Below are 57,671 nucleotides of genomic sequence, written 5' to 3'. Positions count from 1 at the left end.
GGATGATCGGTCCACAAGCCGGGTCTAAACCACGCCAAGTCTATTTAAAATCGAAAAAAGTCGATAATTGATCGCACTTTTTGCTCGTCTGATCTAGACGAGCTTTTTTAGTGGAAATAAAATTTATTTTTTTAAAGGAAAACCTTGTGATTGAAACTTGTCAATACGGGGCTTTTACCTTATCATAGTTAGAGAGTATATAAACTATTTGACCAAACAACTAGAAATATATCAGTAACATATCGAAGGGGGAACTGTTAGTGCAAAAAGAAATCAATGCGGGGGTCATGTTGAATGTGATCCCTACACAACAGTTCAAGACAACACGAGTCGTGATCTCATTTTTAAAAGAGTTGACAGATCGCAAAGAACTCGTTATGCGAACGCTATTAGCTAATATTTTAGAAACGAGTAGTCAAGCTTATCCGACGCAAAAAGCGGTTGCCTTAGAGCTTTCCAAGATGTATGGAGCAAGTTTTGGTACAACAGTCAGTCGTCGTGGGCAAGTACATATTCTAAATTTTGTTTTGAATTGTGTAAATGATAACTATCTTTTGCATCCCGAAGATTTGTTAGACCAAGTTTTCTCATTTTTAAAAGAATTGATCTTTGCACCATTAGCTAATGATGGGGCCTTTGATGAAACGACTTTTGAACGGCAAAAGCTTAATTTGACCGCTTATATCGAAGCAGTCAAAGATAATAAGCAGTCCTATGCGGCGTTAGAATTGCAAAAGATCTATTTTGAGGATACGATCCAACAAGCCGCTAACTACGGCACAGTGGAGGATCTAGCTCCAGTTACGGCAGCTGAACTCTATGCTTATTATTTGGAAATGCTTCAAAATGATCAGATCCAGATCTTTGTGTCAGGAGATGTCGCGGAAGCCGAAGTTGAGGCTAAGGCGCTCACCTTACCTTTTGGCAAAAGAATGACTGCGCTCGGCAAGCTTGGTTATCAACAGCCAGCACGAGCTGAAGTAGTTGAAGTGGTCGAAAAGCAGACTTTAAATCAAAGTAAGCTAGACTTAGCTTATCGCTTGCCGACCGCTTATCGCACGGACAAACACTATGCTGCGGTAGTTTTCAATGCTTTGTTGGGGGGCTCACCACAGTCTAAATTATTTGCTAATGTACGAGAAAAGGAAAGTCTGGCTTACTATGCAAGTAGTAATTTTGATCCTTTCCGGCAATTGCTCTTGATCCAAACAGGGATCAAGACAAGTGACAAGGAAAAAGCCTACAGCTTGATCAAACAACAAGTTGCTGACTTAGCTGCAGGTAAATTCAGTGAAGCTGAATTAGAAAATATCAAACTAAATTTGATCAACGGTTATGAGAGCCGTTTGGATAATCAAATGACGGCGATCACACGTAGTCAGTTAGATATCTTGAGCCAAGTGCCAGAAACACCAGCGACCTGGATCGAAAAGATCAACCGAGTTTCGGCTCAAGATGTGGTAGAGGTGGCTGATTTAGCTGAGCTTCAAGCCGTATTTTTCTTAGATGGGGGGCATATTTAGTGGAGATCAATAGTTATCCGCAATTTGGCGAGACGCTTTATACTGCTACTTTGGATAATGGGCTGAAAGTCAATTTCTTGCCTCGAGCAGATTTTCATAAGACTTATGGGATCTTGACGACTGACTATGGCTCAGTTGATAACGAATTTGTTCCTTTGGGTGAGACTGAAGTTCGCCGTTTTCCTGACGGGATCGCCCACTTTTTGGAACATAAATTATTCGAAAAAGAAGATCACGATGCCTTTGAACTATTTGGTAGATATGGGGCTGATGCCAATGCCTTTACCAGTTTTACGCGTACGAGTTATCTGTTTCAAACGACACACAATGTTGCTAAGTGTGTGACGACGTTATTGGATTTCGTGCAAGCGCCATATTTTTCGGAAAAAACAGTTGAAAAAGAAAAGGGGATCATTGGTCAAGAGATCAAAATGTATGATGATGACTCCAATTGGCGTTTGTATTTTGGGATCATCGAAAACCTTTATCCTAAAAATTCATTAAGTGTCGATATCGCTGGGACAGTTGATTCGATCAATAAGATCACTGCCCAAGATCTTTATGATTGTTACAAGACTTTTTATCAGCCAAGTAACATGGATCTCTTCTTAGTCGGAAATTTTGAAGTTGAAGCGATGCTCGAGTTGATCAAAGAAAATCAAGCAGCCAAGGAATTTCCAAGTGCTGAGCCGATCAAGCGTGCCGAAGAATTTTTTGATCACGAGGGTAAGGATATCATCCCTTATCGCATGACTGAATTGGAGATCCAGCGCCCTAAAACGATCATTGGGATCAAGGGATTAGATCAAGTCCCAGCTGGTCGGGCAGGCTTGCGGTATAAGCTAGCAGTCGAATTATTATTGTATTTACTTTACAGCGAAACTTCAGATAAATACTTAGAACTTTATGATGCAGGTGTCTTGGATGATAGTTTTGGTTATGATTTTTCTTTAGAACGTGGTTTTCATTTTGCTACGATCTCAGGTGATACCAATAAACCGCAAGAACTATCCAATGCTGTGATCGATATCGCTGAGCACGCGTTAGGGTTTTTAGAAGATAAAGGATCTGCTTTCGAGTTAGCCAAACGTGAGCTGATCGGACGAAACCTCCAAGCAATGAATTCATTAGAGAGTATCGCTAATCGTTATGAAGCTGATCTATTTGAAAGTGCGACCTTATTTGATGTTGGAGCGCTTTTAGAACAATTGACTTTAGATGATATCAGAGCTGTTGCCAAACAGTTCTTACGTTCAGAGGCGATCAGTGTTTACCAAATTCTCCCGAAAGAAGATGAAGATCAATGAAATGGGCTTTGCTCTGTGGAGCCTCAGGTGATCTAGGTCACCAAATAGCCAAAGACTTAGCTGCTGATGGCTGGTCGTTATATTTACATTACTATCACAATCAAACGCGTGTGGATGATCTAGTAATAGAACTAGCGAAGAATTATCCCAAGCAAGATTTTTTAGCACTCCAAGCTGATCTTACAGCGCCAGACACGATGCCCCAAGTAGCTTCCCAGATCTTTGGTAGCCTAGATGCATTGATCTTTGCGCAAGGAACGACTGAATATGGTCTATTTAGTCAACAAGAACCGCAAGCTTTTGATCAAATTCTAGCGATGCAATTGCAGAGCCCGTTGCGTTTGATCGCGTCGCTCGAAGCTAAATTAGCTCGCAGTCAAGCGGCACGGATCGTGTTTATCGGTTCGGTCTATGGTGGAGCTGGTAGTGCTTTAGAGGTCGGTTATAGTACGGTAAAAGGGGCGCAAAGTGCTTTTTGCAAAGCTTATAGTAAGGAAGTCGCCTCTTTGGGGATCACAGTCAATACGATCGCACCTGGAGCGATAGATACGCAGATGAATCAGATGTTTTCTGGTAGTGAACGGCAAGCAGTCGAAGAAGAGATCCCAAGTGGTCGCTTTGCTCAGCCAAGTGAGATAAGTTATTTCGTAAAAATGTTGTTAGCCCCTAAAGCTAGTTATTTAACGGGTCAGACACTTTATGTGACCGGTGGTTGGCTCGTGTAGACGATAGAATCTAAAAAAGAGACGGAGAAATTAGATAAAATGACAGATATTGGAACAATTTTAAAAGAAGCACGTAAAGAAAAAGGTTTGACACTAGATGACTTGCAACAAACGACCAAGATCCAAAAACGTTATTTGATCGCGATCGAAGACGGTGATTTTGCGGCATTACCAGGTAAATTTTATGTGCGAGCTTTTATCAAGCAATATGCCGAAACTGTGGGGATCGATCCAGAAGAGTTGCTAGTCAAGCTAGATGAAAATAACGCACCAAAGCCAAAAGAAGAAACAGAAGCAACGACACGCACCGAAGCCGTCAAGCGCGAAGAAGAAGAAAAAACTATGTCACCGATCCTGGCAGGTTTGATCCGTTATTTACCAACGATCATCATCGTAGTCATCGTAGTTGCGATCTTAGGGACGATCTACATCTTTGCTTGGGGGGATCGTGACCGTAATAGCAGTACCCAAATCGCGGATAACAGCCAAAGCGTCTCAGTTTCTTCCGAAAGTTCTGCTAAGAGCAGTAGTTCAAAGGAAAAATCTTCAAGTAGTGAAAGTAGTAGCACATCTAAAAAAGAAAGCTCAAGTACAAAAGCTAAGAAAGAATCTAAAAAGGCAATTAAGCAAAAGATCACTAACACTTCAGCTGCGGGTTCAGCTTTCGTATATGATCTAGAAAATGCGCCAGCTACAAATAAGATCGAAATGTCAGTTTCTGATGGCGCAACAGCTTGGAATGCTGTTTCAGCTAATGGAGTTCAAGTATGGCAAGGAACGCTTAGTGCTGATAATGCTACACAAACAATTAAGATCCCTGAAAATACAACAACGATCACGTTGAATTTAGGAAACTCAAAGGCAACCTCGATCAAGATCAACGGTAAGAAATTTGATTTCTTGAAAGAAAACGAGACATTGACTGTACGTACGATCACATTGAACGTCGCACAAACAACGGCACAATAAAAGTAGTATGGCAGAAAAAGGCGGATGCCAAAGCATAAGTAAATCTAAGAAAGGAAACTGTGCGCTTTTCAAAGTATGAAACTTTTCCGCCAACACAGTAGAAAATTATGAATTTACCTAATAAATTGACAGTTTTACGGATCATTTTGATCCCGATCTTCATGTTAGTTCTGCTATTGCCACTTGATTGGGGCGAGGTGGTCTTAGCTGGGACTGTTATCCCGACCACACAATTGCTCGGAGCGCTGATCTTTGCCGTCGCTTCGATCACGGATTTTGCGGATGGTCAGATCGCACGTAAGCAAAAATTAGTTACCAACTTTGGCAAATTTGCTGATCCTTTAGCCGATAAGATGTTAGTAATGACCGCATTTATCATCTTGGTGCAGATGGGAAAAGTCCCAGCATGGGTGGCTGCGATCATTGTTTGCCGTGAATTGGCCGTAACTGGTTTGCGCTTGATCATCGTTGAAAATGATGGTAAAGTCATGGCGGCTGAACTCCCAGGTAAGATCAAAACGATGACACAAATGTTTGCGATCTTGTTCTTGTATTTGAATAATGTTTTCTTTATCAATGCAAATATCATGATCGGCGAGATCTTATTGTATATCTGCTTATTCTTTACAGTATATTCAGGGTTGGATTATTTTTGGAAAAGTAGAAGTATTTTTGCCGATTCTTTTAACGATTAAAAATGATAGACTACTTCAGTTGTGAAGTAGTCTATTTATTTGCATAGAAATCTAAGTGATTTGCGTATCTTTAAAGTGAGGTTAAAATATATCAAACATTAGTTCGCAAAATGCTTGCTTTTTTTGAAAAAAATAAGTATGATATATGGTACAGAGTAATTGAACGTAGATTAGGAAACGTTCTTTGTGAGTAGATGACAAAGAGGAGGAGTAAATTTGGCTGACGAAAGACAAGTTGCTTTAGACAAAGCGCTCAAGAAGATCGAAAAAGATTTCGGTAAAGGTGCCATCATGAAGATGGGTGAAAAGGCTGATACCCAGATCTCAACTGTTCCAAGTGGTTCATTGGCCCTTGATGAAGCTTTGGGAGTAGGTGGTTTCCCACGGGGACGTATCGTAGAGATCTATGGCCCTGAAAGTTCTGGTAAGACAACAGTTGCCTTGCAAGCTGTGGCTGAAGTTCAAAAACAAGGCGGCCTAGCTGCCTATATCGATGCGGAAAATGCGCTTGATCCTGCTTATGCGACAGCTTTGGGCGTTAACATCGATGACTTGTTACTCTCCCAACCTGGTACTGGTGAAGAAGGGCTACAGATCGCAGATGCTTTGGTCTCTTCTGGGGCGGTAGATATCGTGGTCATTGACTCCGTAGCAGCTTTAGTTCCTAAGGCTGAGATCGAAGGTGAGATGGGTGATTCACACGTTGGGTTACAAGCACGTTTGATGTCTCAAGCTTTACGTAAACTTTCAGGTACGATCAACAAGACTAAGACGATCGCTTTGTTTATCAACCAGATCCGTGAAAAAGTCGGAGTGATGTTTGGTAATCCAGAAACGACCCCTGGTGGACGTGCGCTTAAGTTTTATTCGACGATCCGTTTGGAAGTTCGGCGTGCTGAACAGATCAAAGATGGTTCAGATGTTTTAGGTAACCGGACACGGATCAAAGTTGTGAAAAACAAGGTCGCACCACCATTTAGAACGGCAGAAGTCGATATCATGTATGGTGAAGGGATCTCGAAGATGGGTGAATTGATCGACTTAGCAGTTGAAAAAGATATCATCGAAAAGAGCGGGTCATGGTTCTCTTATGGTGGTAGCCATATCGGTCAAGGCCGTGAAAAGACAAAGGCTTACTTGAGTGAACATCCAGAAGTGGCCGACGAGATCACCCAAAAGGTTCGTGATACGCCAACGCTCACACAAAAAGAGAAGAAAGCACTCGAAAAAGAACAAAAAGCTAAGGAAAAAGAAGCGGCTAAAGTTGATAAAAAAGCAACTAACAAGCCGGTCAGTTTGGACTTAGGTAAAGACGACAAATAAACTTTAAAGAGTAGCCGTTTGCTAAGGCTACTCTTTTTTTGCGACACTTTTTAGATAAAAGGTCAAACAGACTGATAATGATTGACATTTACCAACATTAAACATTAAAATATTATTGTGTGTAAATTAGACCTAAGCCGTCGATTTACCACGATAAAATAGATCGCGGAGGTGCAAACTTGAACTATACTGTTATTAGTGCCATCCTCGCAATCGCTGTTTTGACTTTAGTGCTAGGTTTTGCTTTAGGAATCTTTTATCGAAAGCGTAGTTATGAACAATCGCTAGATGCCGCAACTCAAACGGCCAAAGGTATTATTGCTAGTGCCAAAAAAGAGGCTTTACTGGAAGCAAAAGATGAAAGTCATCGCTACCGTAAAGAAGTCGAAGGCGAATTGAAAGAGAGACGCTTTGAAGTTCAGAAACAAGAAAATCGTTTGTTGAAAAGAGAGGAGAACCTTGATCGCAAGGATTCGGTCTTAGACAAACGCGAACAAGCACTCACACAAAAAGAAGATCAGTTGAGTGCTGAGCAACAAAGATTAGATGCAAAGAGCAAAGAAGTCGCTTCGCTTGAACAAAAACAAAAAGATAAGCTGGAAGAAATCGCCGCTTTGACAAAAGACCAAGCTAAGGAGCTTATTCTTAAAGAGACGCGTAACAGTTTGAATTATGAATTAGCTGTGATGATCAAGGAAAGTGAAGCTCAAGCTCAAGCTACAGCTGATAAAAAGGCTAAGAGTTTGATCGCACAGGCTATCCAACGTAGCGCAGCTGATATGGTCTCCGAAACCACCGTCTCAGTCGTTAACTTACCAAATGATGAGATGAAAGGCCGCATCATCGGGCGTGAAGGGCGGAATATTCGCACACTTGAAACTTTGACAGGGATCGATCTGATCATTGATGATACGCCTGAAGCTGTCGTTTTGAGTGGTTTTGATCCGGTAAGACGCGAGATCGCCAAAATGGCCTTAGAGAAATTGATCCAAGATGGTCGGATCCATCCGGCACGCATCGAGGAAATGGTCGAAAAGGCCACTAAGGAAATGGATAGCCGGATCCGCCAGACTGGTGAAGAAGCTATCTTTGATCTTGGGATCCATTCAATGCACCCAGATTTGATCAAGACGGTCGGACGATTGAATTATCGGACAAGTTATGGTCAAAACGTATTGGATCATTCGATCGAAGTTGCTAAGATCACAGGGGTCCTTGCGGCTGAGTTAGGTGAAGACGTTACAATAGCGAAACGCGCAGGTTTACTACACGATATCGGAAAGGCAGTCGATCATGAAGTTGACGGCTCGCACGTTGAGATCGGGGTAGAATTGGCGAAGAAATATAAAGAAAACGATGTTGTTGTCAATACGATCGCATCCCACCACGGTGATGTAGCACCGAAATCAACGATCGCAGTTTTAGTTGCGGCAGCCGATGCTGTTTCAGCCGCACGTCCAGGTGCTCGAAGTGAATCGTTAGAAAACTACATTCACCGTCTTGAAAAATTGGAGAATATCTCTAATGAATTTGAAGGTGTGAAGAAGAGCTATGCGATCCAAGCCGGGCGTGAAGTTCGGATCATCGTTAAACCAAATGAGGTCAACGACCTTGAGGCAACTGTTTTAGCACGTGATATTCGAAATAAGATCGAAGAAGAACTTGAATATCCAGGGCATATCAAAGTTACCGTTATTCGTGAAACACGGGCGGTCGAATATGCTAAGTAATGGTTTTAGCAATTGTATCAAAAAAGCTGTAGTCCGATCAGGGCTACAGCTTTTTTATTAGGCATGACGTGCTTGTTTTAATTTCTCAGCTTGTTTAGCACTTAAGTTGCCTAGAGTGACTAAACGGTCTTCGATCAAGTCTAAAACGTAATTACGATCCGCCTGATTTTCGACAAAATCGTATTTATCACCATCGATGATCAATAGTTGAGAGAGTTCGTAATTTTTTTCAAAATCATCGTAATAGCGTAAGAGACGTTGGTAGTATTCGATCAATGAAGGATCAGTTGAGATCTGTTCATATTTACGCCCGCGCTTTTGGATCCGCTTGATCATCGTATCATAGGAAACTTTGATCAAGACCATCAGATCGGTATCGTTAGCGGGAGTAGCAGCCTTGAGTTCGGTCAACATATGTCCCAAAAGTTCTTGATAGGTCGCATATTCGATCTGAGTGGCATTTCCCATATTGGTATTCATCTTCATGAACATCGCATCTTCGTAGATCGAGCGATCGAGAATATTGTTTGGTTGCTGCATCGCTTGCTTCATCATCATAAAACGACGATTTAAAAAGAAAGTTTGTAAGAGATAGGCATAAGGATTAGTAGCATCCTTATCGCCAGCTTGACGCTTTTTGGCTGCTATCTCGTTGCCTTTGTAAAATAATGGTAAGACAGGGTTATCTTCAACGGGTTCAAAGAATGGCTCTGAGCCTAATTCTTGAGCCAAGATCTGTGTTAGGCTTGATTTACCTGATCCGATTATCCCAGCTAGTGTGATCATAGAAAGTTCATCCTCTCGGTTAATGTACTTAACTATCTTACATTTTTAACGCTTGTTTTTCAATTGAAATTGGCGGGGATCCCCCTACCTTTAGACTGGGGTGGTTGACATGGTGGATTACTTGACTAATTGTTACGAGAGGCATATATTTCTCTATGTAAAATTTTTTATGGGCAGACTGTAGGTAAGATGATAGCCTGCCAGAAAGGCTTGTGAGACAATGAAAAAACAAAAAAGACAGCTATTTTTAGGGCCTTTGATCACACTGGGGATCGTCTATGGTGATATAGGGACCTCGCCTTTGTATGTGATGAAAGCTTTATTAGCGGATTTAGGAAGTCCCAAATACCTGACCCGTGAATACCTTATTGGCTGTCTCTCGTTAGTTTTTTGGACATTGATGCTGATGACGACGATCAAATATGTTTTGATCGCATTGAAAGCAGATAACCACGGTGAAGGGGGGATCTTTGCCCTCTATGCTTTGGTACGCCATCAAAAAAAGTGGCTGATCGTTCCCGCATTGATCGGTGGGGCAGCTTTGTTGGCTGATGGGACCCTGACCCCAGCAGTGACTGTTACCAGTGCGATCGAAGGGTTGAAGGGAGTTGCATTTGGTAAAAATGTTCCGATCGCATCGCAAAATAGTGTGATCATCGTAACGTTTGTGATCTTATTAGTGTTATTTTTGATCCAGCGATTTGGGACGAGTTTGATCGGTAAAGGTTTTGGCCCGGTGATGTTTATCTGGTTTAGCTTTTTAGCGATCGTTGGTCTCATCAATTTAGCTAGCGATCCGGGGATGTTAGCTGCCTTGTCACCACATTATGGGTTAAAATTACTGTTTTCACCCGAAAATAAAGTTGGGATCTTTATTTTGGGGAGCGTATTTTTGGCAACGACTGGGGCTGAGGCGCTGTATTCAGATATGGGCCATGTTGGAAAACGCAACATCTATTTAACTTGGCCCTTTGTCTGCACGGCACTTGTATTGAATTATTTTGGCCAAGGAGCATATTTGAGTACACATCTAGCTCAGATAAAAGCTCAAACTAACTTTGAAAATCCATTCTATGCTGTTTTGGGTCCAGATTGGTATTTGTTTGGTGTAGTTTTGGCAACGTTAGCGGCTATTATCGCGTCCCAAGCTTTGATCACGGGGTCATTTACCTTGGTCCAAGAAGCGGTTGGGTTAAAACTTTTACCCCGGATGAAAGTTGAGTATCCAAGTCTTTCCCGCGGGCAGATTTATATTTCTGCAGTCAATTGGTTATTGTGCTTGACTACGACGATCGTGTTATTTTACTTTAAGACTTCTGAGCATATGGAAGCAGCTTACGGTCTAGCAATCACCTTGACGATGCTGATGACCACATTATTATTATTTGAGTATCTGCGATTTAAAGAAAAACCGCTAAGTGCTGTTTTGGTCTTAAGTTGTTTTAGTGTGATCGAATTGATATTTTTAGCTGCTAGCTTGAGTAAATTCATGCATGGTGGTTATGTGACGGTCTTTATCACCTTATTGATCTTAGGCTTGATGTTTGTTTGGTTCTTTGGAAATCGGCTACGTGAGCGTTATGCAGATCGCTCCGAGATGATCAATTTAAAGGATTATAAGTCAATGTTACAAGCACTAGCCAAAGATGAAAGTGAACCACTTTTTACAGATAACTTGATCGTTTTAGCTAAAGTAAAACGCGATCTTAGTGTCAAACGTGAATTGCTGTATTCGATCTTAGATAAAAAGCCTAAGCGCGCTAAAGTCTACTGGTTCGTGACGGTCAATACGACCGATGAACCATACACTAACTACTATACAGTTGATATGCTTGGCACGCGTAATATCGTCAATTTACAGTTATATTTAGGCTACAAGATGAATCCAAGCGTCAACTTATATCTCTATCAGATAGTTTCTGATCTGATGCAAAAAGATGTCATCGATGAACAGCCGCAAAAGTATACAACAGCTCCTGGTCGGATCGTGGGTAACTTTTCTGTTTTAGCGATCCAAGAAGTTTTATCGCCAGATACTCGGATCCCGGCTTGGATGCGTTTGTTGATCTCGGCCCGGATCTTTATCCAAAATCACAGTACGACACCAGTTCAGTGGTTTGGCCTTGAAACTAGTGAAGTCCACCTAGAAAAGGTCCCGCTTTTCTTGAAGAAACGTTCGGTACCTGTGATCGAGCAACGGGTCATCTTAAATCCTAAGGACATCAAACGCAGTACTTGCGAATAGTTGATCGCACCCAGTTATTGGGTGCTTTTTCGTGTTTTCCTTAAAATTAAATGTGTTTGTGTGTTTTTTTATAGATTATACGGATAAAATTATTATATTTAGAAAAATAGTTCGATTTTTATTTTGACAATTATAGGTCACTTTGTTATGCTTAAAGCAACTTGAGGGCTGATCAAGATCTTGATAGCCGCTGGGAATAGTGTGGTAGCGGTGGGACCCCCAAGCTTTTGAACAGAGCTTGTTTGAAAATAACCAGGAAAGGATATGCTATATCACTTTCGGTCGTATTTTATGCGATCCCACATAGATATGGCGGGCACTTAGATTGAGTAATCGAATTAGTATTGTGATGGGCAGCTATTCTGATTGGGAGACCATGAAAAATACAGCTGCTGTTTTAGATGAATTTGGTGTAAAATATGATAAGGCTGTGATCTCAGCTCATCGGATGCCCGAAGAAATGATGACATTTGCTAAAGACGCTGTAGATAATGGAGTCGAAGTGATCATTGCGGGTGCTGGTGGTGCGGCTCATCTACCTGGGATGGTCGCTGCTAATACTGTTTTGCCAGTTATTGGTGTTCCCGTCCAATCGCGGGCATTAAATGGCCTAGATTCATTGTTATCGATCGTTCAGATGCCAGCGGGGGTTCCAGTCGCAACTACTGCGATCGGTGTGGCAGGCGCTAAAAATGCCGCTCTATTGGCGTTGCAGATCCTGGGTGTTACCGATAAGACGATCCAAAAAGACCTACTTGCTTATCGCCAGGAAATGCATGATAAAGCTGTAGAAAGCGGTGATCTTCTTGGCTGATGCAGTGCAACTCAAACAAGGACAGACGATCGGGATCATCGGTGGTGGACAATTGGGGCAAATGCTAGTTTTATCGGCTAAAGCGATGGGGCTAAAGACGATCATTTTAGATCCTGATGCCACTTGTCCAGCTGGACAGGCAGCTGATGCACAGATCGTGGCGCCATATGACGATTTTTCGGCTTTAGAAGAACTAGCCAAGCGAGCTGATGTCTTGACTTATGAGTTTGAAAATGTCGATCTAGCAGCTTTAGAACATTTAACAGATGCTAAATTATTGCCTCAAGGGACAAAACTACTACGGATAACTAAGAATCGCTTAGCTGAAAAGACTTTTTTGCATGAGCACGGCTTAAAGACCGCTCCATTTAGAGCAGTCAAGACAAAGACAGAGCTTGAACAAGCAGTAGCTCAGTTAGGTTTGCCAAGTATTTTAAAGACTTGTGAAGGGGGCTATGACGGTAAAGCCCAGTTTACACTCAAAGAAAAGGCTGATCTTGACGCTGCCAGTGAATTACTCGCGCAAGGAACATGTATCTTAGAAGGATTTGTGAACTTTTCTTTGGAGTGCTCTGTTATGGTCGCGCGAAATGCTAAGGGTGAAGTGACAGTCTTTCCGGTCAGTGAAAACATCCATCGTAACCATATCTTGCATGAAAGTATCGTACCGGCTCGGATCACACCAAAGGAACAGCAAAAAGCGCAAGCCATCGCAATAAAGATCGCCCAAAGTTTGAATTTACGCGGGATCTTGGGGGTTGAACTTTTTGTAGAGCCGGACGGTGAGATCTACGTCAATGAGCTAGCACCCCGCCCGCATAATTCAGGACATTATTCGATCGAAGCCTGCAACTTCTCGCAATTTGATGTACATAATCGGGCGGTCATGAATTGGCCAATGCCGAAGATCGAATTGTTGAAACCAGCTATTATGGTCAATATTTTAGGGCAACATAAGGCTTTAAGTGAAGACTTGATCGCCCAAAAGCCACAATGGCATTTCCATGACTATGGGAAAAAAGATGTTAGAGTCGATCGTAAGATGGGGCATATTACGATCTTGACTGACGATCTAGAACAGACTTTAGCTGAGATCAAAGCAACTCAAGTTTGGGATTAAAACAATTAAAGGAGAATCATTAATGATTTCACGTTATACACGGCCTGAAATGGCTGCAATTTGGACAGATGAGAAAAAATTTGAATGTTGGTTAGCAGTTGAATTGGCAGCTGATGAAGCCTGGGCTAAATTAGGCCATATTCCAGCTGAAGATGTCGAAAAATTAAAGCAAAATGCTAAATTTGACGTTGACCGCATTCAAGAGATCGAAGCGGTGACTCACCATGATGTGATCGCATTTACACGTAATGTCTCTGAATCATTGGGTGAAGAAAAAAAATGGGTCCACTATGGCTTGACCAGCACAGACGTGGTCGATACAGCTTATGGCTATCAATTAAAACAAGCTAACGATATCATCCGAAAAGATCTCGAAGACTTTACGCAGATCGTAGCTGATAAAGCACGGGAACATAAAAATACCGTGATGATGGGTCGGACTCACGGTGTTCATGCTGAACCAACAACATTTGGTGTGAAATTAGCTCGTTGGTATTCAGAAATGAAGCGCAATATCGAACGTTTTGATCGTGCAGCTAAGGGTGTCGAAGCCGGCAAGATCAGTGGTGCGGTCGGGACATATGCTAATATCGATCCTTTTGTTGAAGAATATGTCTGCGAAAAATTAGGGATCCGTGCCCAAGAAGTGTCGAGCCAAGTCTTACCACGTGATCTGCATGCTGATTACATGGCTTCCTTAGCTTTGATCGCTACAAGTTTGGAAGAATTTGCAACTGAGATCCGTGGATTACAAAAATCAGAGACGCGTGAAGTCGAAGAATACTTTGCTAAGGGGCAAAAGGGTTCATCTGCAATGCCACACAAGCGTAACCCGATCGGCTCAGAAAATATTTGTGGTTTAGCTCGTGTTTGCCGTGGTCATATGGTCACAGCTTATGAAAATGTTGCTTTGTGGCATGAACGTGATATCTCGCACTCTTCTGCCGAACGTATCATCTTACCAGATACAACGATCTTGATCGATTACATGTTGAATCGCTTTGGTCGGATCGTGAAGAACTTGACTGTTTTCCCAGAAAACATGAAGCGCAATATGGATAAGACATTTGGCTTGATCTACAGTGGTCGGGTCTTGTTAAAGTTGATTGATACTGGGATGAGTCGTGAAGAAGCTTATGACCTTGTGCAACCATATACAGCTAAAGCTTGGGATGAACAAACACAGTTCCGTCCATTGCTTGAAAGTGATGCAACGATCATGAGCCGCTTATCTAAAGAAGATCTTGATGATGCATTCGATTATCACTGGCACTTGAAACATATTGATGATATTTTTAAACGTGTTGGTTTAGAATAGTGTCTATAATATAAATTTAATATTTAAAAAGCCTTGATCGGTGGAGTTGGTTCCATGTGATCGAGGCTTTTTTATGCTTTTATAAAAAAATCATAATATATTTTGATAAAAGTTATGAAGTTTATGAAAAAATTAAGGAGTAAATATATTGATAACGGTTTCTTTATTAGATGCGATAAGGATGAAAATAATATATATAATCTTAGGTATATTATTTGATATTGTTATGTAGTTTATGGTGTTTGTAGAGGTTGGGAGGATTGATACAAAAATTGATTTTAAGCTATATGTATAACTTTGGGTTAGTTTTTGGTAAGGAAAGGAGATGAAGAGGATGAAAACTAAATTGGTGAGAAATGTATGCGCTTTACTTTTGATCATTTGCCTACTTTTACCATTACTTGGTCAAAGTGTACAGGCTTATGGAGATAATATTAAACCAGTGTACACTACTGACGATACAGGAACTTATCCAACAGATTCTTGGAAACCAACAGGTCAAGAAAATGTCATCAACCATCAAGGTGGGACCGTCAGTGGTTGTGACAATAATACGAATTGGAGTGGTGATCCAAGTGATACCACTAATTCATACCTTAAACACGGCAATGTGGATGATCCGGATTTTATGATTCGAAAATTCGCACGTGAGACTGCTACTCCAGGTACTTTTGATGTATTTTTGAATGTTCGCGGTAATTCGGTCCGCCAAGAAAAAACGGTTGATGTAGTTTTCGTGGTTGATACCTCGGGTAGTATGGGGGATAGTGAGCGGTTAGACAATGTTAAGGCTGGGATCAATGATTTTATCGATAATGTTGAAAAGGCGAAACTAGGCGATAATATCCGTGCAGGGCTAGTGAGCTATGACGATACGGCTATTGTACAGGAAAATTTAGATACAGTTTCTAACAATGGGACGAGTCTAAAGAGCACAGTTAAAGCTTTGGAAGCTGGAGGTGGGACCTTTATACAAGACGGATTGTATAAAGCCAAGGATATATTTAGTGGGAGTAAAAGTGATGAAAAGATGATCATTTTGCTAACTGATGGTGCCCCCACATATTCTTACCATGTAGAAAGTGCAATAAGTGAAGGTGGAGAAGTTTATGGAGAAACTTTCGACTACGAGAAATCGGAAGGCATTGGTAGCAGTGAGAATTTTCCATCATCTTTCTTCTGGGATATGACGTATACAGTTGATGGTTTTAAAATAGATAGTACTTGGCCAGCTACATTAGGTGAGGCAAGAAATATAAAAAATAGTACTGATATTGTTATTAATGTCTTGGGTATAAGTATTGCTGATAAATATAGCGCTAAAATGGAACTGCTGGCTAATAAAGGTCATTATTCGCGACAATCATCATCGAAGGGTATCAAAGAGTATTTAGAGAGTCAAGCTGACAATGTTATCAGTAGTTTTGATACCATTAAAAATGGTAGTATAGTGATCCCATTAGGGGAACAATACGAATTTGCTAGTGAACAAGTTGGTATTACTTCTGTAGGGGAAAATGAACTTTCTCGGCTAGAAGCACCTTGGGCAAAAGAATATGAAGATCATATTGATATTGGCAAGATCAATCTTGGTAAGGGAGATGAAGTTCAGTTTCACTACCAAGTTCGCTTAAAGACGGGGACGGCTGATTTTGTGCCAAATAAGTGGTATCCGATGAGTGGAGAAACGGTGTTGACAGCTGATGAGATCCCAGGCGCAAAATTTGGGATCCCATCTGGAAAAGCTTCGGGAACGACGATCGATATCACTAAAGAGTGGAAGACTTTTAGTCAAACAGAATTGCCAGAAAACATCGGTTTCAAAGTCATTCGTAAAGTTGCTGGAGACGATGAGTGGCAAACAGCTGGTGGTGTATTGACTGCCGGTGACAAGTGGCAAAAGACTTTTGATAAATTGACATTAGCTGACGGTCAAGAAGTAGCCTTAGCTAAATATAATAAGCTTGGGGTTGACTACAACTATCAAGTCAGCGAAGAAACTGCCGTAGAGGGCTTTAACACGAAGATCGAACATCTTGGTGAAAATAAATGGCGCATCATCAATACTGAGTTAGGTCTACAGGTCGAAAAACGTGCTAGTCCAAGTGATGCTAAGTTAGATGGCGCCGAGTTCAAGTTAGTCAAATACAGTGACGAATTTGTAACTGAAGATCCAAGTTTCAACGAGAAACTAGTTGCTAATAGCAAGGATATCATGAGTGGCCTTAAAAATGGGCACTACGCTTTGATCGAGACCAAAGCGCCAACTGGGTATCAAGCCGAGCCAAATGCGCTCAAGTTCAGCATCAAAAATGGAAAATTCTTCGATGAAGCAAATAACGAGATCACTGCAACCAATTTGGAAGCGGGGCAAGATGGTTTTTATTTGAATTTTTCAAATGATAGCGCTTATATCTTGACAGGTGTTAAATATAATATACTTAAACCATTTACGTTGAATTTGACCAAAACAGATACTAAGGGCAAACAGCTCTCTGGGGCTGAATTTGAGTTAGTGAATGCTAAGGGTGAACAGATCAAATTCGAATACGCTAATGACGCTAAAACTAAGCTCAAGTTCAGTGGTTTAACTCCAGGCGAGTACACGTTGACAGAGACAAAAGCTCCAGTAGATCACAAACTTTTGACTGCACCACTTAAATTCACCATCACAGAAGCTGGCAAAGTCGAGTTTGAGAACGAGCCTAAAGATGTCAAAGTCGAATTAACTACAGGTGATGATCAAAATACACTTGATTTTAGGGTCGAAAATACACCACTGAAAACGGGGAGCGTAAGCGTTGCAAAATATACTACGAATGGTCAGCCTCTAGCCGATGCTAAATTCAAGTTGATCCGTTACACCGATGCGTGGCAGACCCAAGATGGATCTTTTGAAAAGACGATCACTGCTGATAGCGAAAATGTTTTAGATGATCTTAAATCCGGGCATTATGGGCTCCAAGAGATCAGCGCTCCAGCCGGGTATCAGCTCGATGAGAGTGTGGTCAAATTCAAATGGGAAGACGAAAAGTGGTTCGATGAAAATGGAAAAGAGATCACAGCCGCTAAGACTGAAAAGTTAGATCAACTTTATCTAGATCAGACTAATGCTGAAAAATTGATCATTTCCCGGGCGAACCGCTTAAAAGATACTGATCTGACCATCAAAAAAGTTAATGCCTTGACCCAAAAGACATTGGCCGGGGCTGAATTTGAATTAACGGATGAAACAGGTCAACGTTATGATATCACTACAACTGAGGATGGAATCTTTACAGTAACTAACTTACGTCCAGGTGCATATGTCTTAAAAGAAGTCAAAGCGCCTGCTGGTTATGTGAAATTAAGTGATGAGATCGAATTTACGATCACTGAAGATGGTGAGTTGAACGGTAAAGGTAATTTAAAACTGACTACGACGGGGCATAACTTGATCGAGTTAAAAGTCAATAACTTCCCAGCTGGGATCTTACCAGAAACAGGTGGACCAGGTCTTTGGCTCTATGTACTCATTGGATCGGTCTTGGCCGGATCTGCTTTTGTCGCTAGACGCTTTATCATCAAGAAGCGGGGGGTGTAGGTCATGAAAAAAGTATTCAAATCGATACTCTTATTGATCGCACTTTGTCTGCCGCTTTTGGGACAAAGAGTCAGCGCTGATGTAACAGAAGAACCCTTACAAGTTGTAGTTCAGCATCAGTTTGAAAATCCTGATGGCAGTGAGCTAGTTTACGGAGCAGATATCGCTTTATCGCTCTATGATATCTCTAAGCAATATCAAGCGCAAGAAACGCCAGCTGATGCGCAGAAATTCATCGAAAGTTTCTCTCAGTTGTCAGCACAACAGTTAAGGCAGTATTTGGCAGATAACAAGATCAAAAAAGTCGAAACTGTGACGACCGATGTTATGGGAAAAGCTCATTTTAAAGTAGCAGGCAATGATAATGCGTATTTGATCGTGCAAGATCAGGCAATCAAGGGCCAAACGATCTTACCGCTAGCATTTTCGTTACCGCTACAAAATGAAGATGGAACACCTAAAAATACGGTGGAGCTTTACACCAAGCCGGTCAAATTGACGAGTTGTGCGTATTTTTATAAATACGGTGTCAATGGCGACAAGCAGATAGCATTAGCGGATGCGCAATTTGTCTTAGGGCAAGAAGTTGCCGGTGAAAAGCAATATCTTGCAATAGATGAAACAAGTTTTGTAGCTAGTGATGATCCGGCTAATGATACCCGGGTCAAGAAGTTTACTTCCGATGAACAAGGTCTGGTCTTGCACGATTCTGAATTAGCACCGGGACAATACTTCTTTAGTAAAGTCAAAGCACCAAATGGCTACAGCATTTCTGAAGCGGCTAAACGGATCGCAGTGACTGTTGCTGATGACATGCAGATCACAGTGGCGGGCGTTCAATTAGTTGAATTGGTAGCTGGGATGGTCCCAAGTAGTTTTACGACCGCACCTAAGATCTTAAACTATGCCATTTCAGAAGATAAGCCAAATCAAACACCGACCGTACCGACTGATAATGGAAATAACGATAACACTTCCTTTGATAACAGTGGGCCAAAAGGGTCAAGTGTTGGTGGAATGTTAGCCCAATTGGGTGAGAAGAAAGGCCTGGTCTCTTTGATCGGGATCTTACTGGTAAGTTTTGCAGTTGTTGAATTCATACGTCAAAGAAAAAAAAGAGGTGGGAAAAATGAAAAATAAACTTAAAGCGCTCTTTATGAGTTTGTTGTTAGTTGCTTCGGTTTTGATCCTAAGTTTGGCTAGTGCAAAGACAGTCAATGCGGATGAAAATATTCCAGAAAATGTCAATATCACAGTACACAAACGCGTCTTTAAGGATGGTAATTTGCCAGGAGATAAGCCAAATACTGGTGATCTGATGCCAGACTTTGGTGGGGAAGCCTTACCTAATGTTGGATTTACAGTCTATGATATTACAGAAGAGTATATCAAAAAACTAGCTGAAACAAAGGATGCTCAAACGGCTACAGATGCGATGGTCAATAAGTATACTGATGCTAAGCCAGCTACTGTAGCGGCTGAACAAAAATTGACCGATAAAAATGGGGATGTGACTTTTGAAGGTCTAGCTACTAAAGTTGATGACAAATTCAAGACATATATTGTTTTAGAAACTAAATCACCAAGTGCGATCACGACTAAATCTGCTCCGATGGTCTTAACAATGCCAATGTATGCGTACGATGATAAAGGTGAAGTGACCAGCAAGGTCTTAGAAAATATCCATGTCTATCCAAAGAACGCGGAAAATGAGGATAGTTATGAAGGTAAGCTCACTAAAGAATTGTTAGATGACACAGTTCACCACCACACTAATGCATGGGGCGTAAATGCGATCGATGATATGATCTTATCTCCGCGTGTTGGTCGTTTGCTTCAATACAAGGTAACTTACAATGTGCCTGCGACAACGATCTTTGATGCTGACAATGGTTTGACGATCGTCGATGATCCGGGTATTGGTATCGTGTTACCAGAAAAAGTTGCTAAAGACGCCAATGGTAAAGCAGTCGATACGATCGTTGATTCCTTGAACTCAAACGCTCAAGTTGCTAACGTGGTAGCGACCTACAATGGTAAAACAGTCGATGCTGAAGTCAAACATCATGAAGATAAACAACAAGGTGGGAACTCCTATTTTGAAATGAAGATCACGGGTGAACAAAATGCTGATCTAGCTGGGGAAACATTAGAGATCACTTACTATGCTTATTTAGCTAAGACAGAAGCTTCAATGGATGATCCGGTAGATAACAAGGTCACAGTTACAGCCGATACAACTAAAGATGATCAGACTTCAACTGAAGGTGAAACGACACGTGTGACAACACCATTTGCTTTGCGTGCTGCTATAGTCCTTGAAAAAACAGCTGAAAAGCCATTAGCTGTAGGTGGTTACAACTTCCAAAAGATCGATGCTCAATCAGGTAAAGCTTTAGTAGGTGCAAAATTTGTAGTCTTTGATACAGAAACTGATAATCCAAAGCAATCTGGTTATGTGAAATTCAACAAGAGTGCTAATGGTCGAAATGACCTCAAATGGGTGAAAGATAGCAGTGATGCGACCGTTTATACTTCTGATAAAAATGGTAGGATCAAATTGGACTATCTACCATATGGTGATTATAAATTAGTCGAGATCGAAGCGCCAACAGGCTATGCTAAGGGTGAAGCGCTAGACTTTAAGGTTGCTAAGGATACGTATCAAAAGACCGAAAATGCACCAATTGAAGTTAAAAATGCTAAGAAAGGTCTGTTACCTTCAACTGGTGGTTACGGGATCTATATCTTCTTAGTGATCGGTCTTGCTTTAATGGGCGGTGCTTATGTTTGGTTCCGTCGTGTTAGAAAAAATGACAATGTCTAAGTCAAATTAGACTAAAAAGAGGCGGGGAAACTTGACCTCTTTTTTATTACACTTCAGAAAGGATGAGCTATGAAAAAAACAAAGCAAAAAGGTGTTTGGCTCCAAGTTGGTTTGATCATAGTTTTTATCATTGGCGTCATTATCGCGCTCTACCCCTTTTACGTCGGGGCTTTGAATAATTTTATCGATCGTTATCGGGTGGGGCAGATCGCCCGTGAAAATACGCAGCAGAATGCTACACGTTTGGCCAAGTTAGAGGCTAAGAATAAACAAGCAACTGAAAAGGCAAAAAACGATCCCTTTAAAAATACTTCGAATAAGACAAAGGTCGATCTAAAGAAACATTTGATCGGTAAGGTGATCATCCCTAAGATCGCGGTCGATATTCCGCTGTTTGATACGACAAATAGTCAAACGATCCAGTATGGAGCTGCCGTTTTAGATGGGACCGCTTATCCAGTCGGTGGAAAAGGGACACACAGTGTAGTATCCAGCCACCGTGGTCTACCTGAGCGAAAATTATTTACTGATCTCAACAAATTAAAAAAAGGTGATATCTTTATTTTTGAAGTCTACAATAAAAAGCTCGCTTATCAGATCGAAGAGATAAAGACTGTGTTACCAAGCGATACATCGATCTTACAAGCTGAGCCAGGGCGAGATCTAGCCTCACTTTTGACTTGCACCCCGTACATGTTGAATACACATCGTTTGGTGCTAAAGGGTCACCGGATCCCGTATACTGCCAAAATGGACGAACAAAGTAAAGATGCAGTCTGGCGCAATTTTATCAAAAATATGCTGATCTTACTCGCCTGTGCGCTAATATTTGGTTGGCTACTCTATCTTTTAGTTACTACGATCTATGGTGCACTATTGAAGAAGCAAAAATTTGATCTAGAATTTTATTGTGTCGCTGCTGATGGTCGGCCGCTCAGTGGCAAAAAATTTGGCTTATATGACAAGCGAGGCAAAAAACTTTTACAGCGCAATGGGCGACCGTATTTAGTCAAAAGCGATGCCAAAGGTAAAGTTCGTTTCGCCCATTTGCCGGGTGGACTCTATAGTATTTTGTTGGAAGATGCTACGAGAAAGGAACGGATGGTAGTGGGTATCAAGAAACGTAGTGAGCAGCAGGGGAAATTTTATCCTAAGAAGTGGCAACGACCTAAAGTGATACATCTGGATAATGGATATAATTGGATCTTTTGAATGATAAAATTCGTGTTTTGGTATGTTTGTGTGCCAAAACACGAACTTTATTTTGTTGTTTTATATATTTAAGTTTATATTTTTAAAATTTTAACAATAAATATTCGGTATTTTTGTTGACGTGATAGAAGGAGTTTGTTATCTTATAGATGTAAATTATCGAATTATATTTGTTGTATGTCGTTTTAAAGTTCGTTTTTAAAGTTAAAGGAGCAAAAATATAGCCATGGGCGAAGTAATTTATACAGGAAAAGCAAAACAAATGTGGAGCACAGATGATCCAGAAGTCTTACGGGTCGTTTATATGGATCAGGCAACTGCTTTGAATGGCAAGAAAAAAGATCAGATCAAGGGTAAAGGTCAGATCAATAATGAGATCTCGACATTGGTCTTTGAATATTTAGCTAAACAAGGGATCAAGACCCACTTCATCAAAAAGTTATCCCCGACAGAAGAATTGGTACATAAAGTTGAGATCATTCCACTCGAAGCGGTGACCCGTAATATAGCTACTGGACACTTTGTCACCCGCTTTGGAGTTGAAGATGGTCTGGTGTTTGAGACACCAGTTGAAGAAACATACTACAAAAGTGATGCTTTAGATGATCCTTTCATCAATGAATCACAGACTTTAGCCCTTGGTTTAGCAACTAAAGCCGAACTCACCGAGATCTGGGAGCTTTCGCGCAAGACAAATCAATTGCTAACAGAATTATTTGCTAAAGCTGATCTGACTTTAGTGGACTTCAAACTTGAATTTGGTCGTTTGAGTGATGGAACTTTAGTCTTAGCAGATGAATTTTCACCTGATAATTGCCGGCTTTGGGATAAAAAAACTAAAGCTCATATGGATAAAGATGTTTATCGACAAGATCTAGGTGAGTTGACTCCAGTTTATGAAGAAGTTTTGGCCCGCTTACAACAAGCTTTAAAGGAGGAAAAATAATGACTGACGTAAGAATCTATGTGACCTATAAGGAATCTGTCTTTGATCCCCAAGGTGACACGATCAAACAAGCGATCCATGCATTAGGGCATGATGAAGTCAAAGATGTTAAGGTAGGTAAATTTTTTGATGTGACTCTTGATCCAAGTAAAAAAGATATCGAAACTGCCGTCAAAGAAGTCGCGGAAGAATTACTGGTCAATTTCAATCTTGAAACTTATCGCTATGAGATCATGGAGGAAGCCTAATGAAGATCGCAGTCGTTGTTTTTCCAGGATCCAATTGTGATATCGATCTCTACGAAGCTTTGCATATGGTTTTGGATGCAGATGTAGAGTACGTTTCGCATAAATGTGAAGACCTAAGTGCTTTTGATGCCGTGATGCTACCCGGTGGCTTTTCTTATGGAGATTACTTGCGTTGTGGTGCGATCGCGCGTTTTTCCAAGGTCATGCCTGAGATCGTAAAAATGGCCAAAGCAGGTAAACCGGTCTTTGGAACTTGCAATGGTTTCCAGATCTTGACCGAAGCTGGTCTGTTGCCAGGTGCCTTGAAACAAAATGATAGTTTGAAATTTGTTTGCAAGACAGTACCTTTAAGAGTTGAAAACACTAAAACACCATTTACCCACCAATATCGACAAGATGAAGTGATCGAATTGCCGATCGCCCATGCTGATGGCAGTTACTTTGCCGATGAAGCTACTTTAGCGGAACTGGAAACTAATGGACAAGTTGTTTTCCGCTATGTTGACGAAAATCCCAATGGTAGTTTGCATGATATTGCGGGGATCTGCAATAAACAAGGCAATGTTTTGGGGATGATGCCACACCCAGAACGAGCGGTAGAAGCTTTATTAGGCAATGAGGATGGCTTACGCGTCTTCAGATCATTATTGGAAAATGGCACAGTTAAAACGGAGGAAAGCTAATGGCTGAAATGACACCAGAAGAGATCAAAACCCAAAAACCATATCTTGAATGGGGTTTGACACAAAAAGAATACGATTATATCTGTGATGAATTGCTCCAGCGTTTACCAAACTATACAGAAACAGGTTTATTTTCGGTCATGTGGAGTGAGCACTGTTCTTATAAGAAGTCTAAGCCAGTTTTACGCTTATTTCCTACCAAAAATGAACGTGTTTTACAAGGACCGGGGGAAGGTGCCGGGATCGTTGATATCGGCGATGGTTTAGCGGTCGTTTTCAAAGCTGAAAGTCACAATCATCCTTCTGCCGTTGAACCCTATGAAGGAGCCGCAACTGGGGTCGGTGGGATCTTGCGCGATATTTTCAGTATGGGTGCACGACCTGTTGCCTCACTTGACTCATTACATTTTGGCGAATTGACGGATGCGCGGACCAAATACTTAGTCAATGGTGTCGTAGCAGGGATCGGCGGTTATGGTAACTGTATGGGGATCCCAACTGTCGGCGGTGAGATGACTTTTGATGAATGTTATCGTGGCAACTGCTTAGTTAATGCGATGAGTGTCGGCTTGATGGAACAAAAAGACATGCAAAAAGGTCGCGCGACTGGTGTTGGTAATGCGGTGATCTATGTTGGTGCTAAGACCGGACGTGATGGGATCCACGGTGCAACTTTTGCGTCAAGTGATTTCAGTGACGAAAAAGAGACACAACGTTCAGCTGTTCAGGTCGGTAATCCATTTATGGAAAAATTACTCATGGAAGCTTGCTTGAAATTGACCCATGACCATAAGGATTGGTTGGTCGGGATCCAAGATATGGGAGCAGCAGGGATCGCTTCATCATCTTGTGAAATGGCCTCAAAGGCGGACAGTGGCTTGGTCTTAGAGTTAGATAAAGTGCCACAACGTGAAAGTGAAATGTCAGCTTATGAGATCATGTTGTCTGAATCGCAAGAACGGATGTTACTTTGTGTGCATAAAGGATATGAAGAAAAGGTCATCGAATTGTTCAAAGATTTTGACCTTGAAGCTGTTGTGATCGGGCGTGTAACGGATGATGGTCAGTATCTTTTGAAACATCATGGCCAAGTAGTCTGTGATATCCCAGTCAAAACTTTGACGGATGATGTTTTAGAAGAACCGAGCCAAGAAAGAGTACCACAACGTTTGCTCGAAGCTAAGGAAATGCCACAATGGGTCCCAACAGTCACCGATCCTAAACAAACTTTACTCGCATTGTTGCAACAACCAACGATCGCTTCAAAAGAAATGTTTACGCAGACTTATGATTCACAAGTGCGCACGAGCACAGTCTTAGGGCCGGGAAGCGATGCCGGTGTGATCAGAGTTCGCAAAACAAACAAAGCCTTAGCGATGACGACCGATGGCAATGGACGTTTTATCTATTTAGACCCAAAGATCGGTGGACAGATGGCAGTCGCTGAAGCCTGTGCTAATGTTATCTCTAGTGGTGCTTTACCGCTAGCAATGACAGATTGCTTGAATTATGGTGATCCTAATGACCCTGAGATCTATTATGAACTACACCATTCGGTCGCGGGGATGGCCCAAGCCTGTGAAGCCTTTGATACACCAGTTATTTCAGGAAATGTATCCTTATATAACGAAACCAATGGTGAAGCGATCTACGGAACTCCAATGGTCGGGATGGTCGGTTTGATCGAGGATGTAAAACGCATCATCCCTTCGACTGTAAAAAATGCGGGTGACGCTTTGTATTTAGTTGGTGCCAAGACAAAAGCCGATTTTTCAGGTAGCGAGATCCAAAAGATGCAAACTGGTAAGATCTTTGGCGCGCTAAATGAATTAGATCTACCTAATTTGAATAAGGTAATGAAACAACTTTTAACAGCCATGCAAAATGGTTTGGTCACGAGCAGTCACGATGCTAGTGAAGGTGGTTTGGGTGTTTGTTTAGCCGAAACATTATTCAATAGTGATCTGGGGGCTAAAGTAACGTTAAACTTGAGTAGTTCAGATTTCTTTAGTGAAACGCCCGGTCGTTTTATCGTCAGTGTTCCGCAAGCTAAGCGCACTGAATTTGAAAAAACTTTAGGGACAGCGCAGATCTTCTTAGGTGAAGTAGATGGCGGATCCAAGTTAGCCGTGACCTTAACTGATGCAAAATTTGAAGTTGAAGTAAGCGAAGCACAAAAATTATGGGAGGAAGCGATACCGTGCCTCATGAAATCAAAGGATTAAACGAAGAATGTGGTGTCTTTGGTGTTTTTGATACTAAAAAGGCCAATCAGCTGACATATTTTGGTTTACACAGTCTACAACACCGCGGTCAAGAAGGTGCAGGGATCGTCTCAAGTGATGGCACCAAGCTCAAACAATTCAGAAATAAAGGTTTATTGGCGGAAGTCTTTGCTAATGAAGCTGATCTGGATAGTTTAGATGGGAATGCTGCGATCGGTCATGTTCGCTATGCCACTAGTGGTAACGATTCGATCAACAATCTCCAGCCTTTTTTATTCAACTTTTATGATGATGAAGTTGCCTTGGCACATAACGGTAATTTGATCAATGCTAAAAGTCTTAGGCGGCAATTGGAAAAAGCGGGTTCGGTTTTTCACTCTAATTCTGATACCGAGATCTTGATCCATTTGATCAGGCAAAAGCGCGATCTGGATTTTATCGATGCCTTAAAAGCCAGTTTAAATGAAGTCAAGGGTGGCTTTGCATTTCTATTGTTGCAAAAGGATCGCTTGATCGCAGCGTTAGATCCTAATGGCTTTCGTCCGTTATGCATCGGACAACTTAAAAATAAAGCCTATGTCGTTGCAAGCGAGACCTGTGCTTTGGATATGATCGGCGCTAAATTTGTCCGGGATGTCGAACCCGGTGAACTGATCATCATTGATAAAGATGGTCTGCACATCGATAACTATACTGACGACACTAAATTGGCAGTTTGTTCGATGGAATACATTTATTTTGCGCGGCCCGATTCGATCATTCATGGGGTCAATGTGCATACTGCGCGTAAACGGATGGGGCGTCTGTTAGCCAAAGAACAGCCAGTTGATGCTGATATCGTGATCGGTGTTCCCAATTCATCTTTATCAGCTGCTTCGGGTTTTGCGGAAGAAGCTGGCTTACCATATGAAATGGGGTTGATCAAGAGTCAATATGTAGCTAGGACTTTTATTCAGCCGACCCAAGAATTGCGTGAACGTGGTGTCAAATTAAAACTTTCGGCTGTGCGTGGGGTCGTTGAGGGTAAAAAAGTTGCGATCATTGATGATTCGATCGTTCGTGGTACAACTTCTAAGCAGATCGTGAAACTTTTAAAAGAGGCGGGTGCTAAAGAAGTACATATGCGGATCGCTTCACCCCCATTGCGCTTTCCATGTTTTTATGGGATCGATATTTCAACTAGGGCAGAATTGATCGCAGCTGATCACAGTGTGCAAGAAATCTGTGAGTTGATCGGGGCTGATTCACTGGGCTTTTTGAGCACGGAAAGTCTGATCAAGGCGATCGATATCCCGAGTGGTAGAAAAGTCGAAAATGGCGGGCTAACAGTTGCTTATTTCGATGGCAAATATCCGACCCCGCTGTATGATTATGAAGCTGATTATTTAGCCTCACTCAAGCAACAAGAAGAAAGGAATTTTTTGCGATGAGTCGTTATCAAGAAGCTGGTGTTGACGTTAATGCTGGGTATGAAATGGTCAAAAAGATCAAACAAGATGTTGCTTCGACCGCACGTTTAGGGATGCTAGGTAGTCTAGGAAGTTTTGGCGGGATGTTTGATCTAAGTGTCTTAGATCTAAAAAGCCCGGTCTTAGTTTCAGGAACTGATGGTGTAGGGACGAAATTGATGATCGCCCAGGCATTAGATAAGCATGATACGATCGGGATCGATTGTGTCGCGATGTGCGTCAACGATATTTTAGCTCAAGGGGCTGAACCGTTATATTTTTTAGATTATATCGCAACTGGAAAAAACGATCCGGCTAAAATGGCGCAGATCGTTTCTGGTGTGGCAGAAGGCTGTCGTCAAGCTGGAGCGGCTTTAGTCGGTGGCGAAACGGCTGAAATGCCTGATATGTACGCCCCAACTGAATATGATCTAGCTGGTTTTGCTGTCGGAGCGGTCGAAAAGAGTAAGCTTTTGGATGAAAGCCAGCCTAAAGCGGGCATGAAATTGATCGGTCTACCTTCAAGCGGGCTACACTCGAATGGATTTTCATTAGTCAGACAGATCTTATTCAAAGATCATCAGGTAGACTTGGCCGACCGCCCAGCAGCACTTTCAGGTAAAAGTGTTGGTGAAGTATTGTTAGAACCCACGCGGATCTATGTTAAAGCTGTTTTGCCATTGATAAAACAAGGCTTGATAAGTGGTGTTAGTCATATCACAGGCGGTGGCTTGATCGAAAATTTACCACGTATGTTTGGCGACGAGCTACAGGCACGCTTAGATTATACCTCATGGGACAAACCGGCGATCTTTGGGTATTTGAGAGATCTAGGTGAGTTAGAGCAAGCTGATTGTTTAGAGACTTTCAACTTAGGGATCGGGTTAGTTTTAGCCGTTGCACCGCAAAATGTTCCAGCGGTCAAAGACTTATTACAGCAGGCAGCTGAGCCATTTTACGAGATCGGTGAACTGGTAAAACGGCCTGAAAATGCAGCTAAGATCGAGATCGATTTTTAAGGGGTGATTTGATGCGCACAGCAATTTTTGCATCGGGCAGTGGTTCAAATTTTGAAGTTTTAGCCCAAAAATTCCAAGCCGGCGAATTCAAGGCTGAGCTGGTGCTATTATTTAGTGACCATCCAGACGCTTTTGTGATCAAACGGGCCCAGAAATTAAAGGTCCCCTATGAGACTTTTACGGTCAAAGAATGCGGGGGCAAAGTTTTGTATGAAAAACGTATTATGGAGATCTTGGAGAAGTATCAGATCGATTTTATCATCTTGGCGGGCTATATGCGTGTTTTAGGTGAAGAGATCGTTTTAGCTTATGATAAGCGGATCGTTAATCTACACCCAGCGTATTTACCTGAATATCAAGGTCTACATGCGATCGAACGGGCTTTTAGCGATCATCAGACGCAAGGTAAAAGTCAGACCGGCGTGACGATCCATTATGTCGATACTGGCTTAGATACGGGCCCAGCGATCTTACAAAAGCATGTCCCGATCTATCCAGATGACACGTTAGAAACGCTCGAACAGCGGATCCATGCGTGTGAACATGAATTGTATCCTCAAGCACTAAAGCAGATATTTAAAGGAGAGTAAGCGTGAAAAGAGCATTGATCAGTCTTTCAGATAAAAGTGGTATCGTTGAATTTGCCAAAGGATTAGTCGCAAATGATTTTGAGATCATTTCGACAGGTGGTACTCAAAAAATGTTAGAAGAAGCTGGGATCAAGACCCTGGCAGTAGAAGAGGTGACTAATTTTCCTGAGATCTTGGATGGCCGGGTCAAGACCTTGAACCCATATATCCACGGGGGACTTTTGGGAAGACGTGATTTACCCGAGCATGTTGCAACCATGGAAAAGTTAGCGATCAGACCGATCGACCTAGTATGTGTCAACTTATATCCCTTCAAAGAAACGATCACCGATCCTAGCAAGACATTTGCCGATGCGATCGAAAATATCGATATCGGTGGTCCAAGTATGTTGCGTTCGGCCGCTAAAAACTTCAATGATGTAACTGTGGTCGTCGACAAGGCTGATTATGAGAAAGTTTTAGAAGAATTGAACAATGAAGGTAATACGACTTTAGCAACGCGTAAAAAGTTAGCGGCTAAAGCTTTTACACATACAGCCAGCTATGATGCGATGATCGCCCATTACTTTGCTGAGCAATTACATGAAGTTGCACCAGAGAAGTTGACATTGACCTATGAATTGGAGTCTGAAATGCGCTATGGCGAAAATTCGCACCAACCGGCTTGGTTCTATCGGGATGCTTTACCTAAAAAATATGCGATCACTTCCGCTAAACAATTAAATGGTAAGCAATTATCCTATAACAATATCAAGGATGCCGACGCTGCACTGCGGATCGCCCGCGAATTTGAGGGCCCGACCGTGGTCGCTTTAAAACATATGAATCCATGTGGGATCGGACAAGCAGATAACTTGGAAAAAGCGTGGGATCTAGCTTATGCGGCTGATCCGATCTCGATCTTTGGTGGCATTATCGTATTGAATCGTCCAGTCGATGTCAAAACGGCTGAAAAAATGCATAAGTTATTCTTAGAGATCATTATCGCACCTGGTTTTGAGCCAGCTGCCTTAGAAGTTTTGAAACAAAAGAAGAATTTACGTTTATTAGAGTTAGATTTTAGTGCTAAAGATGAAACTCCAGCCTTTGAAACAGTTTCGGTCATGGGTGGCTTGTTGGTCCAAGAACAAGATATGACTTTAGAAGATCCAGCTGACTGGACTGTTGTTACGAAAAAAGCGCCAACTAAAGCACAAGAAAAAGCGTTATTACTTGCTTTAAAGGCTGTCAAGCACACTAAATCTAATGCGATCGTAGTAGCTAATACTGAACGCACATTAGGGATCGGGGCTGGTCAACCTAATCGGATCGACTCGACCAAGATCGCAGTGGGACATGCTAAAGACTTTATCAATGATGAAACAGTTTTAGCCTCAGATGCCTTTTTCCCAATGGATGACTGTGTTGAATATGTGGCTAAAAATGGGATCAAGGCGATCATTCAACCGGGTGGCTCGATCCGCGATGAAGATTCGATCAAAATGGCTGATAAGTATGGGATCGCAATGTTGACTACAGGTATCAGACACTTTAGACACTAATGGGCGAGGGTGAAACGCAAATGAAAGATGATTTAAAGTTATTAGTCGTTGGTTCTGGTGGACGTGAACATGCGATCGCTAAAAAATTATTAGCTAGTCCACATGTTAGTCAAGTTTATTGTGCTCCAGGTAATCCGGGGATGACAGTGGATGGGATCATACCGGTTGCGATCTCTGAGCTTGATTTTCCGGCACTTAAAGGTTTTTGTTATGAAGAAGAGATCGCCTGGACTTTTGTGGGACCGGAAAATGCGTTAGTCGCTGGGATCGTGGATTCATTTGAAGCAGATGGGCTAAAGATCTTTGGTCCAGCTAAGACAGCAGCTCAGTTGGAAGGGTCAAAAGACTTTGCGATGCGCTTTATGAATAAATATGCTGTTCCAACGGCAAGCTTTGCCACTTTTTCCGACTCAGCTTCAGCTATTGCAGGGCTAGCAGAATTTAGTGAACCGGTCGTGATCAAAGCTGATGGGTTAGCAGCTGGTAAGGGGGTCGTGATCGCCCAAACAAAGGAACAAGCTAAAGAAGAGATCGCTTTGATGTTTAAAAAAGGGCAAAAACGGCTCGTGCTCTCGGAATTTTTATCTGGAGCAGAATATTCACTCTTTGTTGCGGTAGGCCGTAAAGATTATCGGATACTTCCGATGGCGCAAGACCATAAGCGAGCTTTTGATCTTGATAAAGGGTTGAATACTGGTGGAATGGGGGCTTATAGTCCGTTGCCACAATTGCCAGAAGCTGATTATCAGCGGATGTTACGTGAAGTTGTTGCACCAACGATCGCTGGTTTGCGCCAAGAAGAGTTTGATTACTGCGGGATCTTATATATCGGGTTGATCATGACCGAACAAGGCCCGAAAGTCATTGAATACAATGTACGTTTAGGTGATCCCGAGACGCAGGTCGTCTTACCGCGGATCACATCTGATTTTGCAGAATTGATAGACTGTGCGCTTAATGGCAACGCATTACCAGCGATCGAAGTAACGGCTAAAGCTTGCTTAGGCGTAGTCGTAGCAGCTTCTGGTTATCCGGGTGAGTATCTCAAAGGACAAGTTTTGCCCGAATTAAAAACAACAGATGAGATCAAGATCGATTATGCTAATGTCAGTGAAAAGGCAGAGCAGTTTATCGGTAATGGTGGTCGTTTATTGTGTGTGTTAGCGCTAGAAGATGATCTTCAGCTAGCACAGGCAAAAGCCTATAGTTATTTAGCGCAACATGAATTTACTGATTGTTACTATCGCCACGATATCGGGACGAAAGCCACAGGAAAATTTTCTGGGATCGATGGCGAACTAAAAGACTTAGCCTAGTGTAAAAGCGGACTGGATCTGGTTCGCTTTTTTACTTGTCTTCTAAGTAGAGAAATGATATTTTTAAGGAAATGATTTGGACAAGGCAGGAAACTAGATGAGTAATTTTATGTATCAAGCATTCAGCGAGGTCGCTAAGCAAAAAGCTTTTGTGACGGCAGCCAAAGTATTGAATGTGACACCATCAGCGATCAGTCATTCGATCAATGGGCTTGAAAAAGAGTTAGGATTTGCATTGTTTTTCCGTAATCGCAATGGAGTCCAGTTGACTTCCGCTGGAGAAAAGATCTTACCGATCGTCCGTGAACTATTGAATACCGAAGATAAGTTATTAGAAGAAGCCGCTCGGATCAACGGGTTAGACCAAGGACGGTTGCGGATCGGGGCTTTTAGTAGTGTCTGTATCAATTGGCTCCCTGATATGATCAATACCTTCAAAAAAAATTATCCTGAGATCGAAGTTTCGGTTTGGCAGGGCAACTTTAATGAAGTCATCCAGCAGATCAAATTAGGAGAGATCGATATTGGTTTTTCCGCCTTACCGATCAAAGAAAATCTGGAAGTTGTACCGTTGTATCGAGATGAGATCTATTGTGTTGCACCTGAGGGATTTACGCCCCAAGATAAAAAAGCCGTCGTGGCTAGTGATGTGGCGGATAAACCGTTTATTCTCCAAGAGATCGATTATGATCGCAATACTAAAGAGGCTCTGGATGACTATAATGTTTCAGTCAATTCGATCCAATACAGTATCGATGATGCCTCGATCATTGCAATGGTCGAATCAGGACTAGGCTTTGGGATCTTGCCAGAATTAGCTCTACAAAAACTTTCGGGCAATGTCGTGCAGTATCCTTTTGCCAAGCGATATTTTCGGACGATTGCCTTAGTAACACACAATAAAGCCCAGCAAACACCTTCGACACAGGCTTTTATCCGCGTTATTATAGACTATTTGACCGAGCGCTATGGTGGGTTAGTGTAACGGGTCACAGTAAGAATTGTTAAAAAATTTAAATAAAGTCAAATTTATGGACTAAGGTACTTGCATATAGCATTAAAGTTTGTTAATATTCATAGGACATTGCCAGGCAAAGTAGGTGAATATTAATCAATGGAAACAAAATTAAAAGTTGGCGACAAAGTGACATGTGATAAATTTGCTTCATTGACGCATGATTTTGTCGGCGCGATCGAAAAGATCTATGAAAATTCTGCAGTGGTTGAGATCTTGGAACATCATAAAGATGATACCGTAGTCGTGAGCGATTTCCATAACCGTGCTGTAGTAGCTTTAGATCACATGAAAAAGAAGCCAGCATAAAAATTCAAAAAAAAGATGACAAACGAAGATAAGGGTGCTATAATTATCTTTGTTGTTGCGGGTGTAGTTTAGTGGTAAAATCCCAGCTTCCCAAGCTGATGTCGCGAGTTCGATTCTCGTCACCCGCTTCAAAGAGCATCTTTGGTTTCGGCCGGAGATGTTTTTTATTTAAGTTAAGAAAACTCAATGATAAAAGAAAAGTAGCCTGTGGCAGCGGTAAGCGAGTCTGGGGTGGTGGGAGCCAGATCGTGTAAGCAGGTGAAGCGCGCTTTTTAGAGTACAAGTGAATATTTGAGTGGATATTGATCAAATAGAGTGGTACCGCGGGAATTTCTCGTCTCTTGCAAAGTGTTATTTAACGCTATGCAAGAGACGTTTTTATTTTTAAAGGAGGATATAATGATGAAGGACTACAAACAATTAGTGGCTCAAGCAGTATATGCAGCAGTTGATGGCCAGTTAAATGAAGAAGCGATCATTGAAAAGATCGAACAACCAAAAGATCTTAAGTTAGGGGACTATGCTTTTCCAGCATTCGTATTGGCTAAGGTCTTGCGTAAAGCACCACAAATGATCGCGCAAGAATTGGTCGAAAAGATCGATACGACTAATTTTGAAAAAGTTGAAGCTGTGGGACCTTACGTAAACTTTTTCTTAGATAAGGCAGCTTTTAGTGAAGATGTTTTGCATGATGTTTTGACTAAACAAGAACATTTTGGGGATGCAACGACTGGCAATGGCCGCCAAGTTCCGATCGATATGTCTTCGCCTAATATCGCTAAACCAATGTCGATGGGCCACTTGCGTTCAACTGTGATCGGTAACTCGATCGCTCTTTTAATGGAAAAATCCGGTTACAAACCAGTCAAGATCAACCACCTAGGTGACTGGGGCACCCAATTTGGCAAATTGATGCGTGCTTATGAACTTTGGGGAAGTGAAGAAGAAGTTAAAAATGATCCGATCAACTCCTTATTAGGTTATTACGTACGTTTCCACCAAGAAGACGTTGAAAATCCTCAATTAGATGATGAAGCCCGTGATTGGTTCAAACGTTTAGAAGATGGGGATGAAGAAGCAACTCGTCTTTGGAAATGGTTCCGTGAAGAATCACTTAAAGCTTTCACAACTGTCTATGATCGTTTAGGGATCGAATTTGATTCTTACAACGGTGAAGCTTTCTACAACGACAAGATGGATGAAGTAGTCGAGATCTTAGAAGACAAGGGATTATTAAAAGAAAGTCAAGGAGCTCAGATCGTGGATCTTGAAGCCTATAACTTGAATCCTGCTTTGATCAAAAAGACTGACGGGGCGACACTTTACATTACTCGTGACTTAGCCGCAGCAATGTATCGTAAACGTACTTATGACTTTGCCCAATCCTTGTATGTCGTTGGTAACGAACAATCAAATCACTTCAAGCAATTGAAGGCCGTTTTAAAAGAAATGGGATATGATTGGTCCGATGATATCCATCACATTCCATTTGGTTTGATCACACAAGGTGGTAAGAAGCTTTCTACACGTTCGGGTCGTGTCATTTTGTTAGAAAAAGTTTTGGATGATGCGGTTGCCTTGGCTAAAGAACAGATCGAAGCTAAGAATCCTGGTTTAGCTAATAAAGATCAAGTTGCTGAAGAAGTCGGTGTTGGTGCGGTAGTCTTCCATGACCTTAAGAATGAACGTTTGAACAACTTTGACTTTGATTTAGAAGAAGTCGTACGTTTTGAAGGTGAAACTGGTCCATATGTTCAATACTCACATGCTCGTGCAATGAGTATTTTACGTAAAGCTGGTGTGACGAAGATCGATCCGGCTAAGGCCTATGCTGTAACAGATGAAAATGCTTGGGAAACTTTGCGTCTATTGGGCGAATTCCCAGAAACTGTTGCTCGTGCAGTCGCAGAATACGAACCATCTGTGATCGCTAAGTATGCGATCCATTTGGCAAAAGCCTTCAACAAGTACTATGCTCATTCTAAGATCTTGGTCGAAGATGACCAATTAGAAGCACGCTTAGCTTTAGTAGCTAGTGTAGCTGATGTCTTAAAAGAAGCATTGCGCCTCTTAGGGGTAGCAGCTCCAGACGAAATGTAATTTTCAAAAGTCGATCGCCACAGTGTGATCGGCTTTTTTTATGAAATCACCGTTAGAAATAATTTATTGATAAATAAGTTTTGCGCCAGTTGTTTAGTGGTAAACTTGGTGCAACAAACAATAAGGGGGAGTTTCGTGGTGAAGATCAACAATTATGCAAAAAAAGAGGATTATGTTTTTGATCTGATTCAAAAAATCGGAAATTTATCAGAAAAAGACCAAGAAAAATTTCGCACATCTTGTCGAGCAATGGTTTATGACTACAACGATATGTTGATGTTCAATGGATTTAAGGGTGACTTTGCTTGCTTTTTAGTCAGTGGGTTGGTGGCAAGCCGGTATTACAATTATGAAAGTGATAAAGACCAATATATGACGTTTTATAAGCAACAAGAGTTATTCTATCCTTCGCACGAGGTATTTGATGAAGATCATACGGAAGAAGAGTTGGTCGTATTTTCGGATAAAGCGATCATTATTGTTATTCCTGAAGATATTATGCATGAATATCGAGATAAATCGCCTTTCTTCAATGAAATGCTACGTGAGCAGATGGCATACCAATTGCAAAAAGAACGGATCTACAACATTTATTGCAATCTATCATCGACAAGAGAACGGATCAAGAATACACTTTTCTACTTAGCGGTGCTCTATGGGAAAGTTACCGATGAGAAGTGGGTCCGTTTGCCTCGGCGGATCGATCAAAACGTTTTAGCTTCTTACACTCGTGCCTCTACCTCACTAGTCAACATGATCATCAAAGAATACTGCAGTCAAGGCTTAGCTAAACGGGGACGGCGCAAGCTCTTGTTAGACCGCGAGCTAGTGATGGATTATGTCGCGAATACAGGTTTTAATGAGTTTAGTTGAATTTTTAGACGAGATCGAGTAAGCCTAATTTTGCTTGCCTGCGGAAGTTTGTTAAAATAGAGATACAATCTTTTGTCTTGAGGTGATTTTTGTGAAAAAAGAAATGCGCCAAGGAAAGATCGAGCAGCTGATAAATCAGCAAGTCATCTCTAATCAAGAAGAGCTGATGCAGGCGCTACAAGCTATTGGTATCAGTGCAACGCAAGCGACGATCTCACGCGATATCCGGGAAATGCAGATCGTTAAGCAACAGGATGGTAATGGTAAGTTACGCTATGTGATCTTTAAAGCTAACAATCAATCGGAACAAGATAAGCTGTATAAAGCAATTTCTGATGCGGTCACAGCGATCACGACGGTTGAATTTATGAATGTGATCCATACTACTCCACGCAATGCGAATGTTTTAGCGGCGATCTTAGATGATCTGTCTTTACCAGAAGTTGCTGGAACGTTAGCTGGCTTTGACACTGTAGTAGTGATCAGTCCCTCACGCGAAGCTGCTGCTCAGCTCTATGCGTTATTTATGGAACACGTTGATCCAGATAATTTGCTGTAGAAGCATTTATACTATAATGATCATTGAGATCGTGACTCTTAGTTGCGGTCTCTTTGTGCATTCTTAAATATTATTAAATTTTAGATACGTTTGGCGGAACCTTGCTTAGATGTGCTAAGATGATAATTAACGATAGTAGAAAAGGAATTTATGCGATGAATGATTTTTTAGAAAAATTGCGCCAAACTATAAGCCACTATGGTAAAAAAATTTGGACTTGGTTTTTGGCTAAGAGCCGACGTTATCAATTATGGCGGTGGTTGGTAGTTATTTTTTTAGCGAGTTTTTTATGCATGAGTATCTATCTGACCTTTGTAGCCAAAACTTCTAATGTTAAGGGCCTAAAGAACGCTTTAGAACAAGCAACTGAGATCTACGATAAAAATGATCAAAAGGCGGGTTATCTTTATGCCCAAAAAGGTACTTGGACTTCGATCGATGATATTTCACCTAACGTTATCGATGCAGTATTGTCGACCGAAGACCGTAACTTCTATAAAGAATATGGTTTTTCCGTCAAAGGAATCGCCCGGGCCAGTTTGATGCATCTCAAAAATAAGTTGACTGGCGGTAATGCCGTTACCGGTGGGGGGAGTACTTTGACCCAACAATTGGTCAAAAATGCCTTCCTTTCCCAAGAACAGACGCTTTCTCGTAAAGCCAAAGAGATCTTTATTGCGATGCAAGTCGAAAATACCTATAGTAAAAAAGAGATCTTAGCAATGTATCTGAATCATGCTTATTTTGGCAATGGAGTCTGGGGCGTTGGTGATGCAGCTAAACGCTATTTTGGAACAACGGCTAGCCAGTTGACGGTTCCACAAGCAGCTACTTTAGCGGGGATGTTGACGAGTCCAAATGCCTATAATCCAGCCGACCATCCCGAAGCCTCTAAAAAACGCCGGGATGTAGTCTTGAGCTTGATGGAAGATAACAATAAACTGACCGCAGCCCAAACTAAAGAATATCAAGCTACACCAATGGTGACTAATAATACGTATACCTATAATTCAGGTTATAAGTATCCATATTATTTTGATGCTGTTATCTCAGAAGCGATCAATCGCTATGGTTTAAGTGAATCAGATATTATGAACCGTGGCTATAAGATCTATACTTCACTTGATCAAAATTACCAAACGACATTCCAAGAAGATTTTGCTAATGACTATTTATTCCCAGACAACGCGGCTAATGGGGCTAGAGCTCAAGGTGCTTCAGTGGCACTTGACCCTAAAACAGGCGGTGTAGCCGCGGTCGTTGGGGGCCGGAGTGGGACGCATGTCTTTCGGGGCTATAATCGGGGGACGCAATTGGTGCGCTCACCGGGATCAACGATCAAACCCTTAGCGGTGTATGCTCCGGCTCTGAATAAGGGTTACCATTATGATTCGGAATTGCCTGACGAATTGAAAGCCTATGGAACTAACAAGTATACGCCACATAATTGGAATAATGTTTATGGTGGTGATCTCCCGATGTATAAAGCCCTAGCTGAAAGTAAAAATACTTCCGCGGTCTGGTTGTTAAATAAGATCGGGGTCAAAACCGGTTTTGACAGTGTTGAAAAATTTGGGATAACGCTAGATCCTTCTGATGAAAATTTGAGTTTAGCGCTAGGGGGACTTAAAAAAGGGGTCTCACCTTATCAGATCGCAAGTGCTTATACGGCTTTTGCTAACGATGGTGTCCGCTATGATCCACACTTTATCACCAAGATCGTCGATGCTTCGGGTAAGACGATCGTTGATAATACTGAAGTCGATTCGACGCGAGTCCTTTCAGCTAAGAATGCCAATGAGATGACGAGTATGTTGATCGATGTATATACAATGGGGACTGGGACTAATGCTAAACCAGCTGGTTATACGATCGCTGGTAAGACCGGTTCAACGCAAGGCAATGGGGTCGATCCGATGGCAGCAGATACCGATCATTGGTATGTGGGTTATACCCCAGATGTAGTTGTGGCTACCTGGGTCGGCTATGATTCTAGCAAAGATTCGATCGAAGACGCTGGTAATCGTGGTGGGGCTAGTCTGTTCAAGACCCAGATGGAAGGCATCTTACCATATACCAAGGAAAATAAATTCGAAGTCAAGTCCGCCTCAACGATGGCCGCTGAGAATAGTGCTGACGATGATAGCGATGAGAGCTGGTGGGATAAGATCAAAAATGCTGGTCAAGAAGGTACGAGTGATTGGAAACAGACTGCCGATTCGTGGCTTCAAAAAGGAAAAGATGCATTAAATAGCCTGTTTGGAAATTAGTTTTTAAAGGCTTTAGATAAAACTTTTTTAGCAAAGTGCGTTATAATAGATATATTAAGAATTGAAGGAGCGATATTATGGTCAATATTTATGATACAGCTAATCAAATGGAACAAGATTTGAAGCAAACACAACAATACCAAGAATTAAAAGCAGCTTATGAAGCTTTGAAGGCGGATGAAAAAGCTTATGCTTGCTTCAAGGAATTGCAAGATCTTCAAGGTCAATTGCAACAAAAGCAAATGCAAGGCAACATCACAGAAGACGATTTCAAAGAATTGCAAGAAGCTGGGGCTAAAGCTAAAGAATTTGAAACATTACAAACATTGATGTTGAAAGAACAAGCTTTGAGCATGTTGATGGATGAAGTAAGCAAGATCATCTTCCAACCAGTTCAAGAATTATACCAAGATTAAAATGAACAAAAGAGCTCTGCGGAGCTCTTTTTTTAGTCCTACTAACTGAAGCGAAAATGTGGTAAAGTTAGTACGAAACGGGGAAAAATAAATGAATGGATAGGACAAGAGCGTGTTAAAAAAATTATTTGATTATAAAGTTGATGAAAATTTAGAATTATTTGTATTGATCAAGTCAGCTGAAACGCGGATCGCTAAGAATGGCAAAAAGTTTATTGCTTTTAATTTTGCTGATAGCTCTGGCGTGATCAGTGCTAAATTTTGGGATGCTTCAGATGATGATATCAAGCGATTTGAAGCGGGCAAAGTAGTTCACTTGAAAGGTAAACGTGAAAATTATCAAAACAATCCCCAGATCAAGATCTTCAAGCTTCGGTTAGCTAATGCTGAAGAACCAAATGATCCGGCACTTTATCTCCAAGCTGCACCAGAAAAGACACTTGTGATGGAAGAAGAACTGAATCAGTATGTGTTTGAGATCGTTAATCCAACGTGGAATCGGATCGTGCGTTATTTACTCAAGGAATACCACGATGAGTTCTTTAAATTTCCCGCAGCTAAGTCCAATCATCATGCCTATGCGGGTGGTTTAGCCTTTCACACATTATCGATCTTACGCTTGGCTAAATCAGTGGCCGAACAATATGAAGAAGTTGATAAGGCATTACTCTACGCGGGAACTATTTTACATGATCTAGGTAAGGTCTTAGAATTATCGGGGCCCGTTGCGACGACCTACACGCTAGCTGGTAATTTGATCGGGCATATCGTTTTGGTCGATGAAGAGATCGTTAAAGCTTGCGCAGCATTAAAGATCGAACTTGAAAGTGAAGATGCGATCTTATTGCGGCACATGATCTTAGCACATCATGGACTATTGGAATACGGTTCTCCAGTGCAACCACACTTGTTAGAGGCCGACATTTTACATCAGTTAGATAATCTTGATGCTTCGATCCAAATGCTAAAGAAAAGTTTAGGGCATACCGAGCCGGGCAATTTTTCAGAGCGCATCTTTGGGATGGATGGGCGTAATTTCTATCATCCCAAACAAAAATAATTGCCTTGGAGGCTGATCACGCACAGGTCAGTGAAAAATTTGACATCACTAAAGAAACTTTGCGTTATTGGGAAAGATCGGGATTACTTCCTGAGATCCCACGTAATGAGAGTGGTTATTGTGGCTATGGAGAGTATGGGTCTTCTTTATTCAGGTCATGCGCAAAGCTGGGGTATCGATCGAGGCGCTAGTTGAATTTGTTGAGCTATATCGCTTAAAAACTGATACACGTGCTGCCCAAAAACAATTACTTGTTGAACAACGTGATAAATTGGAACAACAAAAGCGCGAGATCGAAAAAACTTTGAATTATTTAAATTACAAGTTAGATAATTTTGAAAGTCATGTACTAAACTATGAAATTGAAAAATTACACTATAAAATAGATGAGAAAGATCAATGAGGTCATATGGCAAAAAAACATTTTTATGCAATAAAAAACACGGGTAAGATCTATCGCACTTGGGCTGAATGCCAAACTGCACTAAAAAAAGTCAAAGCACCTGTATTCAAGGGATTTGCAACTGAAGCGGAAGCCAAGGCATTTTTAGCGGGGCAAAGTCCAACTGCAAGTTTACCAAGCGAAAGTATTTTCGTCGATGGTAGTTTTAATGCGGATGAGACGATCGTAGGGGGCGCTTTTGTAATGGTAAAAGATGACAAAAGTGTCCATGAACAAACGATCCGGGATGATAAGCATGCTGAGATCTTGCGGTTACGCAATGTTGGCGGCGAATTGTTGGCTACGATCTACGCCCTAAAGTATGCACTATCACTGGGAATGAAGGAAGTCACGATCTGTCATGACTATCAAGGGATCGCTAGCTGGGCCGATGGTTCTTGGCAGGCTAAACAAGATATTACCAAACGTTATGCTGCGTTTGTTAAGCAAGTTACCACTAAAGATGGATTGCAGGTCCATTTTCAAAAGATCTCGGCTCATACTGGAGTAAAATTCAACGAACGGGCCGATCAACTAGCTAAACAAGCTGCAGGGATAGCAATTTGAACGTAAAAGAAGCTGTGTCAGGCTTCTTTTTTTATACTAAAAAAGGCTACCCACGAAATGTAGGTAGCCTTTGAAAGTTCAAAGCTTATTTTGAGCTTGAGCTAGATGAAGAAGAGATGTAATCGGATAAGACATCTTTCAAGTCACTATCTTTGATGTTTACATTACCTTCTTTGAATTCTTTAGCAATGATCTTTTGCAATGCTGTTGAATCATTTAGTTTTTCATCAATGATCTGATCTTTCAATTCTTTTGTATGATCAGCCATCTTGCCCTTACCAGGGTTCTTGATGCTGTAGATGACATGGTAACCATAGCTTGTCTTAACTGGTTCTTGTGAGAATTCACCTTGTTTCAAAGCAAAGGCAGCTTTCTTGAAGTCACTGTCAAGGGAAGTATCCATGTTATTGAAGGAAGGTAACTTACCGCCATCATTCTTAGTAGATTCATCGATCGATTTTTCCTTAGCTAACTTCTTGAAGTTATCCCAAGAGCCGTCTTTTTTCAATTCTTCGATGATCGCATCAGCATCTTCTTTCTTAGATACCAAGATCTGTGCGACTGTGATCGTTGGTTCATAGCTCTTCCATTGTTTCTTCAAGTCAGCATTAGTGATCTTAGTATTAGCGATCACAGCTTGACGAAGCAATAAGTTAGAACGAATGCTCTTCTTAAATGCTGAAGCTGTCATACCATTTTGGGCTAAAACAGTTGAGAAAGAAGAACCATATTGTTTCTTATACTTATTGTATTCTTTGTTAACAGCTTTATCAGTGACCTTATCACCATACTTGCCTTCTAAGATCTTATCTAAGATCATTTGTTGTAAGACTTGCTTACCTGAAGTAGTCTTTTTCATGCTGTCGTAGTATTGGCTTTCAGTGATCTTACCACCTGATGTTGTTGCAACTGTTTTAGATGAACAAGCTGCTAAGGTGAAAGTCAACAAGACGCCGGCTAAAGCGGCAAACCATTTTTTCATTATGTTACACATCCAATCGTAAAATTAATAATTTTAATATAACACAAGTCACGTCTAAATTATCAATGTTTTAATAATTTTTAAGAAAATCAATCGTTTTGCTGAGGCAGTTTAGCTTGGATCTCTTTGGCTAAAGGTTCGACTTGTTCACGATAGCTTTCGATCTCTTGGGTCAAACTGTTGATCACAGGCTCAGAAGCTTTGAGTTCTGCGGAAAATTTAGCCGCATTTTCTTTGACTTTTTCGACTTTAGCAAGATAATCTGTTGTTTGCTCTACAGTTTGATCAAAAGCGATCAGTTTTTTGGTGAGATATTTTAAGATCTCATCGCGCTTACTATAAGCATAGGCGCCGAGAGCTCCAGTAATGGTCAAAGTCCACAAAAATTTTTTCATTTTTTTCAGTCCTTTATCTGCTCTGCGATCTTATTTGCGATCACTTGTAATTTTTCTGGTGTGTAGTCGGCAGAATTATCGGCAAAGGTCATTCCAAAACCATCTTCATTGCTGTAGCGTGGTAAGAGATGGATGTGTGAATGAAAGACCGTTTGATAAGCGACTTCACCGTTGTTGTTGACGATGTTTAGCCCCTTGATCGTTGGATCGGATGCTTTGACTGCACGCGCGATCTTAGGCAAACGACTAAAAACATCACTAGCTAATTGTTCGTCGTATTCAAAGAGGTCAGCAACGTGCTTTTTAGGCACGACCAATGTGTGACCTGGGGTTGCTTGTGAGATATCTAAAAAGGCTTTGACTTTATCGTCTTCATAGACGGTCACACTTGGGATCTCTCCGGCGATGATTTTGCAAAAGATACAGTCTGTCATATAAAAACCTTCTTTCAAAAATTTTAAATCTGTTTTTAGTATACACTATCTGAGCCTAATTGTTGTAAACTAAATGTTAAAAGGAAATAATGGAGGGAAGAGCATGTTGGGCAAACAAACGTATAGGATGCAAAACGGTATGATGTATAATGATCTAGACCCTGAGCTGATGCCAGCGCGTCAAAGGACTATGGCCTTAACGACGGCATATGATCAAAGCTACTCTCAAAGTCCTGCCAAACGCGAAGCTTTGTTAGCAAAAATTTTAGGCAAGATCGGTAAAAATGTCCATTTTGAACCGACTTTTCGCTGCGAGTTTGGTAAGAATATCTCGATCGGTGATAATTTTTTTGCGAATTTTGATTGTATCATGCTTGATGGGGCTAAGATCACGATCGGGGACAATGTTTTATTTGGTCCCCGGGTGGGTATTTATACAGCTGATCATGCAATTGATAAAACTGAGCGCCAACTGGGTGGCTGTCGGGCTAAGCCAGTGACGATCGGTAATAATGTTTGGATCGGCGCGGGCGTGCATATCGATCAGGGAGTCACGATCGGCGATAATACTGTGATCGGTGCGGGGAGTGTGGTCACACATGATATTCCCGCTGATGTCGTCGCATACGGAGTTCCGTGCCAGGTCGCACGTAAGATCACAGCAGCAGATAAAACGGGTTATGATCCCGCTGAAATTTAGATAAAGTAGGTAATTTAGATGACATTAGAAGTTGAAAATTTAGTCGGTGGTTATTCACGTGTTCCAGTTCTAAAAGATGTTTCATTTGAGGTCAAAGCCGGTGAATTAGTCGGCTTGATCGGCTTGAATGGGGCTGGTAAATCCACGACCATCAAGCACATTATTGGTTTATTACGACCACAGAAAGGGACGATAACTTTAGAGGGTGTGACTCTAAAAACAGATCCTAAAGCATATAAGCAAAAAATGGCTTATATTCCTGAAACTCCGATCTTATATGAAGAATTGACCTTACGTGAGCATATCGAGCTAACGATCATGGCTTACGGGTTAGAAGCTAAGAGTGCTTGGCAACGTGCCCAGAAATTACTCGAGCTTTTTAGATTAGAAAATAAATTGGATTGGTTTCCCGCTAATTTTTCTAAGGGGATGAAGCAAAAGGTGATGATCGTTTGTGCTTTTATAACTGAAGCCAAACTTTATATCATCGACGAACCGTTTTTGGGACTTGATCCTTTAGCGACCCAAGATCTCTTGGACTTGATCGATCAAAAAAAGCAAGCTGGAGCAGCCGTTTTGATGTCGACACATGTTTTGAGTACAGCTCAAGAATACTGTGATCGCTTTGTAATGATCGATCAAGGTCAAGTAACGGCTAAGGGTGATCTTGCAAGTCTGCAGACGCAGTTTGGCGATGAAACGGCTTCTTTAGCAACGATCTATCTCAAGCTCACAGGGGCAGGTGAAAAGCATGCTTGATCTGTGGAAAACACGTCAAAAAACTCATCAAAAGCAGATGTTTAAGTATTTACGCTATGTATTAAATGATCACTTCATCTTAGCGTTGCTTTTCATCTTAGGTGGCTTGGCTTTGGGCTATTCAAATTATATCAAAGCTCTTCCGACCCAAGAAGAGCTCTGGTATGCTAAACCGTTGGTGTTACTTATTTTAGTCATAAGTTTACAAGTAGGACGGCTAGCAACGCTGTTAAAACCGGCTGACATCGTATTTATTTCACCCCGCCAAGCTGAAATGGGACAGTATTTACAAAAAGCTTTACGGGCATCGTTAGTTTTTGCTTGGGTGTTCGATACGTTAGTGATGTTGGCCCTAGCTCCATTTTTACTTGTTGCGGCTAAATTGACCGCGGTCCAGCTCATCTTTTTATGGCTGTTGTTGTTAGTATTGAAATATTTACAACTGGATCGGCAACTATTAGGACTTTATCAAGCACAATTTGCCAGTGGACGTTGGAAATGGTTCTTAGATGTTGGTTTTTGTGGCCTTTTATTAGGGACAAGTCTTTATTTGGATCCGTTATACCTGTTATTAGTGGCCACACTTTTGACGGGGTATGTTGATCGATCAAAAAAAGCTCTTACGACCCAAGCTGTATTTGACTGGGAAGGGGCGATCCGGACTGAAAATGCAAGAATGTTGCAGCTATACCGTTTCTTTGCGCTCTTTACCGATGTACCTAATCTGCAGGTCGCAGCTAAACGGCGTCGCTACTTAGATCGCCTGTTACCGCAAGCTAAGCCTAATGGAAGTTTTACTTACCTTTATTGGCGGGCCTTGGTCCGTAATGGTGAAACCAGTGGCCTAGTCCTACGGTTAACGGTGTTGGGGACTGTTATCTTGTATTTCATCACTGAACCGTGGCTAGCCTTGGCTTTAGCGGTATTGTTCATCTATTTACTTGGGTTCCAATTGTTTTCTTTGTATCACCACTATGATGAAGTAGTTTTTATGCACATCTATCCGTTGGATCCAACCGGTAAACAAAGAGCATTTCAAAAGATGCTCGGGCAATTACTGTTTACGCTCGCGGTGATTTTTACTTTAGTTAGTTGGATCCAGTTGCAAAATAGTTTATTTAGTCTCGAATTCTTAGGCGTTTTAGTGCTTGAGGTCGCATTGTTGACTCGGCCTTATCTTAAGGGGCGCTTAGCAAAAAGAGCTTGACACTGAGCCTAGTTCTTTGTAGACTTATTTTAGTTATCGATATTTTCAAAAGGAGAGCCCCAGATGGATTTCAATTTGGAACATGGCTGGGAGATCTTACCGATCGATGGCGACACTGGCACTGCTTATATGGCGGTGAATAACGATGAACGTATCTTCATCAAGCGTAACACTTCGCCGTTTTTAGCGGCCCTTTCATTAGAAGAGATCGTTCCCCGCTTGATCTGGTCAAAGCGGACGGTCTCAGGTGATACCCTGACCGCTCAAGAGTGGTTGAATGGCCGTTCGCTAAAACGCGAAGAGATGTGTTCGCTCCAGGTCTCGGAATTACTAGCTCGGATGCATGGCTCTAAGCTTTTAAAAAAGATGCTATTACGGGTCGGAGGCAAAACGTATACGCCGGCTGATCTGTTAGCCCAATATTTTAATGGCTTGAGTTCTGAATTACGTCAGCATTCGCTATTGGCCGAAGCAACGTCGCGATTGAAGGCGAACCAGCCGCAACTTGAACGCTCGAATTACGAAGTATGTCATGGCGATTTAAATCATAAAAACTGGCTCTTATCTGAGACAGGACAGCTATATCTAGTCGATTGGGAAGCCGTTAAATTAGCTGACCCGGCTTTAGATCTTAGTATGTTAATGTGTCAATATGTCCCACGCAAAGACTGGAAGCAATGGTTGACGCGGTATGCAAAAAAAGAACCGTCACCGGATATGATGAAGCGTATTTATTGGTATGCGGTCATGAATCTTTTGTTGGTTATCAAACACAACTATCAGCGTGGTCATTTCCATGAAATGAACCAAGACATTATCAAGCTTAATCAAGTAATCAAGAAGCAAAATTATATTTAAATTGATGGGGATAAAAGGCATCAAAAACCTTTTGTCCCTTATTTAGTGAATTTTAGTTGAAAGGAAGTCTATGTATTAACTACATAGCAAATTATCATGCGTTTACGAAATAAACCTTGGGCTAAGCCCTTGATCCAAGAAAACCCACAATATGTCGTGACTGATCCGGCAGCTTTACGTGGTAATTGGCAAAGTCGTTTTGAAAAAGAACAACCACTATATATCGAGATTGGGATGGGAAAGGGTCGTTTTATCGTTGAGATGGCCAAGAAATATCCTGAACGTAATTTTATCGGTCTTGAAATGCAGACAGTTGCTACAGGGATCGCCTTGAAAAAACAGCTCGAGGCTAAATCACCTAATCTCCAGTTGGTATGTGCTAATGGCAGTGGTTTGACAGAATTCTTCGAACCAAATGAAGTTAGCGGGATCTATTTGAATTTTTCTGATCCATGGCCTAAAAACCGGAATGAAAAACGGCGCTTGACCTATAAGAGCTTTTTAGCTCAATATGAAGAAGTGATGCAAGCAGACGGTCATCTTGAATTTAAGACCGATAACCGTGGCTTGTTCGAATATTCATTGACGAGTTTGAACAATTATGGGATGGTATTTGATCAGGTGTGGTTAGATCTTCATCAGACACCGGATGTTGAAGATAACGTGATGACTGAATATGAAGAAAAATTCAGTCAAAAAGGCCAACCGATCTATAAACTCGAAGCTCATTTCAAAGCTTAGGCAAAAAAATTTTAAAAGCCAAGAGGATAAGTTATAATATACAAAAAGTAAGTAATTTATCTTGGAGGTATTTAAGATGGAAAAATTAGCAAAGATGGATAAAAAAGCATTAGAAGAAAAGTTGAGCACAGGAAAGTACGTATTATTCTTTACCGCTGACTGGTGCCCAGATTGCCGTTTTATCAAACCAGCAATGCCTGAGATCGAAGCCGAATTTTCACAATTCGAATTTATCTTAGTCGATCGGGATGAAAACATCGACCTTTGCCAAGAAATGATGATCATGGGGATCCCAAGTTTTGTCGTGTATGAAGATGGTAAAGAAAAAGCTCGTTTTGTGAATAAAGATCGTAAGACGAAAAAAGAAGTAGAAGACTTCTTGAACAATATCTAAAACAAAGGAAGTATCAAATAATGTTAATTGCTAGCTATAATCCGACCCAAATGGGTGATGTTTTATTGACGATGGTGCGCCCTGAAGCAGCAGCGCAAGCAACTGAACAAAAAGGACGGATCGTTCGTATTTTTAATACCGAAAAAAATGAAACTTTAGGGTTTAATTTTTTTGATGTCAGTGAGATCTTGGGTGATCTAGCTGTTAAAGGTCAAGTTTTCTTGGATCAAGCTCAAGTGGAAGCTTTGAATCAAGCTTTACAAGCAGCTGGTTTTGAACCTGAATTGGTCGTTGATGATGAACCTAAATTTGTGGTGGGCTATGTAGCTGAATTGACAGAACATCCAGATTCAGATCATTTGCATATCGCTAAGATCGAAGTTGATAATGATCAAACGTTACAGATCGTATGCGGTGCGCCTAATATTGAAGCAGGTCAAAATGTGGTCGTTGCTAAGGTTGGTGCGATGATGCCAAATGGTGCAATGATCTGGCCTGGTAAATTGCGAGGCGTAGATAGCTATGGGATGGTTTGTGCAGCCCGTGAGCTTGAATTGCCTAACGCTCCTAAAAAGCGTGGTATCTTAGTTCTTGATCCTGCTGAATTTGAAGCTAAGACAGCTTTTGATTTTGAAAAGGGGGCTAAGCTTTTTACAGCTTAGTTTAGTAGCTCTCACCTGGGACTATGGTAGGTCCTAGGTGTTTTTTTACATAAAGTTTTATAAAAGTGGTAAAAAACCTTTTCTCCATTTTGAATAATTACTATAATGAATTTAGAAGTAAATTAGACAGACAGTTAGGATGAACACCATGGAACATTATGATGGACCAGCCTTTTACAGAAATAATGGTCGCCCGGCTACAAAAGCGCGGGTTCAGACTAAAGTACCAGCCAAAACTGAAAAAACGCCGACTAGAACAGCAACAAGTAACCAAAAGGAATGTTTAAACGAGTCTCCACGGGCTTTTAGTCCAAGACAAGTCCCGCGCTCTTTAGTTGCTGATCGGATCGTAAAAAAACGCCCTGATTACGATAAATTGGTGCGCTCATTGAAGAAAGCTCCTGAGGATTATTTACTCTTTGAAGGGACTGTTTTGTTAGGAACTCAGGCGATCGATCTAACGGTAAAACGTCCACTCATTAGTGATAGTACGGAGACTAAGTTGCCTAAACGCCCGACTGTATCATCACAACTTAAAACGCCGACCTTAGCTTCGGACAGTCAAACAACTAGTTCTAGTTTAGCGACTAGTGAAAGTTTGGACGACTCAACAAGTCAGGTCTATTTGGCAAGTTCGACTAGCCAGTTGCAAAGCTCAGTGAGTGATACGCACGCTCAAAGCACGAGCCCAGCTAATAGTGAGGCAAAAAGTGTAAGCCAAAGCCAAGTAACTTCAGAGCTTACTTCACAAGTTGAACTCACTAGTGAAGTCGCTACTAAATCAGAGCCACAGAAAATGACGGGGCTCAAAGCTGCTTTGGCGCATGAGAGTTCTTTGACACAAAGCCAACCAAGCGTGACAGCCCAACCGACAATACCTGAGTACGAACCTAAGCATTATCAGTTTCCACCTCTCAATTTATTGCCTGCACCAGTGATCGATGATGATCCGGCCTTAGACGATTGGGTCGCAAGTCAGGTCCAAACGTTAAATGAGACGCTCAAGGCTTTTCACGTTGATGCGACTGTTAGCGATTGGACGATCGGTCCGACTGTTACGCAATTTGAATTGACTTTAGGACGGGGAGTCAAGGTCAATAAGATCACCAATTTAAATGATGATCTCAAGCTTGCATTAGCTGCTAAAGATATCCGGATCGAAGCCCCGATCCCAGGTAAAAGTAGTGTAGGGATCGAGATCCCTAATAAGACTTCACGCCCAGTTATGTTATCCGAAGTTCTACGTTCAGATAAATTCCAAGAAGCCTCTTCACCATTGACAGTAGCTCTAGGTGTCGATCTGTTTGGGGAACCTCAGATCACAGATCTACAAAAGATGCCCCATGGTTTGATCGCTGGAGCTACCGGCTCGGGGAAATCGGTCTTTATCAATAGTCTGCTCGTCTCACTGCTCTACAAAGCTTCGCCTAGTGAAGTGAAGCTGGTCTTGATCGATCCTAAGGCAGTAGAAATGGCACCTTACCATGATCTGCCTCACTTATTAGCACCAGTGATCTCTGACGCTAAAGCAGCTGCGGCAGCGTTGAAATGGCTCGTAAATGAGATGGAAGAGCGGTATCAACGGCTGGCTGCTGCGGGAGCCCGTAATTTAGAGGCTTATAATGAAAAAGCTAAGGCTGCCGGAGAGTATGGTCTGCAATTACCATATATCGTGGTAGTGATCGATGAATTAGCTGATCTCATGATGGCCGCTTCTTCTGAGGTCCAAGATCATATTGCCCGGATCACTCAAAAAGCTCGGGCAGCGGGGATCCACTTATTAGTTGCGACCCAACGACCAAGTGTGGATGTTTTGACGGGAACGATCAAAAATAATATTCCGACTCGGATCGCCTTTATGGTCTCAAGCCAAGTCGATTCACGAACTATCCTGGATACCGCAGGGGCGGAACGTCTTTTGGGGCGTGGCGACATGCTCTATTTGGGAAATGGTTCGGGACAACCGACCCGCTTGCAAGGCACGTATATCGAAGATGAGGTCGATTTGGTAACTGATTTTGTTAGACAGCAGGGTAAGCCGAAGTATGCTTTTGATCCTGATAGTTTGAAAAAACGTGCTGTCGAATCAGAAAAACAAGACGATCTCTTGCCACGCGTTCTAGACTATATCGTCAACGAAGAGACGATCTCGACTTCCAAGTTACAACGCGTCTTTTCGATCGGCTATAATCGAGCTGCAGCGATCATTGATGATCTTGAAGCTAAACAATACATTTCACCAGCGCATGGTGCTAAGCCACGGAAGGTCTTTTTGACACAAGAAGGCTTGAATAAATTGCGCAGTGTATAATAAAAAACGACTGAGTGCGCCTCAGTCGTTTTTTTATTATACAGCTATTCGTTGAATATGAAATTTAAAAATGCTGGGAAATGTTTAGCCCAGTAAAACTCACTGTGAGATTCAGCTGCAAAGATATTTAGTGAGATATTATCCAAGGAATGCCCTGTCCGTAAAAGCGTCTGATAATAGCGTAAGGCTTCATCAATATAGGCCTGGGCCTGTTTTTCAGGGTCTAAAACTTCATCGTCACCAGCATCATTTTCGCTAGCTCCAGTTTGAATGTAGACTTTATTGCTTGGCATCAGGGGATGAGAGGCGACAAACTGCGTGAATTTTGTTTCATTCAACCAGGCGGCGCTAGAAAAAACACCTAAATTTCCAAAGATCTCAGGATATAATGAGCCAGCATAGGCAGTGATATAGCCCCCCATCGAACTTCCAGCTAGCAGTGTGGTCTCACGTTGGGGCAATGTACGATATTTTTTATCGATAAATGGCTTAACGGTATCTACTAGCCAGTCAACATAAGCTCGACCTAGGCCGCCAAAATGTCCTGTGCTATCAGACGTTTGAAATTCGGTCTTCCAAGGTGAATATTCATCGAGCCGATGTTCATCGCTATTGTCGATCCCAACGATGATCATTTGAGGTAGTTCAAGGTGTTGCTTGATCAAGGGAATGACCTTCCACGAATAACCCGCATACGCTTCGCGACTGTAAAAAACATTTTGCCCATCGTGCATGTATAAAACAGGATAATGGCGCTCATTATGAAAATAATCTCGGGGAAGTAGTACTCGGATCTTACGCTCATTTGAAAAATAAGGCACAAATAGATAGTGCGTCCGTAACTCAAGATAATAACTATTTTGCGGCATAATATAGCTGTTCCTTTCCCAATTTCTTGCATATATGACCAAGATATACTGAAAAAAACTTTTTGTCCAGCTATGATCAAAATTTTATTTGTATAAAAATAAAATGATAAATAAATAGTATTCACATTAGTTAAATTTTGTGTTAATATTAACGGTAAATTAAATAAAAGTTAGTTAATGATGGGTAAAATAAAATTTATTTTAGTATTTTAAGCAGTGTTAGAGCTTAAAGTAGCCGAGACATTGTAAATTAAAAAAGGTGGAGGGAGATCACATGTATTTTGAGGAATGTCAATTACATAGTAAAGTTTTGGGGCGTTCAATGAATTTTAATGTTTATGGTCATGCGGGGAGACCGATCTTAGTTTTTCCTGCATCTGGTGGCAGTCATAACGAATATGGTGATTTTGGGATGATCGCCGCATGTCGTCCTTGGATCGATAGTGGTCAGGTGCGCTTTTTTACTCCAGATTCGTTCGATAATGAAGCTTTTGAGGCTAATGAGAAGAGTCCCCATGATCGGGCCTTAGCACATATGGCTTATGAGCGTTTTATCGTTGAGGAATTGGTACCGCTCATCTATGACAAGACACAATGGGCTGGCGGACTGATAACAACAGGATGTTCGATGGGAGCATATCATGCGATGAATTTTGGACTCAAATTCCCTGAGATCTTTGATACCGTTATTTCATTAAGTGGGCTATATGATCTACGGTTTGTCGTAGGGGACTATGGCGATGACGAGTTAGTTTACTACAATTCACCGACTGATTATCTCTGGAATTTAGCTGATCCGTGGTTTTTTGAAAAATATCGGCAAAATACCTATATCATCTGTACCGGTCTAGGGCCTTGGGAAGAAGTCGATGAGACCCGTAAACTTGAAGCGGTTTTTAATGCTAAACAGATCCCAGGTTGGTTTGATTACTGGGGAGCGGATGTTTCTCATGACTGGGTCTGGTGGAAAAAACAGATGCCATATTATTTAAGTAAATTATCCGAAACGGGACAAATTTGATTAGAGGGGACAAGCTATAATGAATTTTATTGTTATTTCGCCCCATTTTCCCGCAAATTCTGAGCAATTTTCAGTGAGCCTCAGCAATAATGGGATCACAACCTTGGGGATCGGGGATAAAGCCTACGATGAGTTGACACCGAGTTTGCGCAACGCATTGAGTGAGTACTACAGAGTTGATGATATGGAAGATTATGACCAGATGTATCGCGCAGTAGCATATTTTGCTTTTAAATACGGCAAGATCGATCGCTTGGAATCACATAATGAATATTGGTTGTTTCAGGATGCCAAATTACGGACTGATTTTAATATTCCAGGTTATAAGAACGATGAGATGGATACGATCAAGTATAAGTCAAAGATGAAACAGGTCTTTTTGAGCCACGATATTCCAGTTGCATTGGGAAAAGCTTTCCAGACCGCTGAGGAAGGTTGGCATTTGCTAGAACAGTTCGGTTATCCAGTGATCGTTAAACCTGATTCTGGCGTTGGAGCTAGCGACACATATAAGATCAGTGATCCCAAAGATTTTACTGATTTTTTGACCAAACGTACTCCGAATGTGACTTACTTTATGGAAGAATTCATTGAGGGTGACATCATAACTTTTGATGGTCTGACAGATCAAGCAGGGAACGTTGTTTTTTATTCTTCGCTTGTTTATCAAGAACCAGCTTTAGAAACAGTCCATCGCACGGGTGACATGTATTTTTATGAGACACGGGATATCCCCGAAGATTTTTATGAGTTGGGCATGAAAAGTGTAGCTGCTTTTGATATCAGGGAAAGATTTTTCCACTTCGAGTTCTTTAGAACAGCAGATGATAAGCTCTATGCCTTAGAGATCAACTGTCGTCCGCCGGGGGACCTTCGATCGATCTGATGAATCATGCCCATCAGTTGAGCTTGTTTGAAGAGTATGCTCATTTGGTCAAAGAAAATAAATTCTATGGAGATAGTACTTGTCCATATTACAGTGTCTATATTTCACGTAGTAACAAGCAAGACTATCGCTATGATCTAGCTGAGATCAAACAAAAATATGGAGCTGAGCTAAAAGAGATCCAACATGTACCGGGAGTATTTGCTGAGATCATGGGAGATGTTGGCTATATTTTCAATACGGAGACTAAAGAACAGATGCATGCGATAATCGAATTTGTCGGTGCACTCAAGACACAAGCATAAGAAAAAAGCTGATCAAAATTATGATCGGCTTTTTTGTATGGCTATGACTTTAAAAAGGTTTGCGATCTATGGTAAACTTAGCTTAATTGTTAATTAAGAAAAGAGGATATTTACCATGAATATGGACACCACATATTTTTTTGTAGGCATCAAGGGGACGGGGATGAGTGCGTTAGCCCTTATTTTAAATGATAAGGGTTGTAAAGTTGCCGGTTCAGATATCGAAAAATACACGTTTACCCAACGTGGCTTAGAACAGGCTGGAATTGAGATTTTCCCATTTGACGAAAAAAATATCCATGATAAGATGACGATCGTTGCGGGTAATGCTTTTGGTGACGATCAAGAAGAGATCAAAAAAGCACGCGAATTAGGCTTAAAAGTCATGCGTTATCCAGAAGTTGTTGAAATGTTGATCGAAGAGACGACAAGTATTGGGGTCGCTGGTGCCCATGGTAAGACGAGTACTTCAGGCTTGTTGGCTCATGTTTTAAGTGGGGTCTCACCAACAAGTTATTTGGTCGGAGATGGCTCGGGTAAGGGAATTCCTGATGCACGTTTCTTTGTGTTTGAAGCTGATGAATATCGGCGTCATTTTGTGGCATACCATCCAGATTACACGATCATGACCAATATCGACTTTGATCATCCGGATTATTTCACCGGGATCGAAGATGTTTGTGATGCCTTTGAAACTTTGGCTAAACAAACTAAAAAGGGTCTCTTTGTTTGGGGTGAAGATAAATACCTTCGTAAACTAAAAGCAGATGTACCAGTATATTATTATGGGACTGAAGCTAACGATGACGTGCGTGCTGAAAATATCAAACGCACAACTAAGGGTTCGACTTTTGATGTATATCTACACGATGAATATCTAGGTAACTATGAGATCCCAATGTTTGGTAAGCACAATATCTTGAACAGTTTAGCTGTGATCGCGGTTTCGCACATGGAAAAAGTCGATCAAGAAGAGATCAAAAAAGAATTATTGACTTTCAAGGGTGTTAAGCGTCGGTTTACTGAAAAGCGTGTCGCTGACATGGTGATCATTGATGACTATGCTCACCATCCATCTGAGATCACTGCGACTCTAGATGCTGCACGACAACAATATCCAGATAAGAAGATCATTGCAGTCTTCCAACCGCATACTTTCAGTCGGACGATCGCGTTGATGGATGAATTTGCTAAGAGTTTAGACCTAGCCGATAAAGTCTATTTGACGGATATCTTTAGTTCGATCCGTGAACATGACGGTAAAGTTTCTGCCAAAGATCTAGGTGAAAAGATCACTAAGGGTGGCGAAGTTTTAGCTTTAGATAACATGTCACCATTGCTTGATTACCATGATGATGTTGTTGTCTTCATGGGTGCAGGCGATATTCAAAAATACGAATATGCTTATGAAAAATTATTGAGCAATCTTAGCTTGAACAATAACTAATATACTTAGTGCTGCATAAATAACAGGGGCCTCACTATGATCAGATCGTAGTGAGGCCCCTGTTATTTATACACTAGGTCATTATTCAGGTAAGAGGATGATAAAGTCTAGCAAACGTTTAGCATAACTGGTATTAGCATTGAAGTTATGGTAGACCCGTTTTGCTTTAGTGACATTATCGGTGATGATCCCATCTACATCCAAAAAGGCTGCATTTTTAAAATCGTTTTCACTATTGACAGTCCAAGAATAAACTTTTTTGAAACTGAGCTTGGCTTGGGTGACAAAGGAATCATTTAAAGTTGTCTTTTCCATCGTATACCCATTAGCTGGTGTTTGAGGGAAGATGAAATTATACGGTAGGATATAGTAGGTATTTAGCGTAGGAGCATATTTTTTAGCACTAGTGATAACTTTATAGTCAAGTGATTGCAACTCATGTTTATTTTGTTTGAGAGTAGCTTCGTACGTGTCAAAGAAATTCTTTAACATATTTTTTGAATCACGTTTAGTTGTTTTGATCTCAACTAATAGCTTTTGATCATATTGTTTGGCAACATTCAGATACTCATCAAAACTAGGGATCTTAGCTTGATGACCATTTTCGTGTACGGTCAAAGCTGTCAGTTGTGCGAGTGTCAATTCTTGGGGACTGGCATCAAGCTTGGCGAGTTGTTTTAGATTTTCATCGTGCATGACGACGAATTTATGATCTTTAGTTTCTTGAATATCGATCTCGATGTAATCGGGTCTGGCTTGAGCGGTCTTACGTAGAGCAGGGAGCGTATTTTGGACACCATTTTGCGCATCGACGACCCGGTGTGAGATGATCAATGGTGTTTGGCCTAAATGAACTAAATAGACCCCATTACCTAATAGGGCTCCAAGTGCAAATAAAGCAAATAATGGCTTAGCTACCTTGCTGAGCCAACTTTTTTTAGTACTCTTATAGGTCGCTAAAGTAACGTCAGCTGGTAAAATGAGTTGCAACAGGGCAACACTAGCCCAAACCGAGATCAGAAATGAACCGACTTGCAGCAAGGTAACATTGATACTGCCACCGATAAGTGCGCTCCACGGAGCGGTCTGGTCGAGTCCAAGCTGGATCGCGTATAAAATACCGATCAGACTCAAGTTAGCGATGAGCGCAATAAGTGAGATCTTTAGTAATTTTAACGTATAGACCCAAAATTTATTTTTCGTCAGTTGACAACTTTGAGCGAGTGCTGCTTTGATCTTGAGCTTTTCAAAAAGCATCAGGGGTAACACAAAGAGCAAGCGGATGCTCAAAATAAAGATCGCTAAATAAAAAATACCGATCAAAGTTGCATAAAGTGGTTTTTGTAGGAGAAAATCCAAGATAAATTCAGGAATGACCACTTTACTCAAAAGCGGTGAATTAAAGAAGATCCCACTAAAAGGTACGATCAATAAGAAATAGCCAGCAAAAAAGCAGATCTCGAGTGGGTCGAGTTGGCGCAGTTGCCGGGCAGTGTCTTTGAGGATCGTCCGAAAGCTGAATTCATCTTGCCTGATCCGAACAACACCGTTTAAGATGAGCGCGAATTGCCCAAAAACACAGATGATCAAAATGATCAATTCCAATAGCAAGCCTAAAGCGATATAGGGATGGCTCGTAACGGGTGAAAGAGCATTAGTATAAGATAAATAGGGGATCGCACCTAAATTCAATAGTAGCGAAGTCCACGTATTAAAGAGAGGGATAACCCCGACCTCAAGTGAAAGTTCGACCACTAAAAAGAGGATCAAATAATTTTTCCAATGTAAGCTAAAATCGCGTTTCAAACGCATCATATCACTGCTATATAAAATGTAGAACAATATAGAAGTTTAAGTACATTCTTCTACATTGTTAGAAAGAATTATATAGTTTTT

50 protein-coding genes, 1 tRNA gene and 2 pseudogenes (1 of these 53 running past the window's edge) are annotated in these 57,671 nt (G+C 41.4%); 47 read left to right on the top strand and 6 right to left on the bottom strand.

Annotated features, from left to right (window positions below; genetic code table 11):
• The 8 genes from ABT996_RS04245 to rny all read left to right on the top strand — a co-directional run.
• Positions 1-71 carry the final stretch of a DNA translocase FtsK gene (locus ABT996_RS04245; RefSeq protein ID WP_081797101.1) on the top strand. The gene continues 2,116 nt to the left of window position 1, outside the view, so 71 of the gene's 2,187 nt are visible here — the last part of the coding sequence; its start codon lies off the left edge, out of view; the stop codon is at positions 69-71.
• A gap of 189 nt (positions 72-260) precedes the next feature.
• Complete coding sequence (gene yfmF / locus ABT996_RS04240) at positions 261-1,523, top strand: EF-P 5-aminopentanol modification-associated protein YfmF (RefSeq protein WP_035449315.1); 1,263 nt, start codon at positions 261-263, stop codon at positions 1,521-1,523.
• Complete coding sequence (gene yfmH, locus ABT996_RS04235; protein ID WP_035449312.1) at positions 1,523-2,830, top strand: EF-P 5-aminopentanol modification-associated protein YfmH; 1,308 nt, start codon at positions 1,523-1,525, stop codon at positions 2,828-2,830. Before yfmF ends, yfmH begins: the two co-directional genes overlap by 1 nt.
• Entirely contained in the window at positions 2,827-3,555 is a 729-nt protein-coding gene (gene ymfI, locus ABT996_RS04230) for an elongation factor P 5-aminopentanone reductase (RefSeq protein WP_010689245.1), read from the top strand. Before yfmH ends, ymfI begins: the two co-directional genes overlap by 4 nt.
• A 39-nt stretch (positions 3,556-3,594) precedes the next feature.
• On the top strand, positions 3,595-4,524 hold the full coding sequence (locus ABT996_RS04225; RefSeq protein WP_035449309.1) for a helix-turn-helix domain-containing protein: 930 nt from the start codon (positions 3,595-3,597) through the stop codon (positions 4,522-4,524).
• Between the two features lie 107 nt (positions 4,525-4,631).
• Positions 4,632-5,219 (top strand): CDP-diacylglycerol--glycerol-3-phosphate 3-phosphatidyltransferase, encoded by a 588-nt coding sequence (pgsA, locus tag ABT996_RS04220; RefSeq protein WP_004048187.1) that lies wholly within the window; start codon positions 4,632-4,634, stop codon positions 5,217-5,219.
• Between the two features lie 216 nt (positions 5,220-5,435).
• Positions 5,436-6,542, top strand: a complete 1,107-nt coding sequence (gene recA, locus ABT996_RS04215) for a recombinase RecA (RefSeq protein ID WP_010689242.1) — start codon at positions 5,436-5,438, stop codon at positions 6,540-6,542.
• Positions 6,543-6,721: 179 nt separating this feature from the next.
• Entirely contained in the window at positions 6,722-8,272 is a 1,551-nt protein-coding gene (gene rny / locus ABT996_RS04210; RefSeq protein WP_010689241.1) for a ribonuclease Y, read from the top strand.
• A 57-nt stretch (positions 8,273-8,329) separates the two neighbouring features.
• Here the strand turns inward: rny and ABT996_RS04205 are convergent, their stop codons facing one another.
• The gene (locus tag ABT996_RS04205) at positions 8,330-9,058 is read right to left on the bottom strand and encodes a deoxynucleoside kinase (protein WP_035449306.1); all 729 of its coding nucleotides are present in this window, start codon (positions 9,056-9,058) and stop codon (positions 8,330-8,332) included.
• A 220-nt stretch (positions 9,059-9,278) separates the two neighbouring features.
• Between ABT996_RS04205 and ABT996_RS04200 the strand changes: the two genes are divergently transcribed.
• From ABT996_RS04200 to ABT996_RS04065, 28 genes and pseudogenes are all read left to right on the top strand, one after another.
• Positions 9,279-11,303 carry a KUP/HAK/KT family potassium transporter gene (locus tag ABT996_RS04200; RefSeq protein WP_035449303.1) on the top strand — a complete coding sequence of 675 codons (2,025 nt, stop codon included), beginning with the start codon at positions 9,279-9,281 and terminating at the stop codon, positions 11,301-11,303.
• A gap of 325 nt (positions 11,304-11,628) precedes the next feature.
• Complete coding sequence (purE, locus tag ABT996_RS04195; protein ID WP_029507334.1) at positions 11,629-12,117, top strand: 5-(carboxyamino)imidazole ribonucleotide mutase; 489 nt, start codon at positions 11,629-11,631, stop codon at positions 12,115-12,117.
• Positions 12,101-13,237: a 5-(carboxyamino)imidazole ribonucleotide synthase gene (purK, locus tag ABT996_RS04190; RefSeq protein ID WP_103050394.1), complete on the top strand. Its 1,137-nt coding sequence runs from the start codon at positions 12,101-12,103 to the stop codon at positions 13,235-13,237. Before purE ends, purK begins: the two co-directional genes overlap by 17 nt.
• A gap of 22 nt (positions 13,238-13,259) precedes the next feature.
• Positions 13,260-14,555, top strand: coding sequence for an adenylosuccinate lyase (gene purB, locus ABT996_RS04185; protein WP_010689236.1), 1,296 nt, complete (start codon positions 13,260-13,262; stop codon positions 14,553-14,555).
• Between the two features lie 334 nt (positions 14,556-14,889).
• The gene (locus tag ABT996_RS04180; protein WP_035449296.1) at positions 14,890-18,138 is read left to right on the top strand and encodes a VWA domain-containing protein; all 3,249 of its coding nucleotides are present in this window, start codon (positions 14,890-14,892) and stop codon (positions 18,136-18,138) included.
• Between the two features lie 3 nt (positions 18,139-18,141).
• Positions 18,142-19,278, top strand: coding sequence for a SpaA isopeptide-forming pilin-related protein (locus tag ABT996_RS04175; protein ID WP_035449293.1), 1,137 nt, complete (start codon positions 18,142-18,144; stop codon positions 19,276-19,278).
• Complete coding sequence (locus tag ABT996_RS04170; protein WP_035449290.1) at positions 19,268-20,965, top strand: SpaH/EbpB family LPXTG-anchored major pilin; 1,698 nt, start codon at positions 19,268-19,270, stop codon at positions 20,963-20,965. The genes ABT996_RS04175 and ABT996_RS04170 overlap by 11 nt, the downstream gene beginning before the upstream one ends.
• Positions 20,966-21,034: 69 nt before the next feature.
• Positions 21,035-22,177 carry a class C sortase gene (locus tag ABT996_RS04165; RefSeq protein ID WP_010689233.1) on the top strand — a complete coding sequence of 381 codons (1,143 nt, stop codon included), beginning with the start codon at positions 21,035-21,037 and terminating at the stop codon, positions 22,175-22,177.
• Positions 22,178-22,403: 226 nt separating this feature from the next.
• The gene (gene purC / locus ABT996_RS04160) at positions 22,404-23,123 is read left to right on the top strand and encodes a phosphoribosylaminoimidazolesuccinocarboxamide synthase (RefSeq protein WP_010689232.1); all 720 of its coding nucleotides are present in this window, start codon (positions 22,404-22,406) and stop codon (positions 23,121-23,123) included.
• Positions 23,123-23,371: a phosphoribosylformylglycinamidine synthase subunit PurS gene (gene purS, locus ABT996_RS04155; protein ID WP_010689231.1), complete on the top strand. Its 249-nt coding sequence runs from the start codon at positions 23,123-23,125 to the stop codon at positions 23,369-23,371. Before purC ends, purS begins: the two co-directional genes overlap by 1 nt.
• Positions 23,371-24,054, top strand: coding sequence for a phosphoribosylformylglycinamidine synthase subunit PurQ (gene purQ / locus ABT996_RS04150; protein WP_010689230.1), 684 nt, complete (start codon positions 23,371-23,373; stop codon positions 24,052-24,054). The genes purS and purQ overlap by 1 nt, the downstream gene beginning before the upstream one ends.
• Positions 24,054-26,279, top strand: a complete 2,226-nt coding sequence (gene purL, locus ABT996_RS04145) for a phosphoribosylformylglycinamidine synthase subunit PurL (protein WP_010689229.1) — start codon at positions 24,054-24,056, stop codon at positions 26,277-26,279. The genes purQ and purL overlap by 1 nt, the downstream gene beginning before the upstream one ends.
• Positions 26,255-27,709 carry an amidophosphoribosyltransferase gene (purF, locus tag ABT996_RS04140; RefSeq protein ID WP_035449287.1) on the top strand — a complete coding sequence of 485 codons (1,455 nt, stop codon included), beginning with the start codon at positions 26,255-26,257 and terminating at the stop codon, positions 27,707-27,709. The genes purL and purF overlap by 25 nt, the downstream gene beginning before the upstream one ends.
• Positions 27,706-28,746: a phosphoribosylformylglycinamidine cyclo-ligase gene (gene purM, locus ABT996_RS04135; protein ID WP_035449285.1), complete on the top strand. Its 1,041-nt coding sequence runs from the start codon at positions 27,706-27,708 to the stop codon at positions 28,744-28,746. Before purF ends, purM begins: the two co-directional genes overlap by 4 nt.
• 11 nt (positions 28,747-28,757) lie before the next feature.
• A complete protein-coding gene (gene purN / locus ABT996_RS04130) occupies positions 28,758-29,336 on the top strand; it encodes a phosphoribosylglycinamide formyltransferase (RefSeq protein WP_010689226.1) in 579 nt (192 codons plus the stop codon).
• Between the two features lie 2 nt (positions 29,337-29,338).
• Positions 29,339-30,877 (top strand): bifunctional phosphoribosylaminoimidazolecarboxamide formyltransferase/IMP cyclohydrolase, encoded by a 1,539-nt coding sequence (gene purH, locus ABT996_RS04125; RefSeq protein WP_035449284.1) that lies wholly within the window; start codon positions 29,339-29,341, stop codon positions 30,875-30,877.
• Between the two features lie 20 nt (positions 30,878-30,897).
• The gene (gene purD / locus ABT996_RS04120) at positions 30,898-32,193 is read left to right on the top strand and encodes a phosphoribosylamine--glycine ligase (RefSeq protein WP_010689224.1); all 1,296 of its coding nucleotides are present in this window, start codon (positions 30,898-30,900) and stop codon (positions 32,191-32,193) included.
• 97 nt (positions 32,194-32,290) lie between these two features.
• Positions 32,291-33,178 carry a LysR family transcriptional regulator gene (locus ABT996_RS04115; protein ID WP_035449283.1) on the top strand — a complete coding sequence of 296 codons (888 nt, stop codon included), beginning with the start codon at positions 32,291-32,293 and terminating at the stop codon, positions 33,176-33,178.
• 129 nt (positions 33,179-33,307) lie between these two features.
• On the top strand, positions 33,308-33,517 hold the full coding sequence (locus ABT996_RS04110) for a hypothetical protein (RefSeq protein WP_010689222.1): 210 nt from the start codon (positions 33,308-33,310) through the stop codon (positions 33,515-33,517).
• 57 nt (positions 33,518-33,574) lie between these two features.
• Positions 33,575-33,645: transfer RNA gene (locus tag ABT996_RS04105), tRNA-Gly, on the top strand.
• Positions 33,646-33,919: 274 nt separating this feature from the next.
• On the top strand, positions 33,920-35,617 hold the full coding sequence (gene argS, locus ABT996_RS04100) for an arginine--tRNA ligase (RefSeq protein ID WP_010689221.1): 1,698 nt from the start codon (positions 33,920-33,922) through the stop codon (positions 35,615-35,617).
• 138 nt (positions 35,618-35,755) lie between these two features.
• Complete coding sequence (locus ABT996_RS04095) at positions 35,756-36,490, top strand: Crp/Fnr family transcriptional regulator (RefSeq protein ID WP_010689220.1); 735 nt, start codon at positions 35,756-35,758, stop codon at positions 36,488-36,490.
• A gap of 91 nt (positions 36,491-36,581) precedes the next feature.
• Positions 36,582-37,049, top strand: coding sequence for an arginine repressor (locus ABT996_RS04090; protein ID WP_010689219.1), 468 nt, complete (start codon positions 36,582-36,584; stop codon positions 37,047-37,049).
• 155 nt (positions 37,050-37,204) lie between these two features.
• Positions 37,205-39,319, top strand: a complete 2,115-nt coding sequence (locus tag ABT996_RS04085; protein ID WP_035449280.1) for a PBP1A family penicillin-binding protein — start codon at positions 37,205-37,207, stop codon at positions 39,317-39,319.
• Positions 39,320-39,396: 77 nt separating this feature from the next.
• Positions 39,397-39,735, top strand: coding sequence for a YlbF family regulator (locus ABT996_RS04080; protein ID WP_035449277.1), 339 nt, complete (start codon positions 39,397-39,399; stop codon positions 39,733-39,735).
• Between the two features lie 112 nt (positions 39,736-39,847).
• Positions 39,848-40,795 carry a 3'-5' exoribonuclease YhaM family protein gene (locus ABT996_RS04075; protein ID WP_035449275.1) on the top strand — a complete coding sequence of 316 codons (948 nt, stop codon included), beginning with the start codon at positions 39,848-39,850 and terminating at the stop codon, positions 40,793-40,795.
• A gap of 5 nt (positions 40,796-40,800) precedes the next feature.
• Positions 40,801-41,198, top strand: a pseudogene (locus ABT996_RS04070) (MerR family transcriptional regulator).
• 6 nt (positions 41,199-41,204) lie between these two features.
• Positions 41,205-41,804 (top strand): ribonuclease H1 domain-containing protein, encoded by a 600-nt coding sequence (locus tag ABT996_RS04065; RefSeq protein WP_035449273.1) that lies wholly within the window; start codon positions 41,205-41,207, stop codon positions 41,802-41,804.
• A gap of 85 nt (positions 41,805-41,889) precedes the next feature.
• Here the strand turns inward: ABT996_RS04065 and ABT996_RS04060 are convergent, their stop codons facing one another.
• From ABT996_RS04060 to ABT996_RS04050, 3 genes are all read right to left on the bottom strand, one after another.
• Positions 41,890-42,786 (bottom strand): peptidylprolyl isomerase PrsA, encoded by an 897-nt coding sequence (locus ABT996_RS04060; RefSeq protein ID WP_035449271.1) that lies wholly within the window; start codon positions 42,784-42,786, stop codon positions 41,890-41,892.
• A gap of 89 nt (positions 42,787-42,875) precedes the next feature.
• On the bottom strand, positions 42,876-43,181 hold the full coding sequence (locus tag ABT996_RS04055; protein ID WP_010689212.1) for a hypothetical protein: 306 nt from the start codon (positions 43,179-43,181) through the stop codon (positions 42,876-42,878).
• A 5-nt stretch (positions 43,182-43,186) separates the two neighbouring features.
• Complete coding sequence (locus ABT996_RS04050; RefSeq protein WP_010689211.1) at positions 43,187-43,615, bottom strand: HIT family protein; 429 nt, start codon at positions 43,613-43,615, stop codon at positions 43,187-43,189.
• A 103-nt stretch (positions 43,616-43,718) separates the two neighbouring features.
• Here ABT996_RS04050 and ABT996_RS04045 point away from each other — a divergent pair, with 103 nt between their 5' ends.
• The 8 genes from ABT996_RS04045 (at position 43,719) to ABT996_RS04010 (ending at position 51,247) form a co-directional block, all read left to right on the top strand.
• Positions 43,719-44,315, top strand: a complete 597-nt coding sequence (locus tag ABT996_RS04045; protein WP_081797099.1) for a sugar O-acetyltransferase — start codon at positions 43,719-43,721, stop codon at positions 44,313-44,315.
• A gap of 18 nt (positions 44,316-44,333) precedes the next feature.
• On the top strand, positions 44,334-45,074 hold the full coding sequence (locus ABT996_RS04040) for an ABC transporter ATP-binding protein (RefSeq protein WP_035449269.1): 741 nt from the start codon (positions 44,334-44,336) through the stop codon (positions 45,072-45,074).
• Positions 45,067-46,281, top strand: coding sequence for an ABC transporter permease (locus ABT996_RS04035; protein ID WP_035449267.1), 1,215 nt, complete (start codon positions 45,067-45,069; stop codon positions 46,279-46,281). The genes ABT996_RS04040 and ABT996_RS04035 overlap by 8 nt, the downstream gene beginning before the upstream one ends.
• 63 nt (positions 46,282-46,344) lie before the next feature.
• Complete coding sequence (locus tag ABT996_RS04030) at positions 46,345-47,139, top strand: phosphotransferase family protein (RefSeq protein ID WP_035449264.1); 795 nt, start codon at positions 46,345-46,347, stop codon at positions 47,137-47,139.
• 96 nt (positions 47,140-47,235) lie between these two features.
• Positions 47,236-47,880 carry a tRNA (guanosine(46)-N7)-methyltransferase TrmB gene (trmB, locus tag ABT996_RS04025; protein WP_035449262.1) on the top strand — a complete coding sequence of 215 codons (645 nt, stop codon included), beginning with the start codon at positions 47,236-47,238 and terminating at the stop codon, positions 47,878-47,880.
• Between the two features lie 76 nt (positions 47,881-47,956).
• Positions 47,957-48,274, top strand: coding sequence for a thioredoxin family protein (locus ABT996_RS04020; RefSeq protein WP_035449260.1), 318 nt, complete (start codon positions 47,957-47,959; stop codon positions 48,272-48,274).
• A 20-nt stretch (positions 48,275-48,294) separates the two neighbouring features.
• The gene (gene ytpR, locus ABT996_RS04015; protein WP_035449258.1) at positions 48,295-48,936 is read left to right on the top strand and encodes a YtpR family tRNA-binding protein; all 642 of its coding nucleotides are present in this window, start codon (positions 48,295-48,297) and stop codon (positions 48,934-48,936) included.
• Between the two features lie 148 nt (positions 48,937-49,084).
• Complete coding sequence (locus tag ABT996_RS04010) at positions 49,085-51,247, top strand: DNA translocase FtsK (RefSeq protein ID WP_035449256.1); 2,163 nt, start codon at positions 49,085-49,087, stop codon at positions 51,245-51,247.
• A gap of 44 nt (positions 51,248-51,291) precedes the next feature.
• On the opposite strand, the gene ABT996_RS04005 is transcribed toward ABT996_RS04010, so the two are convergent.
• On the bottom strand, positions 51,292-52,116 hold the full coding sequence (locus tag ABT996_RS04005) for an alpha/beta hydrolase (RefSeq protein ID WP_035449254.1): 825 nt from the start codon (positions 52,114-52,116) through the stop codon (positions 51,292-51,294).
• A 274-nt stretch (positions 52,117-52,390) separates the two neighbouring features.
• Between ABT996_RS04005 and ABT996_RS04000 the strand changes: the two genes are divergently transcribed.
• From ABT996_RS04000 to murC, 3 genes and pseudogenes are all read left to right on the top strand, one after another.
• A complete protein-coding gene (locus ABT996_RS04000; protein WP_035449252.1) occupies positions 52,391-53,137 on the top strand; it encodes an esterase family protein in 747 nt (248 codons plus the stop codon).
• A gap of 19 nt (positions 53,138-53,156) precedes the next feature.
• A pseudogene (locus tag ABT996_RS03995) lies at positions 53,157-54,328 on the top strand (ATP-grasp domain-containing protein).
• A gap of 115 nt (positions 54,329-54,443) precedes the next feature.
• A complete protein-coding gene (gene murC / locus ABT996_RS03990; RefSeq protein WP_035449250.1) occupies positions 54,444-55,775 on the top strand; it encodes a UDP-N-acetylmuramate--L-alanine ligase in 1,332 nt (443 codons plus the stop codon).
• 81 nt (positions 55,776-55,856) lie between these two features.
• Here murC and ABT996_RS03985 read toward each other — a convergent pair whose 3' ends face one another.
• On the bottom strand, positions 55,857-57,587 hold the full coding sequence (locus ABT996_RS03985) for a glycerophosphoryl diester phosphodiesterase membrane domain-containing protein (protein WP_161633766.1): 1,731 nt from the start codon (positions 57,585-57,587) through the stop codon (positions 55,857-55,859).
• Positions 57,588-57,671 lie beyond the last annotated feature (84 nt).

Origin of the sequence: Ligilactobacillus sp. RTP31139st1_D10_RTP31139_211217 (assembly GCF_040226755.1) — a bacterium.
Lineage (GTDB): Bacteria > Bacillota > Bacilli > Lactobacillales > Lactobacillaceae > Ligilactobacillus > Ligilactobacillus animalis.
This window is presented reverse-complemented; position numbering and strand designations above follow the sequence as displayed.

Excerpts from the sequence above, each read along its gene's own strand:
- ABT996_RS04170 (WP_035449290.1), top strand. The coding sequence starts at position 19,268 with ATGAAAAATAAACTTAAAGCGCTCTTTATGAGTTTGTTGTTAGTTGCT.
- purC (WP_010689232.1), top strand. The coding sequence starts at position 22,404 with ATGGGCGAAGTAATTTATACAGGAAAAGCAAAACAAATGTGGAGCACA.
- ABT996_RS04000 (WP_035449252.1), top strand. The coding sequence starts at position 52,391 with ATGTATTTTGAGGAATGTCAATTACATAGTAAAGTTTTGGGGCGTTCA.
- ABT996_RS04060 (WP_035449271.1), bottom strand. The coding sequence starts at position 42,786 with ATGAAAAAATGGTTTGCCGCTTTAGCCGGCGTCTTGTTGACTTTCACC.
- ABT996_RS04085 (WP_035449280.1), top strand. The coding sequence starts at position 37,205 with ATGAATGATTTTTTAGAAAAATTGCGCCAAACTATAAGCCACTATGGT.
- ABT996_RS04050 (WP_010689211.1), bottom strand. The coding sequence starts at position 43,615 with ATGACAGACTGTATCTTTTGCAAAATCATCGCCGGAGAGATCCCAAGT.
- purM (WP_035449285.1), top strand. The coding sequence starts at position 27,706 with ATGAGTCGTTATCAAGAAGCTGGTGTTGACGTTAATGCTGGGTATGAA.
- purS (WP_010689231.1), top strand. The coding sequence starts at position 23,123 with ATGACTGACGTAAGAATCTATGTGACCTATAAGGAATCTGTCTTTGAT.
- ABT996_RS04020 (WP_035449260.1), top strand. The coding sequence starts at position 47,957 with ATGGAAAAATTAGCAAAGATGGATAAAAAAGCATTAGAAGAAAAGTTG.
- pgsA (WP_004048187.1), top strand. The coding sequence starts at position 4,632 with ATGAATTTACCTAATAAATTGACAGTTTTACGGATCATTTTGATCCCG.
- murC (WP_035449250.1), top strand. The coding sequence starts at position 54,444 with ATGAATATGGACACCACATATTTTTTTGTAGGCATCAAGGGGACGGGG.
- ABT996_RS04080 (WP_035449277.1), top strand. The coding sequence starts at position 39,397 with ATGGTCAATATTTATGATACAGCTAATCAAATGGAACAAGATTTGAAG.
- ABT996_RS04045 (WP_081797099.1), top strand. The coding sequence starts at position 43,719 with ATGTTGGGCAAACAAACGTATAGGATGCAAAACGGTATGATGTATAAT.
- ABT996_RS04110 (WP_010689222.1), top strand. The coding sequence starts at position 33,308 with ATGGAAACAAAATTAAAAGTTGGCGACAAAGTGACATGTGATAAATTT.
- ABT996_RS04030 (WP_035449264.1), top strand. The coding sequence starts at position 46,345 with ATGGATTTCAATTTGGAACATGGCTGGGAGATCTTACCGATCGATGGC.
- ymfI (WP_010689245.1), top strand. The coding sequence starts at position 2,827 with ATGAAATGGGCTTTGCTCTGTGGAGCCTCAGGTGATCTAGGTCACCAA.
- ABT996_RS03985 (WP_161633766.1), bottom strand. The coding sequence starts at position 57,587 with ATGCGTTTGAAACGCGATTTTAGCTTACATTGGAAAAATTATTTGATC.
- ABT996_RS04205 (WP_035449306.1), bottom strand. The coding sequence starts at position 9,058 with ATGATCACACTAGCTGGGATAATCGGATCAGGTAAATCAAGCCTAACA.
- ABT996_RS04175 (WP_035449293.1), top strand. The coding sequence starts at position 18,142 with ATGAAAAAAGTATTCAAATCGATACTCTTATTGATCGCACTTTGTCTG.
- ABT996_RS04180 (WP_035449296.1), top strand. The coding sequence starts at position 14,890 with ATGAAAACTAAATTGGTGAGAAATGTATGCGCTTTACTTTTGATCATT.
- ABT996_RS04040 (WP_035449269.1), top strand. The coding sequence starts at position 44,334 with ATGACATTAGAAGTTGAAAATTTAGTCGGTGGTTATTCACGTGTTCCA.
- ABT996_RS04005 (WP_035449254.1), bottom strand. The coding sequence starts at position 52,116 with ATGCCGCAAAATAGTTATTATCTTGAGTTACGGACGCACTATCTATTT.
- purQ (WP_010689230.1), top strand. The coding sequence starts at position 23,371 with ATGAAGATCGCAGTCGTTGTTTTTCCAGGATCCAATTGTGATATCGAT.
- ABT996_RS04035 (WP_035449267.1), top strand. The coding sequence starts at position 45,067 with ATGCTTGATCTGTGGAAAACACGTCAAAAAACTCATCAAAAGCAGATG.
- ABT996_RS04010 (WP_035449256.1), top strand. The coding sequence starts at position 49,085 with ATGGAACATTATGATGGACCAGCCTTTTACAGAAATAATGGTCGCCCG.
- ABT996_RS04200 (WP_035449303.1), top strand. The coding sequence starts at position 9,279 with ATGAAAAAACAAAAAAGACAGCTATTTTTAGGGCCTTTGATCACACTG.
- purB (WP_010689236.1), top strand. The coding sequence starts at position 13,260 with ATGATTTCACGTTATACACGGCCTGAAATGGCTGCAATTTGGACAGAT.
- ABT996_RS04055 (WP_010689212.1), bottom strand. The coding sequence starts at position 43,181 with ATGAAAAAATTTTTGTGGACTTTGACCATTACTGGAGCTCTCGGCGCC.
- purN (WP_010689226.1), top strand. The coding sequence starts at position 28,758 with ATGCGCACAGCAATTTTTGCATCGGGCAGTGGTTCAAATTTTGAAGTT.
- ABT996_RS04225 (WP_035449309.1), top strand. The coding sequence starts at position 3,595 with ATGACAGATATTGGAACAATTTTAAAAGAAGCACGTAAAGAAAAAGGT.
- ABT996_RS04065 (WP_035449273.1), top strand. The coding sequence starts at position 41,205 with ATGGCAAAAAAACATTTTTATGCAATAAAAAACACGGGTAAGATCTAT.
- argS (WP_010689221.1), top strand. The coding sequence starts at position 33,920 with ATGAAGGACTACAAACAATTAGTGGCTCAAGCAGTATATGCAGCAGTT.
- trmB (WP_035449262.1), top strand. The coding sequence starts at position 47,236 with ATGCGTTTACGAAATAAACCTTGGGCTAAGCCCTTGATCCAAGAAAAC.
- purL (WP_010689229.1), top strand. The coding sequence starts at position 24,054 with ATGGCTGAAATGACACCAGAAGAGATCAAAACCCAAAAACCATATCTT.
- ABT996_RS04165 (WP_010689233.1), top strand. The coding sequence starts at position 21,035 with ATGAAAAAAACAAAGCAAAAAGGTGTTTGGCTCCAAGTTGGTTTGATC.
- ytpR (WP_035449258.1), top strand. The coding sequence starts at position 48,295 with ATGTTAATTGCTAGCTATAATCCGACCCAAATGGGTGATGTTTTATTG.
- ABT996_RS04115 (WP_035449283.1), top strand. The coding sequence starts at position 32,291 with ATGAGTAATTTTATGTATCAAGCATTCAGCGAGGTCGCTAAGCAAAAA.
- purD (WP_010689224.1), top strand. The coding sequence starts at position 30,898 with ATGAAAGATGATTTAAAGTTATTAGTCGTTGGTTCTGGTGGACGTGAA.